A 57,671-nucleotide genomic window follows, 5' to 3' on the forward strand; every position below is an offset into this window, starting at 1 on the left:
CAAAGTCCATCGCGACCGTGGTCGTCGTCTTGTTCCCCGTATGCGTCAGATCGTCGATCCCCGCCGACGCCGACGTCATCACCGCCTCGGTCCGCAGCGGATTGATCTCCGAAACCGACCCCACGAAGGTCGTCTTACCCACGCCGAACCCACCCGCCACGACGATCTTCGCCGAGGTCGTCGCCGTGGCCGGCGCCGCGCCCTCCCGGGGGGAGGCGGGGGCACCCTGGGCCGGGTGGCCGAATCCGTCAGAGCTTCCGAAGTCCACTGAGCACCCTTTCCAGCAGCGTCACGTCCGGCTGACCGCCGGGCTCTCTGTCGTTGCCCGGCTGATGGATCGCCACGAGTCCGGCCTCGGCCAGGTCGGCCACCAGAATCCGGGCGACCCCCAGCGGGATGGCGACCAGCGCCGACACCTCAGCGACCGACTTCACCTCAAGGCACAGCTGGCAGATCCGCTGGTGCTCGGGCAGCAGCCCCTGGAGCTGCATCGGATCGGCGGTGGTCGAGACCAGCGCCTCGATCGCCAGCTGGTAACGCGGCTTCGTCCGGCCGCCGGTCATCGCGTACGGGCGGACCAGCGGCTGGTCGCCCTCGTCGTCATAGGACCCGTAGTTGTGCGAGGCACCGTACGAGCCCTGCGAGGGCGGCGGGGTGTTCATGGCTCCTCCGAGGTGGGACATGAGGTTCGACGAGGCGGACGGTGGTGCTCATGTGGGGGGAGGAACAGTTCAGTTGAGGAGGCTGCCCTGGAGCTCGGCGCGGAGATCGGGCGTCAGGACCGTACCGGCACGATCCACCAGCAACGCCATCTCATAACCCACCAGACCGATGTCGGCCTCCGGATGCGCCAACACCGCCAACGACGAACCATCCGAGATGGACATGATGAAAAGGAACCCCCGTTCCATCTCCACCACCGTCTGATTCACCGCACCACCCTCGAAGATCCGCGACGCACCAGCCGTCAACGACGTCAGCCCCGAAGCCACCGCCGCCAACTGATCCGCACGATCCCGCGGAAACCCCTCGGACAACGCCAGAAGAAGACCATCGGCGGACACCACCACCGTGTGCGACACCCCCGGGGTGTTCTCCACAAAACTGGTGATCAACCAGTTGAGGTTCTGCGCCGCCTGGCTCATCGGGCTCACACTAACGCTCCTACTGATAGGTGGGGCCGTTGCCCCGGTCTGTGTGGCCGGCCGAAGTGCCGGCCTGGCGCCCCTGCTGGATGCCACGTCGGAGGTTGGTCAACCGGCCGCGGACGTCGTCCGGACGCCGGGAGACCTGCGGCCCGGTCTGGGGGGCCTGCTGCTGTGGCTGTGCCGCCCCCGCGACCAGGTTCGCCCGCGGCACCCGCTTGGGCAGCCCGGACGTGGTGACGCCACCCGCGCTCGGCTGACGCAACTGCTCGGCCTGGCGCCAGCGTTCGTCGTTGGGCGAGGACCGCCAGGTCGCCGGTCCCGCGCCGGAGGCCGGCGTCTGGGCCGGCGGCGCGATCGGGCTGGCCGGGCCGTCCGGACGGGCGGGCGGCGGGGGCGCCGCGTGCGACTGCCGCGCGGGGGCGGCGGGGGGCTCGGGCGCGGCCGGACGCGGCTCGGGCGGGCGCGGGCTCGCGGGTCGCGGCGCCTGGTACTGCGGCTCCTGGTGCTGCGGCTGCGGCTCCGCCACGGGGGCAGGCGGCTGCGGCTGCGGCTCGGCCGGCGGCGGGTAGGCCCGGCGGGTGCCGAACCAGGTGGACTCCATCTCCTCGAAGATCGGGGTCCGTTCGTTGCCCCGCGGCGGCTCCTGCGCCGGCAGGGGCGCGGTCAGCTCGTCCTGCGAACGCTGCCAGGACGAGGCGCGGTCGCCGCTCGCGGGCGGCAGGCTGGGCCGTTCCTCGCGGGCGGGCAGCTGCTCGGGCGCGCGGTAGTCGCCGGTCTGGAACTCCCCGGTGGGGTACTCCGGCGGCTGCGGCGAGCGCCGCTGGTGGCCGCCGGAGCCGAACTCGGCGGTCGGCCGCTCCTCGCGCGCGGCGGGCTGGGCGGGACGGCCGGGCGGCAGGCCGAAGACGGAACCCTCGTCCGCGCCGGGGCGCTGACCGCCGTCGGGACGGGGCGCCTCGTCGCGGCGCGGTGCCTGGCCGAACTGCTCGTACGGCTCGTACGACTGGCGCTGCGGGGGCGGCGGGCGTTCGGCGTCGAACCGCTGCCGTTCGGTGTCCCGGTACTCGCCGGCGGGCGGGGCGTCGTGGCCGCGCGGCGCGTCGAACTCGTTGCCCACGGCCGGTATTCGCGCGGTGTCGTCGCCGCCCGTGGCCCAGCTGGGGCGGCCGGCGGCCGGCTGCTGCGGCGCGGGGGGCGGCGTCGGCGCGGCGGGGGGCGGCGGCTGCGGGCTCTCGGCGCGCTGCGGCTCGGGGTTCCGCTGTTCGGGGCGCTCGTCCTGCCCGAAGGGCGCGGTGCGGCCTCCGCCGGGGCCCTGGCGGCCGTCGGCGCCGGGGCGGGAGGGCAGGGCCGGGCGGTCGGAACGGCTCGGCAGCCCGGTCTCCCGCTGGGCGCCCTCGGGCTTGCCGAGCGAGGGGCGGCGCACCGGCGGGGTGTCCGGCTGCATCGTGGCCGAGGTGGTGCCGACGCCCGCGGCCCGCGCGGGGCCACCGGGCCGGGGCCTGCCGCCCTGGGCCACGTCGGCGGGGAGCATGACCAGCGCCGTGGTGCCGCCGGAGTCGGAGGGGCGCAGCTGGATGCGGATGCCGTGCCGCAGGGACAGCCGGCCGACCACGAACAGGCCCATCCGGCGGGAGACGGAGACGTCCACCGTGGGCGGGTTGGCCAGCCGGTCGTTGATCTCGGCGAGGTCCTCGGGCGAGAGCCCGATGCCGGTGTCGTGGATCTCGACCAGCACCCGCCCGTCGGGCAGGGCGTGGCCGGTGACCTTGACCTTGGTCTGCGGGGAGGAGAACGAGGTGGCGTTCTCCAGCAGCTCGGCGAGCAGGTGGACGAGGTCGTTGACGACCCGGCCGGCGACCTCGGTCTTGGGGACGGCGCTCAACTCGATGCGCTCGTACTGCTCCACCTCGGACGCGGCGGCGCGCAGCACGTCGACCAGCGGCACCGGTCGGGTCCAGCGGCGGCCCGGCTCCTCGCCGGCGAGGACCAGCAGGTTCTCGCCGTTGCGGCGCATGCGGGTCGCGAGGTGGTCGAGCTTGAAGAGCGAGGAGAGCTGGTCGGGGTCCGCCTCGCGGGACTCCAGCTCGGAGATCAGCGACAGCTGCCGCTGGATCAGGCCCTGGCTGCGGCGCGAGAGGTTGGTAAACATCGCGTTGACGTTGCCCCGCAGCAGCGCCTGCTCACCGGCGAGGCGGACCGCCTCCTGGTGCACGTCGTCGAACGCCTGGGCCACCCGGCCGATCTCGTCCCTGGTGTGGACGCCGACCGACTCCACCGAGGTGTCGACGTCGCCGGGCTCGGCCTCGGACATCTGCTTGACGACCTCGGGCAGCCGGGTGCGGGCCACCTCGGTCGCCGTGTCCTGGAGGCGGCGCAGCGAACGCACCATGGAGCGGGCCACGACGAACGCGCCGACCAGCGAGATACCGAGGACGAGGAGCACGATGGCGCCGTTGATCAGCGCGTCGCGCTGCGCCTCGTCGCGCAGCTCGCGAGCCTGCTCCTGCATCTCGGAGAGCAGGGTCAGCTCGATGTTGCCCATCGCTTCGATCTTGGTGCGGTCCTGGTCGTACCAGTTGCGGTACGTCCGCTCCTCGGTGCGGATGCCCTCCTCGGCGGAGAAGACCCGCTGGGCGAAGTCGTCGGCCGCGACGATGTTGGCGATGCCGCCCTCAAGGGGCGAGAGCAGGGTTCGCACCTGGTCGGAATCGCCATAGATCTGACCGAAGTTGTCGATCGCGACTTCTTCGCCGATCAGGTGGGTGCGGCCGTACCGCCAGTCGGACTCGGACAGCTCGGCCTGGCCGCCGGGCAGCTCCGCGCGGGCCAGACCGGCGGTGATCACCGCCCGCTGGATGGAGGCGTGCTCCTTCGCCGAGGAGAACGCGGCCAGCGCGCGGGTGCTGCGGATCATGTCGCCGTTGTTGGTGGCCTGCGCCATGTCCTGCGACAGGTTCAGCAGGGCCTCGATGACCTCGCTGTACTGGGTGATCGTCTGCGAGGCGTAACTGGGGTCGTTGTAGGCCCCGTTGCGCACCTGGCTCAGCTCGTTGAGCCGCCGGGCGATGTCGTGGATGGTGGCCTCGACGCCACGCATCGACTCGTCGTAGCTGTTGATGTCCAGGCGCGCGTCACTGAAGGCGTCGATCGCCTCGTCGGTGTGCTCCCTGGAGCTGATGACCTCGTCGCTGTTGGGGTTGTCACCGCTGACGATCGGGCCGGCCGAGCGGTCGCGCTCCTCCTGGAGCGCGGCGGCCAGCAGCGTCGCCTGCTGGGTGATGTCCGTCAGCAGCTGCATGTCCTCCAGCTGCTCGACGTTGTCCAGTGACTGCTCGATACGGAGCGCGCCCATCACCGTGGCCGCCGCCACGGGCAGCGCGATCAGGGAGACCAGACGGGTGCTGATGCGCCAGTTGCGCAGGGCGAGTCGCGAACCCGCGCTGATCGGGCGCCGGGGGGCGGCGCCGGAGGGCGCGTCCGCGCTCTCGGGGGTCGATCGCTTCCCGGAGGGCAGATCCTTGCCGTCTGCGGCCGGCCGCGCCGGCTCGGCACCGGGAGTAGGCGCGAGGGAAGAGCCGCGATCTGTCGCGTCGCCCTGCCCCGCGTCCCCCGCGGCACTGCCTTCCTTCTTGAAACGTCCCTGCACTAGCGTCGCAACCTCTGGACCAGGCGTCTCGCCGCGAGCGCGGCGGACGGTATCGAGCCCGGGGCAGTCGGAGCCCCGTGACGGTCGTTTGGGCAAACCGGGCGGATGGAAGTGGCTGGATCGGGCTGTCGAGTGACGCCGGTGTGCGCCCACACAACCCGCTGACCCGCGCGGTTCGACGAATTCCAGCACAGTGGCCGATCTCCAACAAGGGCCCGGGATACTCCTGTGACATCTATGACGCTGTGAAGGCGATCCATCACCTGGCGTGCACAGACTGCGGGAGGAACCGGACTTTCGACCACAGCATCATCATCGAATGCACACGCACCCCGGGAGTCGGCCGAACGCGAAGCCGCTTCGGTCCGAATTCCCGAACAGCGCGCCGATGACGGATGCCCTGGAATGCCCGCCTTTGCCCCGTGCCTCGTGAGGAAACTCACACCTCACGGGCGTCTATCACCCCACCTTCGCCGGGTAGCCGGCGCATAGCCTCGCTTTACAAAGCTTCCCGGACTGACAAGGCTGACACACCGTGAAGACCACACTGCTCACGCACTCCCTCGCCAATCCTCGGCGCACCACCCTGGCACACCTGAACGACACGAGCGCACTCGCCCCCGCGGAACTGGCGCCGGCCGGCGACCCCGCGGTGCCGGCCCCCACCGCCAACCCGCGTCGCACGGTGCTGGAGAAGGGCCAGGAGCCCTCGGCGGCCGGATCGTTCGCCCTGGTGGACTGAGTTCGACGGCTTGCCGGTTCCGGCAGCGGCGCGGTTTTCCGGACATCGCCCCGACGCGCACGAGAAACCCCCGCGCTCCCGCCGAGACAGGGAGCCGGGGGTTTCGCACGTGTGCGGGGGCTTCGGGCTCAGCCCTGCCAGCTGTGCGGGGCGCGGTAGGCGCTGGCCCGCTCCAACCGCCGCCAGCCGGCGGTCGACTGGCCGGGCGCCGCGGCCTCGGCCGGGACGCCGCCGCGGGCGGCGCGGGCCATCAGCAGCGCGGTGACGGCGGCCAGCTCCTCGTCGCTGGCCGCGCCCTTCTCCACCCGCACCAGTCGCGGGTCGGTGGACTGCACGTTCATCGGTGAATTCCTCACTCGGCCTGGTCGGGGCCGGGTCACTGCGGCGGGTTGCCGTGCTTGCGGGCGGGCAGGTCGGCGTGCTTGCTGCGCAGCATGGACAGCGCGTGGACAAGCACCGTGCGGGTCTCCGCCGGGTCGATCACATCCTCCACCAGACCGCGCTCCGCGGCATAGTAGGGGTGCATCAACTCGGCCTTGTACTCCTTGACCATCCGGTCGCGCATCGCGTCGGGGTCCTCGGCGGCGGCGATCTGACGGCGGAAGATGACGTTGGCCGCGCCCTCGGCACCCATCACGGCGATCTCGTTGCTCGGCCAGGCCAGGGTCAGGTCGGCGCCGATGGACTGGGAGTCCATCACGATGTACGCGCCGCCGTAGGCCTTCCGCAGCACCAGCGAGATCCGCGGGACGGTCGCGTTGCAGTAGGCGTAGAGCAGCTTGGCGCCGTGGCGGATGATCCCGCCATGCTCCTGGTCGACGCCGGGCAGGAAGCCGGGGACGTCGAGCAGGGTCAGGATCGGGATGTTGAACGCGTCGCACATCTGGACGAAGCGCGCCGCCTTCTCCGAGGCGTGGATGTCCAACACCCCGGCCAGCGACTGGGGTTGGTTGGCGACGATGCCGACGACCTGGCCGTCCATCCTGGCCAGCGCGCAGATGACGTTGGTCGCCCAGCGCTCGTGGACCTCCAGGACCTCGCCGTCGTCGACCAGCTCCTCGATGACCGCGCGCATGTCGTACGGGCGGTTGCCGTCCAGCGGCACCAGGTCGACCAGGGCGTCGCAACGGCGGTCGGCCGGGTCCTCGGTCGGGGCCGACGGCGGGTTCTCCCGGTTGTTCGCCGGGAGCAGCGAGAGGAGGTAGCGGACCTCCTCCAGGCAGGTCTCCTCGTCGTCGTAGGCGAAGTGCGCCACGCCCGAGGTGCCGGCGTGGACGTCGGCGCCGCCCAGGCCGTTCTGGGTGACCTCCTCGCCGGTGACCGCCTGCACGACGTCCGGCCCCGTGATGAACATCTGCGCGGTCTCGCGGACCATGAAGACGAAGTCGGTGAGCGCGGGCGAGTACGCGGCGCCGCCGGCGCAGGGGCCGAGCATGACGCTGATCTGCGGGATCACGCCGGAGGCGCGGGTGTTGCGCTGGAAGATCCCGCCGTAGCCGGCCAGCGCGGAGACGCCCTCCTGGATGCGGGCGCCCGCGCCGTCGTTGAGCGAGACCAGCGGGGCGCCGGCGGCCAGCGCCATGTCCATCAGCTTGTGGATCTTCGCGGCGTGGGCCTCGCCCAGCGCGCCGCCGAAGATGCGGAAGTCGTGGGCGTAGACGAAGACCGTGCGGCCGTGGACGGTGCCCCAGCCGGTGACGACGCCGTCGGTGTAGGGGCGCTTGTTCTCCAGACCGAAGCCGGTGGCGCGGTGCCGGCGGAGCGCTCCCACCTCGTGGAAGGAGTCCTCGTCCAGCAGCAGACCGATGCGCTCGCGGGCGGTGAGCTTGCCCTTGGCGTGCTGCGCCTCGGTGGCCTTCTCTGAGGGACCGGCGAGGGCCTCGGCGCGGATCGCCAGCAGCTCGGCCACCCGGCCCCGGGTGTCGGTGGCGGCTGGCGCCTCGGGGGCTGCGGTATCGGCGTGATCGGTCATGTATAGACCCTACGAAACCCCGCTCCCCGGGTCTCTCGTTGGATCCTCACAGTCTCCTCCGCCGATTCATGGTCGCGCTGCACAGAACCGGAGGGCTCTCGTCGGGTTGGTGCCCGGACCACACAGAAGGCCCCCGAGGGCGTTTGGAGGAATCTCACAGGCGCCCGGCGGGCGTCACCGGCGCTCCCCCACTCGCGCGCGCCGGCGCCCGCCCGCTCGGGCTCCGGCGTGCTCACCCCTCGGGGCGCAACCCGGCGCGCAGCAGCCCGTAGGTGTAGGCGTCGTCCAACGCCTGCCAGGAGGCGGCGATCACGTTGTCGGCGACCCCCACGGTAGACCACTCGGCCTGTCCGTCGCCGCTGGTGATCAGAACCCGGGTGGTGGACTGGGTGCCGGACCTGCCCTCCAGGATGCGGACCTTGTAGTCGATCAGCTGGATGCGCGCCAGCTGCGGGAAGGTGCCCTCCAACGCGGTGCGCAGCGCCTGGTCCAGCGCGTGGACCGGCCCGTTGCCCTCGCCGGTGGCCAGCTTGCGTTCGCCCTTGGCCCACAGGCGCACGGTGGCCTCGTTGACCGTGCCGCCTTCGGTCCTGTGGTCGGTGATGGTGCGCCAGGACTCCAGCTCGAAGAAGCGGTGCGAGGTGCCGGCGGCCTCGTCGCGCAGCAGCAGCTCGAACGAGGCGTCGGCCGCCTCGTAGGTGTAGCCGTGCCGTTCCCGTTCCTTGATCCTGGCCACCACGCGGCCGGCCAGCGCGCGGTCGCCCTCCAGGTCGAAGCCCAGCTCGCGGCCCTTCAGCTCGACGGAGGCGCGCCCCGCCATGTCGGAGACCAACATGCGCATGGAGTTACCGACGCGTTCCGGGTCGATGTGCTGGTACAGGTCGGGGTCGACCTTGATGGCCGAGGCGTGCAGGCCGCCCTTGTGCGCGAAGGCGGAAACCCCGACGTAGGGCTGGTGGGTGGCCGGGGGGAGGTTGACCACCTCGGCGATGGCGTGCGAGATCCGGGTCATCTCGGTGAGCGCGCCCGGGGGCAGCACCCTGCGGTCGTACTTCAGCTCCAGGGCGGCGACGACGGGGAAGAGGTTGGCGTTGCCGACCCGTTCGCCGTAGCCGTTGGCGGTGCCCTGCACATGGGTGGCCCCGGCGTCGACGGCGGCCAGGGTGTTGGCGACGGCGCAACCGCTGTCGTCCTGGGCGTGGATGCCGAGGCGCGCGCCGGTGGCGGAGCGCACGGCGCGCACGGTGGCGTCGACGCGCGCGGGGAGCGCGCCCCCGTTGGTGTCGCAGAGCACGACCACGTCGGCGCCGGCCTCGGCGGCGGCGCGGACGACGGCCAGGGCGTAGTCGGGGTTGTCGGCGTAGCCGTCGAAGAAGTGCTCGCAGTCCACGAAGACCCGGCGGCCGTGGGCGCGCAGGTGGCGCACGGTGTCGGCGACCATGGCCAGGTTCTCCTCCAGCGTGGTGCGCAGCGCGAGCTCCACGTGGCGGTCGTGGGACTTGGCGACCAGCGTCACGACGGGGGCGCCGGAGTCGAGCAACGCGGCGACCTGCGGGTCGTCGGCGGTGTCGACGCCGGCCCTGCGGGTCGCGCCGAAGGCGACGAGCCGGGCGTGGCGGAAGTCGATCTCCCGGGCGGCGCGCTGGAAGAACTCGGTGTCCTTCGGGTTGGCGCCCGGCCAGCCGCCCTCGATGAAGCCGACGCCGAAGTCGTCGAGGTGGCGGGCGATGGTCAGCTTGTCGGCGACGGTGAGGTGGATGCCCTCACGCTGGGCGCCGTCCCGCAGCGTGGTGTCAAACACGTGGAAGTCGTCGTTCGGGGTCTGGGGCGAAGCGGCATCCGTCGTCATGGGCTTGGGGCTCCTGTGGTCTGCGTGTTCGTGGGGCGGCGTGGTCGCCCTCGCCCGGCGCTCCCGCTCCGGCCTGGTGGGCCGGAAAACGAAAAGACCCCTCGCGGGTGCGAGAGGTCTGCGCGCGGGTCTGGGACAGAGTGTGTCCGCTGCCGCTTCCTGCGATGCGGTGCGGGGGTCACTGCCGACCGGCGCGCTGGTCACCAATAATGATGGCGAACGAGAGCACGCCCGCAGTCTGCCACGGGGGTCCTGGACGGCCCAGCCATGTCTCACCATCCGGACCCGGCGGCGGGCGTCGGGTCCGGACGGCGGAGGGCGCGGGGTCAGCGGATGTGGTGCATCCAGCCGTAGGGGTCGGGACGCTGGCCGGTCTGGATGCCGAGCAGCTCGGCGCGCAGGCGCTGGGTGATCGGTCCCGGCTGGCCGTCGCCGACGGTCCAGTCGCCCTCGGCCGAGCGGACCGAGCCGACGGGGGTGATCACGGCGGCGGTTCCGCAGGCGAAGACCTCGCTGAGGGTGCCGTCGGCGTTGCCCTGGCGCCAGTCGTCGGTGGAGATCTTGACCTCGCCCGTGGTGTGCCCGAGGTCGCTGGCGATCCGCAGCAGCGAGTCGCGGGTGATGCCGGGCAGCAGGGTGCCGGTGAGCTGCGGGGTGACGATCTCGGCGTCCGGGCCCTCGCCCCGGACGAAGTAGAGGTTCATCCCGCCCATCTCCTCGACCCAGCGGCGCTCCACGGCGTCCAGCCAGACGACCTGGTCGCAGCCGTTGCGGGTGGCCTCGGCCTGGGCGAGGAAGGCGCCGGCATAGTTGCCGCCGGTCTTGGCCTCGCCGGTGCCGCCGGGCGCGGCGCGGACGTAGTCCTTGGAGAGCCAGACGGAGACCGGCTTGATGCCGCGCGGGAAGTAGGCGCCGGCCGGGGAGGCGATGACCATGAACAGGTACTCGTTGGCCGGCCGGTTGATGCCGAGGCCGACCTCGGAGGCGATCATGAACGGGCGCAGGTAGAGCGACTGCTCGCCGCCGGACGGCACCCACGCCTGGTCCTGGCGGACCAGGACGTCGATGGCCTCGACGAACGTCTCCACCGGCAGCTCCGGCATCGCCAGCCGGCGCGCGGAACGCTGGAAGCGCTCCCCGTTGGCCTCGGGCCGGAAGACCGCGACCGAGCCGTCGGCCTGGCGGTATGCCTTCAGCCCCTCGAAGATCTCCTGGGAGTAGTGCAGCACCATGCTGGCCGGGTCCATGGACAGCGGCGCGTACGGCTGGAGCCGCGCGTCGTGCCAGCCCCGGCCCTCGGTCCAGCGGATGGTGACCATGTGGTCGGTGAAGTGCCGGCCGAAGCCGGGGTCGGCCAGCGCCGCCTCGCGCTCCGCGTCGGGGAGCGGCTGGGAGGAGGGCTTGAGGTCGAAGGGGAGGGAGGGCGTCGTCATGTGAGCGCGTTCCTTCACTGGGTGTCGAGGCGGACCGCGACCCGCGCCCGGGCGGCAGTAGCGGCGGTAGTAGGAAGTCCGAGCATCGGGACACAAGAGTGACATATCCGAGGCGGGGAGGGCACCGTCGGGAGGCGACGGGGCTCGCCGCGGGGCGTGCGCCCCGCGCCCTTCAGGGGGTGCGGTCCTGGGAGGTTCCCACGGGGGGATGACGCCCGGCGGCGGACGGGGGCCGGCCGCCGGGCGGGAGAGCGTCGACCGCCTCGGTGACGGCGACCGGGCGGGTCAGGCCGATACTCGGGCCGCCAGCGCGTCACCGATGGTCTCGGTGGTGCGCGGCGACTCCGCGTCGCGCTCGGCGAGGTCGGCCGTGACGGCGTCCTCGATCCGGGCGGCCTCGGTCTCGTGGCCGAGGTGACGCAGCAGCAGGGCGACGGACAGCACGGTGGCGGTCGGGTCGGCCTTGCCGGTGCCGGCGATGTCCGGGGCCGAGCCGTGGACCGGCTCGAACATGGAGGGGAAGGCGCCGCTGGGGTTGATGTTCCCCGAGGCGGCGAGGCCGATGCCGCCGGTGATGGCGGCGGCCAGGTCGGTGAGGATGTCACCGAAGAGGTTGTCGGTGACGATCACGTCGAACCGCTGCGGCTGGGTGACCAGGAAGATGGTGGCCGCGTCCACGTGCAGGTAGTCGACCTGGACGTCGGGGTACTCCTCGGCGACCCGGTCCACCGTCCGCTTCCAGAGGTGGCCCGCGTGGACCAGCACGTTGTTCTTGTGGACCAGGGTGAGCCGCCTGGCCGGGCGGGCGGCGGCGCGCGCGAAGCCGTCGCGCACGAGGCGCTCGACGCCGTAGGCGGTGTTGAGGCTGACCTCGGTGGCCACCTCGGCCGGCGTCCCGGTCCGCATCGAGCCGCCGTTGCCCACGTAGGGACCTTCGGTGCCCTCGCGGACGACCACGAAGTCGATCTCGGGGCGGCCCGCGAGCGGCGAGGGGGTGTTCGGGAAGAGGCGGCTGGGGCGCAGGTTGACGTAGTGGTCGAACGCGAAGCGCAGCTTCAGCAGCAGCCCGCGTTCCAGCACGCCCGAGGGCACGGTGGGGTCACCGATCGCGCCCAGCAGGATGGCGTCGTGGCTCCTGAGGCGGTCCAACTCCGCGTCGGGGAGGGTCTCCCCCGTCCGGTGCCAGCGGCTGGCCCCCAGGTCGTAGCTGGTGGTCTCCAGCTTCGCCTCGGCCGGGAGCGCCGCGCGAAGGACCTTCAGCCCCTCGGCGACCACCTCAGGGCCGATGCCGTCACCGGGAATCACCGCGAGATCGATACCGCTAGCCATGCCCGCACCCTAGAGCCGTCCCATCTTTCGAGGAGCCGGCGTCCACGATGCGGACGGAGGGGTCACTCCTCGACGGCGCCGCCGTTGTCCCTGCGGTCGAGCGCGGACTGGAGGGCGGTGGCCGCGTGCCGGCGGGCGGCGATCCGGGCCGCGCGGGCCTCGGCCCTGGCCCGGCCGCGCGCGGTAGGGCGGTCGACCGACGCGTCGTGGACGGGAAGTTGGGCGACGGCGGTGACGGCGGGGGCAGTGGCGACTGCGGTGGCGTCCATGGCGGTCAGCTCCAGAGGTGAGAGGGCCGCGTCCGGGGCGACGGTGCCCCGGCGAGGGAGGGTCCGCTGTGGGGTCTCGACAAAGTTCGCCGACCCCTCGGTGGGACCTCAACCAAAATAGCCCGGGCTCGCGACGCTGTCTGCCCAAATGCTTGACCGTCCTACTATCTGAGACGCGGACGGCCCCCCACCGTCGCCGACGGGTCCCGTGGGACCCGTGGGGCGGGTGGGGGGCCGAACCGGCCGCCGGGGCCGAGGGGTCACCCCATGTGCGGATACCGGTAGTCGGTGGGCGGGACCTGCGTTTCCTTGATCACCCGGGGGGAGACCCAGCGCAGCAGGTTGAACTTCGAGCCCGCCTTGTCGTTGGTGCCGGAGGCGCGTCCGCCGCCGAAGGGCTGCTGGCCGACGACGGAGCCGGTCGGCTTGTCGTTGAGGTAGAAGTTGCCGGCCGCGAAGCGCAGCCGCTCGCTGACCTCCGCCGCCACCACGCGGTCGCCGCCCAGGAAGGCGCCGGTCAGCGCGTAGTCGGCGACCGACTCCATCTGGTCGAGCATGGCGTCGAAGTCGTCGTCCTCGTAGACGTGGACGGCGATGATCGGCCCGAAGTACTCGGTGCGGAACACCTCGTCCTCCGGGTCCGAACAGGTCAGCACCGTCGGCCGGACGAAGTACCCCACGCTGTCGTCGTAGGTGCCGCCGGCGACGATCTCGCAGTTCGGGGCGGCCTTGGCCCGTTCGATGGCGTCACGGTTCTTGGCGAAGGCGCGCTCGTCGATCACGGCGGCCATGAAGTTCCCCAGGTCGGTGGGGTCCCCCATCGTCAGCCCCTCGACCTCCGCCCTCAGCTCCTCGCGCAGCCCGCCCTCCCAGAGCGAACGCGGGACATAGGCGCGCGAGGCGGCCGAGCACTTCTGGCCCTGGTACTCGAAGGCGCCGCGCACGATCGCCGTCCGCAACACCACCGGGTCCGCGGTCGGGTGGGCCACGATGAAGTCCTTGCCGCCGGTCTCCCCCACCACCCGCGGGTAGCTCCGGTAGCCGTCCAGGTGCTCGCCGACGCCGCGCCACAGCGCGCGGAAGGTCCCCGTGGAGCCCGTGAAGTGGATGCCGGCCAGCTCCGGGTGCGGCAGCGCCACCTCGGAGACGGCCAGGCCGTCGCCGGTGACCAGGTTGATCACCCCGTCGGGCAGCCCCGCCTCCTCCAGCAGGCGCATCAGCAGCACGGCGGAGTGGGTCTGGGTGGGCGACGGCTTCCACACCACCACGTTGCCCATCAGCGCGGGCGCGGTCGGCAGGTTGCCGGCGATCGCGGTGAAGTTGAACGGGGTGACCGCGTAGACGAAGCCCTCAAGCGGCCGGTGGTCCATCCGGTTCCAGACGCCCCTGGGCTGCACCGGCGGCTGCTCGGCCAGGAGCTCGCGGGCGAAGTGGACGTTGAACCGCCAGAAGTCGATCAGCTCGCAGGGCGCGTCGATCTCGGCCTGCTGCACCGTCTTGGACTGGCCCAGCATCGTGGAGGCGGCGATGGTCGCCCGCCACGGGCCCGAGAGCAGCTCGGCCGCGCGCAGGAAGATCGCGGCGCGGTCGTCGAAGGAGAGCGCGCGCCAGGCCGGCGCCGCCGCCAGCGCCGCGTCGATCGCGTCCCTGGCGTCCTGCTCGGTGGCGTTGCCGTAGGTGCCGAGCCGGGCGGCGTGGCGGTGCGGCTGCACCACGTCGCGACGCTCGCCGCCGCCCATCCGGCGCTGCCCGCCGATGGTCATGGGCAGGTCGACGGGGTTCTCGCTCAGCTCCTTCAGCTCGCGCTCCAGCCGGGCGCGCTCGGGCGAGCCGGGCGCGTAGCCCAGCACCGGCTCGTTGACCGGCGTGGGGACGTGGGTCACAGCGTCCATGGCCGTTTCTCTCCTTCGGGGTGCCGCGGTCGGTCGGGCTCGGGTGGGGTGGGCTCGGGGTGGTCGGTTCCCGGTGGTCGGTTCCCGGTGATCAGTTCCTGGTGGCCAGGGAACGGGCGAAGAAGGCCAGGTTGGCGGGGCGCTCGGCCAGCCGCCGCATGAAGTAGCCGTACCAGTCGCCGCCGTAGGGCACATAGACCCGCACCCGGTGGCCCTGCGCCGCCAGCCGGCGCTGCTCGGCGTCGCGGATGCCGTACAGCATCTGGAACTCGTAGGCGTCGAACGCCCGCCCGCCCCGCTTCGCCAACTCCTCGGCGACGGCGACCAGCCGCGGGTCGTGGGTGGCGACCATCGGATAGCCCTCGCCGGTCATCAGCAGCCGCAGGCAGCGGACATAGGCCAGATCGACCTCCACCTTCCGCTGGAAGGCGACCTCGGCGGGCTCCCGGTAGGCGCCCTTGACCAGCCGGACGCGGGCGCCGGTCGCCGCGAGCCGCCGGGCGTCGTCCTCGGTGCGGAAGAGATAGGACTGGAGCACCGCGCCCGTCTCCGGGTGCTCGGCGCGCAGCGCCTCGTGCACCGCCAGGGTGGAGTCCACGGTGGTGTGGTCCTCCATGTCCAGGGTGACCGCCGTGCCGGCGGCAGCCGCCGCCGCGACCACCCGGGCCACGTTGCGGTGGGCGATGTCGTGCCCGTCGGGCAGCGCCTGGCCGAAGGCCGAGAGCTTCACCGACAGCTCGGCCCGCTCCGCGACACCCGCGGCGGCGAGCTCGTCGACCAGCTCCAGATAGCCGTCGCGGTTGCGGATCGCCTGAAGCGGGTCGGTGACGGACTCGCCGAGGCGGTCGAGCGTGACGGTCAGCCCCTGGGAGAGCAGCGTCCGGCTCGCGTCCAGCGCGTCGGGCAGCTCCTCGCCGGCGACGAAACGGTCCACGACGGGGCGGGTCAGCGGCGTCGACGACACCAGCCGCCGCACGCGTTCACTGCCGGCGGCAGCCAGCAGCACGGGTCCCAGCACGGGCACCTCCCGAGGTCGGCCGAACGGATCGGCGATGCGGTACCAGCCGGTCAACGCCACCGTAGGACCGCGCGGGCCCGGCGCCTATCGACAGCTGTCGAGCGCCGGGTCGACGGGGTTCAGACATCTGTATGAGACTGCACGAGAATGGTGGCCAACCGGCGGCACCGGCGCGAGACGGGAGGTGACGAACGGGGGATGCGCACCGCTTACCAGCAGCTGATCGACGAGGTCTGCGCGTTGCTCGACGCCCCGGCGACGTTGGAGGGCAGGGACTTCCAACTGATCGCCTTCGGCGCCCACGACAGCGACGACGACCTGGCGCTCGACCCGGTCCGCACCCGTTCCATCCTGGGGCGCGGCTCGACCGCCGCCGTACGGGCGTGGTTCGAGGACTTCGGCATCACCACGGCGCACGCCCCCGTGCGTATCCCACCGGAGCCGTCCGCCGGCGTGCGCACCGGGCGGCTCTGCCTGCCCGTGCGCCACGGCGGCGTGGTGTACGGCTACATCTGGCTGCTCGACGACGGCGCGCTGCGGCTGGACGACCCGCGGCTGGACGAGGCGATGGCGATCGCCCGGCGCGCCGGCGCGCTGCTGGCCGAGGACGCCCGCGGCGGCGCGCGGATAGGGAACCTGCTGCACGCGCTGCTGACCGGCCACGCCGACGAGGGCCCGGCGCCCGCCGGGGAACTGGCCGACGCGCTCGGCCCGGCGGCCGACGGGCCGCTGGTGCTGCTCGCCGTCGCGCCCTGGGAGGCGCCGCACGAGCTGCCGGCGACGCCGCCCGGCGCGTTGGCGCTGACCACGCTGCCGGGGCAACGGGCGGGGACCGCCTGGGCGTTGGCCGCGCTGGTGCGACCGCCCGCGGCCAGGGCGCTCGCCCGCCGGCTGGGCGTGGGCGCCGGGCGCGGCCCGCACGGCGGGCTGAGCGCGGCGCGGCACGCGGTCGCGGAGCTGCCGGCGGCCTGGCCGGAGGCCCTGGGCGCGGCGCGCGCCGCCGGTGCCTCCGACCGCCTCGGGGCGCTCGCCGAGTGGGCCGAGATCGGCCCGTACCGGCTGCTGACCGCGCTGCCGCCCCGGCTGCCGCCCGACCCGGCGGTGCTGCCGTTGCTCCGGCCCGAGCACCGCGAACTGGCCCACACCGCCGAGACGTTCCTCGACCACGCGGGTCAGGCGACCCGCACGGCCGAGGCGCTGGGCATCCACCGCCAGACGCTCTACTACCGCGTCTCCCGCGTCGAACAGCTCACAGGACTCGACCTCGACGACGGCGAGGACCGGCTGCTGCTCCACCTCGCGCTGAAGACGGCCGGCTGGTGAGCGCCCTCGTCCGGCTGTGGTCCCGTGAGCTGCTGCCGATCGTCGACGCGCTGCACCTCGCCGACGGGCCCTCGTACGAGGCCGCGCTCGACCCGGGCGCGCCCGGCGGGCTGCGGCTCGGCCCCGCCTTCGACCTCGCCGGGTGGCTGGCCGCCGACTCCACGTCCGAGTGGCTGACGGCGATCGACCCGCACCACCCGCTGCGGCTGCCGGACGGCCGCGCGCTCCACGGCGGGGAGGGCGCCCACGGCTCGGAGGGCTTCGCCGCCTGCCTGGACGCCGCCGGGCGGCCGGAGTGGGTGCTCTACCTGGCGGAGAGCAACCCGTTCACCGAGATCACCTGCCGCGGCGGCCTCGCCACGTTCCGCTCCACCGCCGGCCACACGGTCACCCTCCCGGTCACCTCCCCCGCGGGCGACGGCGCGCGGCGCGAGCGCCCCTCCCGCGGCGCGGGGGCGACCACACCCCGGGGCCGCCCGGGCGCGTAGCCGCCCCCGCCGCGACGAGGGCCGCCCGGCCCGGTCCCCTCCCGCCCGTCAGGGGCTACGGTGCGGGGCATGACAGAGGAACCGGCACGGCCGCTGCTCTTTCTCGACGTCGACTTTACCGACCGCGGGTAGTGCCGCCCGTGATGTCCGTCTGGGCCCGTGACGAGGACGTCATGGGCTCGTTTACCGACCGGGACCGGGACGTCTGTCATGTTCCGGAGTCGGTACGGAGGACAAGTGGTACGGCACGTCGTGATCGGAGACCTGAGGGTCCAGCGGATCGAGCGGAAGGGCGGGCGGAGATCATGGACGATCGTCTGGTCCGAGGGCACGCTCCACACGGAGGCGGACCGGTTCCTGCGCGAGCATGAGGGCTCGGGTACGCAGAAGACCTACGCGTACTACCTGGTGGACCATCTGCGCTGGCTGGAGCGCGAGTGCCTGACCTTCGAAACGGTCCAACTGCGCGACCTGGAGCGTTATATGGGGATCGTCGGTGCCGAGGTCCGCATGCCTCTCGGGGAGCCGTGGCGGGTCGGCAAGCGCCCCTACAGCCGTTCTGCGCTGTCGACCGCGGCGGCCTGCCTGAAAGGCTTCTACCTGCACCAAGCCTCCCTCGGCATCAACGGCGAGCTCGGCAGGAAGCTCGATAGCTCCCGGCTGCCCTCACGGGTGGACCGCCGCCGCTCGTTCCTCGGTCACGCGAAGTCGCCATTGCCCACGAACCCGCTGGCGCCGAAGGGGCCGCACCGCCGGCACCCGAAGATGCTGCCCGACGGGGCGAGGGAGAGGCTGCTGGAGACGGTGAACACCGCCCGGGATCGGCTGGTCGTCGACTGGCTCGCCGACGGGGGCCTGAGGATCGGCGAACTGTGCGGGCTGCACCTGGTCGACCTGCACCTGCGGGGGAACGCGGCCTGCGGCGAGTGCCGCACCCCGCACCTGCACGTCTGCCACCGGCCCGGCAACCCGAACCAGGCCGAGGCCAAGACCAAGCACCCGTGGCAGGTCGAGCGCGGGATCGTGACCGGCGGACTGATCAAGCGAGTCAGCCCGGCGATGGTGCACTCCTACTTCGAGTACATGACGACCGAGTACCCGCGCGGCGCTTGGCACGGCATGCTCCTGGTCCAGCTGCACGGCGCCGATGCCGGCCAGCCGTGGGCCCCGGTCGGCGCCCGCCGGATGCTCGGACGGGCAGGGAAGCGCGCTGGTCTGGGGCTGGTGAAACCCCATGCCTTCCGGCACACCTTTACCTCGGCTGTTCTCGACGCTGCGGACGGCAACACCCTGATCGCCCGGGACGCGGGTGGCTGGGCCTCGGCCGCGATGGTCGACGAGGTCTACGGTCACGTCGACATCCACGATCCGGTCTTCGACGCCGCTCTACGCACAGTCTGGGGTGAGAACCGATGAAGCGCCGGGACGCCTTCCTGCTGCCCTTGCTGACCTCGCACCAGAACGACACGCGGATCGGCAGAGATCGTTTGGAGATCCTCACCGCGCTGATAAACGCGCCCTCCTTCGACCCTCTGTTCCGCGACGACATCATCCAAATCCCACAGGGACATCAGACCTATCGATGGTTCTGCCGGGTCGGTGGTTGCGAGCGCGCTACCGGCCTCGGCGACTTCTGCCACAGCCATCGAGAAGAGTGGCTCACCGTCGCGAAGCAAGGAGTCAGCCGGTCTGCTTTCCTCAGCACTGCTGAACCTTTGGGCCAGTCAACCGACCATTACGGCAATATGTCTTGCCTGATCTGTCCCGAGCGCCCCGCGCGACCAGGTGAGTATCGTCTCTGCGAATTGCACTTCGCGAAGTGGAGTCGGGCGCGAGCTAGAAAAGAAGCCGCACTCGACTTGGATGGGTGGGTAGCCGAACAAAACCCTTCTCCGGGGTTCGGGGCTTGCGCGGTGCTGGTCTGTCCTCTTTTGGCAGAGTCGCCGCTTGGACTATGTCGTCGGCACGGTAACGCCTACCGGAGGGCAGGTGCCCCCGGCGGCGCATTGATTTCGCAGGGATGGTGGCGTGACGACCAAGCAGCAGTCAGTTACACGGACCACAACCGGTTCCAGTCATGGTGTAATGCAGAGACCGCAGTCGCCCTGCCCGCTCAGTTGAACCTGCGTGGCCTGCGTCCGCTGGCGCAAAAGGAGATCCAGTGGGGGCTGTTCACTCACACCCAACGGTCGCGTCCAGCTCGTTGGGATGTCATCGCACTCCGCATGGTAGTGAATGCCTGTCGCGGAACAGATGCGACCTCGATCATCGATCTGGACGTTTCCTCTTTGAGTAAGACCGCCACAGGGATCACGAAAGAGATCCTTCACGAGTTGCGTCTGATCTATTTCACGCGCGAGGAAACCAAGGAGGCTGGATTCATCGAGACCAGACACTTCGGCATCACCCTCGATCAGCGACTCGGGCATATCAGCCTCACCGGGATCTCTCAACGATGGCTACGGGGAATCGCATGGGACTACTTTGCCGAGATCCTGAGTTCGCCCCGTTGTCCTAGCGCTCACAAACTCGACCAAATTCGCCGTGCGATGACTGAACTGAGCGCTTTCCTTGAAGCCGATGCCCCTGGCGGAGGCCACGACCCAGCAGTCTTGACGAAGGAGCACGCTGATCGCTTCGTCGCGGATCAGAGACATCGCGAGCGTCATGGGCTCCCCTCTCTGGCCATGGTCCGGTCCGATGGGAAGCCGAGCATCGTCACAACCGGCACGCGGTCGGTGGTCTTCAACCACACGCGTAAGATCCTCCGCAAGGCAATGGACGACGGTGCGACCAATGCTCTTGGCCTCGCGAGAGAGTTTGTCGTCGCGTTGCCGAACGCCGGCGCCACCGCCTACCCGAAGCGTCGGCGCCCCTTTGCTGACGAGGTGGCACGCGCACTGGCAGACGAGCGCAATCTCGCCGAGCTCACACGCGTCCACGATCCGGATGACGAGGGCGCTCGAGACATCTGGGAGATCGTCGTGGTCACCGGACGACGGTTGGGCGAGGTCATCGAGCTCCGCTGGAACTGCATCGGTCGGCTCAGCGGGCTCGCGATGCTCTGGCATGACCAAACCAAGGTAGGCAACTACGACGCGGCCATCCGCATCCCCGAGTCCCTCTACGACCTCATCGCCGACCGGCAGCGCAAAACGCTCAGCCGGTTCGCCGACGAACACGGCTACATCCCCACGGGCAAGGAACGCGACGGACTCGCGCTGTTCCCCACCAACTACCGCAGCACCGACGGAACGATCGCGCTGAGCAGACCGTGGTTCTACAGCCGTTTCCGTCCCTGGGTCGACGCTATGGACATCGGCCATTGCGTCCCCCACCAGGCTCGCCACACCCTGGCCACCAGCCTCCTGCGTCAAGGCGCCACCCTCACCCACATCCGCCGCTACCTCGGACACGTCTCGGACCGGATGGCCGAGCACTACGTCCACCTCTCCAACACCGATCTGGAGAACGTGCTCCAGCATGTCTGGGTCGCCGGCCCCGGCACGGCCTCTCCTGGGGAGCTCCTCGCAGGGGACTCAGCCAAGGCGCTCACGAAGGAGCAGGCCCTCGCTATCGCCGTCGACCTCGCCCGCCGCAGTACCCCGGCCGAGGGTGGTTTCTGCACCTTCCAGCCGGTCGTCGACGGCGGTGCCTGTCCCTGGAACCTCGACTGCCACAACTGCGATAAGTTCGTCCTCTCCGGCGCCGACCTTCTTTACTGGCGGCGCAAGCGGGAACAGTGGCGGCTGCTGGCCGAGGGCGCCCCCGACGACGCCACCGCCGACTACCTCCACCGTTACTTCGAGCCCACCGCCCGTGCCATCGACGGCCTGGAGAAAGCCCTGGCCGGCCTCGGCCTCCTTGATGACGCGCTCGCCCTGGACCTGCGCAAACCGCAGGACTACTTCCACCGGGTGTGGTCCACCGCCTTCCGCGCCGCCGATCTCGCCGACGCGGGCAGCAGGGAGCAGGACGAGTACAGCGATACGTGCACAACAGACGGCGACGATCTCAAACAGGACATCGCATGAAGACCGCCACCGTTCCAGAACCCCGCACGGCAGCTGCCCTGGCAGCCCGCCGTCGCAAGACCGAGACCGCCCTCCAGCGAGTCCACGAGGCCATCACCTGCCTCCGACGTGAGAAAGCCCAGATCAGCGTCGCCGCCGTCGCCCGCCGCGCAGACGTATCCCGCACCTTCCTCTACGACAACCCCGAGGCCAGGACGGCCATCGCCTCAGCCATGGCCGAGGCCGGCGAACGCCGGTCCCGGACCCTCGCCGAGCAGGACGACGAGCGTGAGGCGACCTGGCGCGAACGCGCACTCAACGCGGAGGACGCCCTCAAGGCCGCTCACGCCGAGATCCTCACCCAGCGGACCCGTATCGGTGAACTCCTCGGCGAAATGCGGGACTTGCAGGCAGAATGGACCGAAGAGGCTATCCAGCGGATCACCACCGAGAACACCACCCTCAAGCAGCGAGTCCGCCAGCTCACTGCCGACAACCGCACCCTCGACGAGCGGCTCAAGGCCGCCCGCTCCAACCTCCGCTTTCAAGACCGACGCCTCGCCGACCTGGAAGCCCGCGTCGCCGATCCCGGATCGGCAACATGATCCAGTCCCCGAAGCCAACGAAGGACTACGCGTTGAGTATGCAGTTCCCCGCCCCTGGGCGCGTCATCGACATCGAGGTACGGCTCAAGGCCCAGCGGGTCCTCAAGGCCATGTCCACCGATGCCCTCAGGGTGTGGGAGGAAGCCATGGAAGAGGTCAAGGAGGATGCGCTGGGCGAAGGCGTTGTGCTGTCCACCCAGGTATTCAAGGGGAAGTTTGATCCTGACGATGAAGTCTGGCTTGGTCCTAGGGAGTTGAACCTGGACAGGTACATGTGTGAAGAGGGCGTGGGCGTGCTGACGATGATCGAGTACGCCATCGCTGGCACCGTCACCCGGTGCGAAGTTACGACATGCCGTCAGTTCGGCGAGGTGGTCCACCGCATGGTGATCGGGGAAATCGTCGTGGGTGGCACGCCTACCAGCGCCACGCCTCCGGGGCTCCCCCGAGGGGCGGTCTGATCTCAGTTCTCCGATCCTGAGACCGAAACCGGAACACCTCACGGCCCGTCCACCGTCCCGGTGGGCGGGCCGTCCCATGGGGCCATCCGGACGAGCTGCAGAACCGGTGTCAATCCACCGTCACGGACATGTAGTCTATGAATCGTCGCAGTTCAGAGCGGTTTTACGAGCTTCTGCGGTCGGTAAAATCGACGGAACCCTGCTCCCCTACGCCTCCGCCACGCTGCCGACCACCGACGCCGAGTGGGACGCCTGGCAGCACCCTTCCAACCCGGCCCTGGCCACGGTCGATCCCGCCCACGGCCCGCGCCTGCTCGGCCTGGAGTGCGCCCTGATGTGGGCGACCGGCTGGATGGCGCACGCCAACGAGGTGATCGCCCCGTTGGTCGGCCTCCCCCGGCTCCCGGTCTGCGCGCTGCCGGACTCCCCGCTGGAGGAGACGCCCGGCGGGCCGCACTGGAAGACCGAGACCCTGGTCGCCACGGCGGCCGGCCGGCCGTTCGTCTGGGTCGACGACGAGATCGGCGCCTCGGACCGCGACTGGGTCGCCGCGCACCACGGAGGTCCGGCCCTGTTGCACCGCGTCGATCCCCTACGCGGCCTGGGTGAACGGGACTTCGCCGTCCTCACCGACTGGCTGCGCGGCCTCGGCACCGCCGGCTGACCGCGAGCGGACGGCCCACACCCCGGCCCGACATCGACCCGGCATCGACCCGGCATCGGCTCGACGAGGTCCCGCGCGAGCGGTTTACGCCCGCCCGTCGAGCGGCTATGTTCGGGCGAACGCAATGGGAGCGCTCCCACCCCACGCCAGTCGTCCCGAGAGGAACGATCCATGCGCACCCCAGAAGTGGCGCAGTCCCCCACAACCCCCACCCGCGGTCGACGCCGGAGGGCGCCGTTCGCGCTGGCCGCCCTGGCCGCCGTCAGTGGGTTGGTCGCCGGCCTCACGCTCGCCTCCGGCGCGCACGGCGCGACGGCCGCGGACCTGCCCGACGACACCGTTTTCCACAACTACCCGGCCAACGTGCACAGTTGGGTGGAGGAGAACCCCGACGACCCCAGGACCCCGCTGATCTCCGAGCGGATAGCCAGCCAGCCGCAGGCGGTGTGGTTCGCCAACTACGAGCCGGGGACCGTGACCGAGGAGGCGAGCGCGGTCACCTCGGCGGCCTCGGCCGCGGGCGAGGTGCCGGTGCTCGTCTCCTACATGATCCCCAACCGCGACTGCGGCGGCGCCTCCGCCGGTGGCGCGCCCGACTTCCCCGCCTATCTGGACTGGGCGGAGAACTTCGCCGCGGGGCTCGGCAGCGACCCGGTGCTGGTGATCCTGGAGCCCGACTCCCTGGCGTTGACCACCTGCCTCGACGACGGGGAGCGCGCCGAACGCTTCTCGTCGCTGGCCGGGGCGGCGGACCGCATCCACGCCGCCAACCCCCAGGCCAGGGTCTACTTCGACGCGGGCCACTCCAACTGGCACGACCCGGCGACCATCGCCGGGACGCTGCGCGAGGCCGGCATCCTGAACAGCGGCGACGGCATCTACAGCAACGTCTCCAACTACCGGGTGACCGGCGAGGAGAACGCGTTCGTCGAGGGCGTGCTCAACGAGTTGGGCGACCCCGAGCTGACCGCCGTCATCGACACCAGCCGCAACGGCAACGGTCCGGACGGCGAGGAGTGGTGCGACCCGCCCGGGCGGCTGGTCGGTGAGAACCCGACGGCGAACACCGGCAACGCGCGCGTCGACGCCTACCTGTGGGTCAAGCTCCCGGGCGAGCTGGACGGCTGCGCCGGCCCCGCGGGTTCGTTCTCCCCGGACATGGCCTACGAACTGGCCGGAGGCAACTGACCCCCGACCGATCGCACCTTCCCCACCGACCGGCGTCGCCCCTCCCCCGGGGCGGCGCCGGTCCCGTGTGCGTGCCGATCCGGGCGCTCACCGATCCCGTAGGGCTGGCGAATGATACGGAAACCGACAACTTCTGTCGCCTTGAGCTATTCGTCCTAGCGTGGAGCCAGGATGTGTCCACGGTTGGTCCGGGACGAGCACCGCGAGGAGGTCGGGACATGAAGGCCGTGCAGTACCGGGAGATCGGAGCCGCGCCCGAGGTGGTGACGCTGCCCGACCCGGAGCCGGGTCCCGGGCAGGTCCTGCTGCGGGTCGCGGCGGCCGGGGTCTGCCACTCGGACATCGCGCTGATGAGCTGGCCGGCGGAGAGCTTCCCCTACCCGCTGCCGCTGACGCTCGGCCACGAGGGCGCCGGGACCGTGGTGGCGCTCGGCGACGGCGTGCGCGGGATCGAGGAGGGCGACAGCGTCGCGGTCTACGGGCCGCAGGGCTGTGGCCGCTGCGCCAAGTGCGCGCGGGGCCGGGAGAACTACTGCCTGCGCGCCGCCGAACTGGGCATTTTCCCGCCGGGGTTGGGGGCGCCCGGCGCGATGGCGGAGTATCTGCTGGTGAACGACGCCAGGTTCCTCCAGCCGTTGCACGGTCTCGACCCGGTGACCACGGTGCCGCTGACGGACGCCGGGCTGACCCCGTACCACGCGATCCGCCGCGCGCTGCCGAAGCTGGTGCCCGGCAGCACCGCCGTGGTGATCGGCGCCGGCGGGCTCGGACACGTGGCGATCCAGCTGCTGCGGGCGCTGACCCCGGCGCGGGTGGTGGCGTTGGACGTCGCCGAGGAGAAGCTGGCGCTGGCCCGCGACGTCGGGGCACACGAGGTGGTGCTCTCCGACGAGCGGGCGGCCGAGCGGGTGCGGGAGCTGACCGGCGGGCTGGGCGCCGAGGGCGTCTTCGACTTCGTGGGCGCGGAGCCGACGACGGCCCTGGCCGGCTCGGTCGCCGCCGTGGAGGCGGATGTGGCGATCGTCGGCCTCGGCGGCGGCGCGGTGCCGGTGGGGATCAACACCACCGCGTTCGACGTGGCGGTCGCCGCGCCCTACTGGGGCAGCAGGAGCGAGCTGGCCGAGGTGCTGGAGCTGGCGCGGGCGGGCGCGGTCGAGGTCAGGGTGGAGACCTACTCCCTCGACGAGGCGCCGGTCGCCTACGAGCGGCTGCACGAGGGCAAGGTCAACGGCCGCGCGGTGATCCTCCCGAACGGGTAGGCGCGGGGGCCGTGGAACGGGTCCGCCGCCCGGCGCGGGTTGTGGTCCGTGCCGGGCGGCGGAGTGCGGGTGCGGGGTGGGCGCGCCGCGCGCCGTCAGTCGTTGAGGTCGACGCCCCGGGCGGAGGTGGCGCCGATCTCCTCGGCGACCTCGCTGAGCACGCCGGACGGGATGGTGCCGTCCACGGTGAGGACGATCAGCGCCTCACCGCCCTCCTCGGCGCGGGCGACCTGCATCCCCGCGATGTTGATCTCGGCCTCGCCCAGGATGCGGCCGAGGGCGCCGACGACGCCTGGCCGGTCGCCGTAGCGCAGGAACGCCATGTGGTCGGCGACCGCGAGGTCCACGGTGTGTTCGCCGATGCCGACGATCTTCTGCTGGTGCTTGGGGCCGGCCAGGGTGCCGGAGACCGAGATGACCTGGCCGTCGGTGAGGGTGCCGCGGACCGTGATCAGGTTCCGGTGGTCGGGCGACTCGGAGCTGGTGGTCAGCCGCACCTCGACACCGCGCTCCTGGGCGAAGAGCGGCGCGTTGACATAGGAGACCGTCTCGGCGACGACGTCCTCGAAGACGCCCTTGAGCGCGGAGAGTTCGAGCACCTTGACGTCGTGCTGGGTGATCTCGCCGCGCACCTCGACGTCGAGCCGCTGGGCGACCTCGCCGGCCAGCGCGGTGAAGATCCGGCCGAGGTTCTCGGCGAGCGGCAGCCCGGGGCGGACGTCCTCGGCGATCACGCCGCCCTGGACGTTGACCGCGTCGGGGACCAGCTCGCCGGCGAGCGCCAGGCGCACGGAGCGGGCGACGGAGACGCCGGCCTTCTCCTGCGCCTCGCCGGTCGAGGCGCCCAGGTGCGGGGTGCCCACGACCTGGTCGAACTCGAAGAGCGGCGAGTCGGTGCACGGCTCGGACGCGTAGACGTCGAGGCCGGCGCCGGCGACCCGGCCCTCCTTGAGGGCGCTGTGCAGCGCGGCCTCGTCGACGATGCCGCCCCTGGCCGCGTTGACGATGCGCACGGTGGGCTTGACCTTGTGCAGCGCCTCGTCGCCGATGAGCCCCAGGGTCTCCGGGGTCTTCGGCAGGTGGACGGTGATGAAGTCGGCGGTCTCCAGCAGCTCGTCCAGGGTGAGCAGCTTGACGCCCAGCTGGGCGGCGCGCGCGGCCTGCACATAGGGGTCGTAGGCGACGATCTTCATGCCGAAGGCCGCCATCCGCTGGGCCACCAGCAGCCCGATCCGGCCCAGCCCGACGACGCCGAGGGTCTTCTCGGACAGCTCGACGCCGGTGTACTTGCTGCGCTTCCACTCGCCGTTCTTCAACGCGGCGCTGGCCTGCGGGATGTTGCGCGCGGTGGCGATCAGCAGGCCGCAGGCGAGCTCGGCGGCGGTGATGATGTTGGAGGTCGGCGCGTTGACGACCATGACGCCGGCCTTGGTGGCGGCGGCGACGTCGACGTTGTCCAGCCCCACACCGGCGCGGGCGACGACCCGCAGCCGTCCGGCGGCGGCGATGGCCTCGGCGTCGACCTTGGTGGCGCTGCGGATCAGGATGGCGTCCACCTCGGCGATGGCGCCCAGCAGTTCGGCGCGGTTGGCGCCGTCGCAGTGCCGGATCTCGAAGTCCGGTCCCAAGGCGTCAACCGTGGCGGGGGAAAGCTCTTCGGCGATGAGTACGACGGGCTTGCTCACTGGGTCTCACTGGTCCTTTGCGGAAGGCCGCGTCCCGACGGCCGTCGACGGGGTGGAGGAGAGGTGGGGCGGGCAGCCGCGTGGAGACGCACGACGCTGTGAGCCTGTGACGCGCTTGTGTCTGGCAGTGTATCGGCGCCGTGTGGGCCCGGCGGTCGCCCGCCGGACCCACCGCTCGGACGAGCGAACTCCCGTGGCCCTCACGGAGATCCGCCCGTCGGTCAGGCTTCCTCGTCCACCCAGCTCATGAGCTTGCGCAGCTCGCGGCCCGTGGTCTCCAGCAGGTGGTCGCCGTCGGACTTCTTGTACTCGTTGTAGCGCGGCAGGCCGGCGCTGTACTCGGCCATCCAGTTCCTGGCGAAGCTGCCGTCCTGGATCTCGCCGAGGATGCGCTTCATCTCGGCCTTGGTGTCGGCGTTGATCAGGCGCGGCCCCGAGACGTAGTCGCCCCACTCGGCGGTCTCGGAGATGGACCAGCGCATCTTCTCCAGGCCGCCCTCGTACATGAGGTCCACGATCAGCTTCAGCTCGTGGAGGCACTCGAAGTAGGCGATCTCCGGCTGGTAGCCGGCCTCCACCAGGGTCTCGAAGCCGGCCTTGACCAGCGCCGAGGTGCCGCCGCAGAGCACGGCCTGCTCGCCGAAGAGGTCGGTCTCGGTCTCCTCGGTGAAGGTCGTCTTGATCACGCCGGCGCGGGTGCCGCCGATCGCCTTGGCGTAGGAGAGGGCCAGCGCGAACGCGTTCCCCGAGGCGTCCTGCTCGACCGCCGCGATACAGGGCACGCCGCGCCCCTCCTCGTACTGGCGGCGCACCAGGTGGCCCGGGCCCTTGGGGGCGACCATGCAGACGTCGACGCCGGCGGCGGGCTTGATGAACTCGAACCTGATGTTGAAGCCGTGGCCGAAGAAGAGCGCGTCGCCCTCCTTCAGGTGCTCGCGCACGGACTCCTCGTAGACCTTGGCCTGGATGGGGTCGGGAACGAGGACCATCACCACGTCCGCCTCCGCCGCGGCCTCGGCCGGGGTGACGACGCGCAGGCCCTGCTCCTCCGCCTTGGCGCGGGACTTGGAGCCCTCGTGCAGGCCGACCCGGACGTCGACGCCCGAGTCGCGCAGGGACAGCGCGTGGGCGTGGCCCTGGCTGCCGTAACCGAGGACCGCGACCTTGCGGCCCTGGATGATGGACAGGTCGGCGTCGTCGTCGTAGAACAGCTCGGCCACTTCGGTTTTCTCCTTGTTTTCGCCGGTGGTCCCACCGTGAGGGGACCACCGTATGACATCGGCCGCCGCCGGCCGGGCGTGGCCGGAGGGGGCGCGTGGGCGTGACGAGGGGCGCGCGCCAGGGTCAGGCGGAGCGCTCCAGGGCGCGCAGCGACCGGTCGGTGATGGACCGGGAACCGCGTCCGATGGCGATGGCTCCGGACTGCACCAGTTCCTTGATGCCGAACGGCTCCAACATGCGCAGCATCGCCTCCAGCTTGTCGCTGCTGCCAGTGGCCTCGATGGTGACGGCCTCCGGCGCCACGTCCACGGTCTTGGCGCGGAAGAGGCGGACGATCTCCACGATCTGGCTCCTGGTCTCGTTGTCGGCCCTGACCTTCACCAGCACCAGCTCGCGGGCGACGGCGGCGGTCGGGTCGAGCTCGACGATCTTCAGGACGTTGACCAGCTTGTTGAGCTGCTTGGTCACCTGCTCCAGCGGCAGGTCCTCGACGCTGACCACGATCGTGATCCGGGACACCTCGGGGTGTTCGGTGGTCCCGACGGCGAGGGAGTCGATGTTGAAGTTCCGGCGGGAGAAGAGGGCGGTGATCCGGGAGAGGACACCGGGCTTGTTCTCCACCAGAACGGAGAGGGTGTGCTTGGACATGGCGGTTCTACCTCGTGGTGGCGGGTCGGCTGCGGGCACGCGCGGCGGTCAGTCGGTGGCGTCGCCGAAGTCGGGGCGCACGCCGCGGGCCGCCATCACCTCGTCGTTGGAGGTGCCGGCGGCCACCATCGGCCAGACCATGGCGTCCTCGTGGACGATGAAGTCCACGACCACGGGGCGGTCGTTGATCGCGTTGGCCTTCTCCAGGACGGCGTCCAGCTGGTCGGGGCTCTCGCAGCGCAGGCCGACGCAGCCCATGGCCTCGGAGAGCTTCACGAAGTCGGGGACGCGGGTGCCCTTGTTGGTGGCGGTGCCGGTGCCGGCGGCGGAGCCGCTGTAGGCGCCGGTGGTGCCGTCGTCGCGCAGCACGGTGTTGGAGTAGCGCTGGTTGTAGAAGAGGGTCTGCCACTGGCGGACCATGCCCAGGGCGCCGTTGTTGATGATGGCGACCTTGACGGGGATGCCGTTGAGCGCGGCGGTGACCAGTTCCTGGTTGGTCATCTGGAAGCAGCCGTCGCCGTCGATCGCCCAGACCGGGGCGTCGGGGCGGCCGGCCTTGGCGCCGAGCGCGGCGGGGACGGCGTAGCCCATGGTGCCGAGGCCGCCGGAGTTGAGCCAGGTGCCGGGGGTCTCGAAGCGGAGGTAGTGCGCGGCCCACATCTGGTGCTGACCGACGCCCGCGGTGAAGATCGTGCCCTCGGGGGCGAGTTGGCCGATGCGCTCGATGACCTGCTGCGGCGAGAGGCTGCCGTCCTCGGGCAGGTCGTAGCCCAGCGGGTAGGTCTCGCGCCAGCTCTCCAGCTGGCGCCACCAGCCGGCGTAACGCTCCCTGCCGCGCGGGCCGTTCGCGTCCTCGGCCTCGTCGGCCTCGACGGCGCCCAGCAGGTCGGTCATGACCTCCTTGACGTCGCCGACGATCGGGACGTCGGCCAGGCGGTTCTTGCCGATCTCGGCGGGGTCGATGTCGGCGTGCACGATCTTGGCGTGCGGGGCGAACGAGTCGATCCGGCCGGTGACGCGGTCGTCGAAGCGGGCGCCGAGGGCGACGATCAGGTCGGCCTTCTGGAGCGCGGTGACGGAGGCGACCGAGCCGTGCATCCCGGGCATCCCCAGGTGCTGGGGGTGGCTGTCGGGGAAGGCACCCAACGCCATCAGCGTCGTGGTGACGGGCACGCCGGTGCGCTCGGCGAGGGCCAGCAGCTCGGCGGCGGCCCCCGCCTTGATGACGCCGCCGCCGACGTAGAACACCGGGCGCCTGGACTCGGCGATCAGCCGGGCCGCCTCCCGGATCTGCTTGGCGTGCGGGCGGCTCACGGGGCGGTAGCCGGGCAGCTCGGCGGTGGGCGGCCAGCTGAACGTGGTCTGCTTCTGGAGCGCGTCCTTGGCGATGTCGACCAGCACGGGTCCCGGGCGGCCGGTGGAGGCGATGTGGAACGCCTCCGCGATGGTGCGCGGGATCTCGGCCGGGTCGGTGACCAGGAAGTTGTGCTTGGTGACCGGCAGGGTGATGCCGCAGATGTCGGCTTCCTGGAAGGCGTCGGTGCCGATGGTGGACGAGGAGACCTGGCCGGTGATGGCGACCAGCGGGACCGAGTCCATGTGGGCGTCGGCGATGGGGGTCACCAGGTTGGTGGCGCCGGGGCCCGAGGTGGCCATGCACACGCCCACCCTGCCGGTGGCCTGGGCGTAGCCGGTGGCGGCGTGCCCGGCGCCCTGCTCGTGGCGGACCAGGATGTGGCGCACCGTCGTGGAGTCCATCAGCGGGTCGTAGGCGGGGAGGATCGAGCCGCCGGGGATGCCGAACACCGTGTCGGCGCCCACCGCTTCGAGGGAGCGGATGAGCGACTGGGCGCCCGTGACCTGCGCGACGGTGGACGTGGGCTGGGGTGCTCCGTTGCGGGGAGCCCGTGGTTGCGGCTTGGGTGCCCCGGTGGCCTGCTCGGTCATCACGATCTCTTCTCGGGGGGATGTGGGTGCCGGCGCCGCGGGGAGCGCGGGCGGTCGGCTTGAAGGGAGCTGGGGAGTGCTTCGGCTGGCGGTGCGGCTGGCGGCGGCGCGGACGTTCATGGTCTCGGATGACGTCGGTGCAACAAAAAACCCCCCGTGCCGTCAGGCATACGAGGGGAAGCGCGTCGCTGGGAGCCGCAGGGGTGCCTGGGGGTCAGCCGACGCGCCACGAAAGTACGAGAATTCCGGTGTGCATGGCACAGACATTGCTCCCCTCCGCCATCGCCTGTCAAGCGCGCGGGACAGAAGTCTCACTATGTGAGCGAGGGGGCTGAACGGCGCCCGCGGGCGGCAGCGCGGCGGCCGGCGCGCCGGGTCCCGCGGCGCTCGCGGCGCCGGCCGGCGCGACGGCCCCGGCCTGGCCGGGGGGCCCGGCGGGGCTCGGCGCGCCCGCCTGGCCGGCGGTGCGTCCCCGGGGGATGGCGGGCGTGAGGGCGCCCGTCGGGTGGGCGGGCAGCGGCAGCCGGCCGCGCTCCAGCAGGCGGTGCAGGGCGACGGCGTCCAGCGGCGCGCTGAACGCCAGGCCCTGGGCGCGGCGGCAGCCGAGGGCGCGGAGCGCCGCCGCCTGCTCGGGGCGGTCGACGCCGTCGGCGAGGGAGTCGATGCCCAGGTCGTCGGCGATCCGCAGCAGACCGGCGACGATCTTGCCGAGGACCGGGGACTCCACCACTCCCGCGACGAGCGCCCCGTCCAGCCTGACCAGGTCGACGGGGAGCCGGTGCAGGGCGGTGGTGGCGGTGCCGGGGCCGCCGAAGCCGCCGAGCGCGACGCCGACGCCGAAGCGGCTGAGGTCGGTCAGCCGGCGGCGCAACTCGTCGGAGGCGAGCACGGGATCGGCCTCGGACAGCTCGATCAGCAGGGCGGTCGGCGGGAGTTGGTGCTCGGCGAGCCTGGCCTGGAGCGAGCCGACGGCCAGTGCGCGGTCGGTCAGCCGGGCGCTGGGGACGCGCAGCGTGACGGGGACCGTGTGGCCGGCCTCGTGGCGGCGGGCGGCGGCCACGACGGTCTGCTCGACCAGCCAGCCGGTCAGGTCGGCGGCGGCGCCGGGGGCCTCGGCCTCGCCGGGCGGGACGAAGTCCCAGCGCCCGCCGCGCAGGCACTCCAGGGGGGTGGTCAGCGGGCCGTGTGAGGAACGCCAGCGGGCCTGGGCGTGCAGAGCGGCGAGCCGTCCGTCGCCGAGGTGGACGACGGGCTGGTGGAGAAGGGTGAACTCGCCGGCGTGCAGTGCCCTGCGGAGCCGGTCGGCCAGCTCGGTGCGGCGAAGGACCTCGGTCTGGAGCTGGGGCGCGTACAGCTCGACCCTGGCCTTGCCGGCCTGCTTGGCGCGGTACATCGCGAGGTCCGCGTTGCGCATCAGGCCGGCGGGGGTGCAGCCGGGCTCGGCGAAGGCGACGCCGATGCTGGCGGCGACCCGCAGCTCCCGCCCGTCGACCGTGTAGGGGCGGGAGAGCGCGGCGCGCACGCGCTCGGCGATCTCCAGGATGCGGTACTCGCGCGGCTGCGGCTCCCCGCCGCCGTCGCCGGTGATCAGGGCGGCGAACTCGTCGCCGCCGAGCCTGGCCGTGGTGTCGTCCGAGCGGACGGCCTCGCGCAGCCGGCGCGCGGCCCGCACCAGCAGCTCGTCGCCCGCCTGGTGGCCGGCCGAGTCGTTGACCGCCTTGAAGCCGTCGAGGTCGATGAAGAGGACGGCAGCGTCCGGGTCGGCGCCCCGCCCCGCGCCCAGGGCCTGCCGGACGCGCTCGGTGAACAGCGCGCGGTTCGGCAGGTCCGTGAGGGCGTCGTGGGAGGCGCTGTGCTGCAACTGGGCCTGGAGGCGGACGCGTTCGGTGACGTCGCGGGTGTTGAAGATCAGACCGCCCTCGTGGCGGTTGACGCTGGACTCGACGTTGAGCCAGTGTCCCGCGCCGTGCCGGACCCGGCACTCGACGCGGGTGGCGGGCTCGCGGCTGGGGGGCACGGCGAGGAAGCGGCGCAGCTCGTGCAGGACCCGCCCCAGGTCCTCGGGGTGGATCAGCGTGGACAGCTCGCTGCCGGTCAGCCGGTCCGGCTCCTGCCCGTAGACGCCGACGGCCGCGGGGCTGACGTAGCGCAACTTGCCGTCGGGGGCGGCGATCATGATCACGTCGCTGGAGCCCTGGACGAGCGAACGGAAGTAGTTCTCCTTCTGGAACAGCTCGCGGGTGAGCGAGATGTTCTCCATCAGGGTGATGCCCTGGCGCACCAGCAGTGCCAACACCACGGCGCAGGCCATGTAGACCACGGCGGCGTCGACACGGCGGCCGAAGATTATGGTCACCAGGATGCTCAACACACAGACGGCCGCCGCCAGATAGGGCGCCAGCGTGGAGACCGAGCCGCCGAGCGGGCGGCAGGCCGGCGGGCGCGGCTCGCGGAGCCCGGGCACCTCGGGCGCCGGGGAGGAACGGCCAGCCGTCCAGGGCGCGGCGGCCAGCAGCAGCGAGCCGGCGAACCAGCCCGCGTCCAGCAACTGGCCCGAACTGTACTGCTCGCGCAGCGGCGGGCTGGTGAAGAGCGCGTCGCAGAAGACGGTCAACGCCAGGGCGCCGATCGCCGAGTTGATCGCGGGACGGTGTCGGGCGCTGCGCCGGAAGTGCAGCACGACGACCATGCTGATGAGCACGATGTCCAGCAGCGGGTAGGCCAGCGCCAGCGCGACCCGCCCCACCGAGCCGGTGCGCACCGCCGTGTGCGCCAGGGCGACGCTCCAGGAGAGCGTCATCAGGGAGCCGCCGATCAGCCAGACGTCCAGCCCGAGTCTGGCCCAACCGGCCTTGTTCATCGGGCGTTTGGCGAGCAGCAGCAGGCCGACGATGGCCAGCGGGGCGAAGAGCAGAAACGCGATGTCGGCCAGCGAGATGTCCGGAACCTGACGTCCGAGCACCACCTCGTACCAGCCCCAGATGGCGTTCCCCAGGCCGATCATGATCGAGGAGACGCCGAACATCGTCCACGCGGCGCGGAACTCCTCGGCCTGCCGTCTGGCGTACCAGAGACAGGAGATCGCCGCGGCGAACGCCGCCGCCGCGAGGCCGAAGTCCCCCATGACCCTGGCGAGTCGGGGCGAACCCCAGCCCGCCAGGGCCCCCGCGGCGTAGCAGGCGCAGACCGCCGCGAGCGCGAGCTGCGGGAGCGGGCCGCCCAACGGCGGACCCGCCGGGACATCACGCGGTCCTCGCCGCGTCCATGGGTGGTGCATCGCCATCGCCCCCCTTCGTTCCGGGCTCACCCCGAAGCGGACGATACACCAGTATGGTCACTCAGCGATATAGAGACATCACCCATAGTGATGGTTTGGGGCGAGGCTAACGCTCTGAACCGCTGGTCGCCACCCTGTGGCGGAGTTCCTCACCGAGAGCGAACCGCGTCAACTGCGCGCGCAGCAGCGCCTTCGCGCGCGGCTCGAAGGCCGTGGAGGGGCCGCCCACATGTGGCGTGATCAGCACCCCGGGGGCCCGCCACAGCGGGTGATCGGCGGGAAGCGGCTCCGGGTCGGTGACGTCGAGGGCCGCCCGCAGCCGGCCGCCGGAGACCTCCGCCAGCAGCGCGTCCGCGTCGACCACCGGGCCGCGCGCGACGTTCACCACCAGCGCGCCGTCCGGCAGCAGCGCCAACTCCCGCGCGCCCAGCAGCCCGCGGGTCCGCTCGGTCAACGGGGTGGCGACCATCACCACCTCGGCGCGCGGCAGCAGTTCGGGCAGCTCGGACGAGGCGTGCACGGGGCCGCGCGGCGCGTTCCTGGCGTGGCCGGCCACCCGGATCACCTCGGCCACCTCGAACGGCAGCAGGCGCTCCTCGATCGCTGCGCCGATGCCGCCGTAGCCGAGGATCAGCACCCGCCGGTCGGCCAGCGAGGTGTGTATGGCCGGCGCCCACCGCCCCTGAAGCTGGTCGCGGGCCGCCTGGTCGACGCCGCGCAGCGCGGAGAGGGCCAGGGCCAGCGCGAGTTCGGCGGTGCTCGTGTTGTGCAGGTCCCCGGCGTTGCACAGCACGGCGCCCTCGGGAAGCCGCGGCACCTCGGGAAGCATGTGCTCCACCCCCGCGGTCAGCGTCTGGACGACCCGCACCGAGGTCATCTCGGCCAGCGGCCGAACGGCGACTTTCGGCCCTTTCAGATACGGCACCGTGTAGAACGCGCAGTCCGCCGGGTCGCCCGGGTAGGTGTCCTCGCCGCGCCAGAGCAGGCAGCGCAGGGAGTCGGGCAGGGGGGCGAGCTCGTCGGCGGAGTAGGGCAACCAGACTTCCTGAGTACTCATGGCGCCAGGCTAGCCGCGCGGCCACCGGCGGCCCGGGGTCCGTGGGTGGCTGTCGGTGGCAGGGGATACGTTGGGGGCGATCACGGGGACGACGGGGACGGCCGGCGAGGGACCGGGGGAGATCCGGGGCGGGTTCGGCGCGGGGAAGGGCGAGGACAGGCCAGGTGCGGTATCGGACGCTGGGCGCCGGGGCGCTGGCGGTGGGCGCCGTGGGTCTCGGGTGTATGCCGATGAGCTGGGGCTACGCGGCGTCCCAGCGCGACGGGGAGGCCTCGCTGCGGGCGTTGCACGCGGCGCTCGACGAGGGCTGCACGCTGCTGGACACGGCGGACATGTACGGCCCGTTCACCAACGAACGGCTGCTGGCGCGGGTGCTGCGCGAGCGGCGCGACGAGGCGACCGTCGCCACCAAGTGCGGGCTGCTGGTGGGCGAGCAGCATCTGGTGGCCAACGGCAGCCCCGCGTATGTGCGGCGGGCCTGCGACGCCTCGCTGCGGCGGCTGGGCACGGACGTGATCGACCTCTACCAGCTGCACCGACCCGACCCCGAGGTGCCGGTCGAGGAGACCTGGGGCGCCATGGGCGAGTTGGTGCGCGCGGGCAAGGTGCGCGCGCTGGGGTGGTGCGCCCTGGAGCCGCCCGATCCCCGGCGCGCGCGGGGCGGGGCCGCGGCGCATCGAAGGACCCTGGAGCTGCTGGGCAGGGTGCAGCAGGTCTTCCCGGTGTCGGCGGTGCAGACCGAGTTCTCGGTCTGGTCGCCGGGCGCCGCCGCCGAGTTGCTGCCGTGGTGCGAGGCCAGGGGCGTGGGGCTGCTCGCCGCGATGCCGCTGGGCAGCGGCTATCTGACGGGCACGCTGGTGCCGGGCGGCGGCTTCGAGCCGGACGACCCGCGCGCCCGGCATCCCCGCTTCACGGCGGAGATGATGGCCGCCAACCAGCCGCTGGTGGTGGGGCTGCGCCGGGTGGCCGCCCGGCACCCGGGCGCGACGCCCGCGCAGGTCGCCCTCGCGTGGCTGCTGGCCCGGAGCCCCCGGGTGGTGCCGCTGCCCGGCACCAAGCGGGAGCGCTGGGTGCGGGAGAACGCGGCGGCGGCCGAGCTGGACCTGACGCCGGCGGACCTGGCCGAGCTGGCGGAGCTGCCGGCGGCGCTGGACTCCTGGGGGTGAGGGGCCCCGCCGGTGAGGGGCCGGACGGTCGACATCGCGCCGGCGCGCGGCGCGATGTGGTGTGCTGGGTGGTGCCGCAGTCCGCGTCACCACGGAGGTCCCGATGAGCGCACGACCGGTCGCGGGTTCGTTGCTCGCCCTGGCCCTGGCCGTTCCCCTACTGGCCGGCTGCTCGTCCGAGGACGACGCCGCCTCCGAGTCGGGCGACGAGGCGTCGACCGCCCCGACCGGGGACGCCGGCGAGGAGCCGGAGGAGGACGCGGGCGAGGCGTCGGACGAGGCGGAGCGCACGCCGGAGGCCGCGCCCGCGGAGGGCGACGCGGAGGTGACCGCGACTCTGGCTGAGAATCTGCGTTCCCCCTGGGGGCTGGCCGCACTGCCGGACGGCACGGTGCTGGTGGCCTCCCGCGACGACGGCACGCTGTCCCTCGTCGACACCTCGGACGGCGAGCCCGGCACTGTCAGCGAGGTCGGCTCGGTGCCCGGCGTGCGCGCCAACGGGGAGGGCGGCCTGCTGGGGCTGGCGCTCGACCCGGAGTTCGAGAGCAACAACCGGCTCTACGCCTACGCCACCACGGCCTCCGACAACCGGATCATCCCCCTGGAGCTGCGTCTGGACGCCCCCGAGGGGGAGCGTCTCGACGCCGGGGAACCACTGCTCGACGGCATCCCCAGGGGCGAGGTGATCCACAACGGCGGCGGGCTCGCCTTCGGCCCCGACGGGATGCTCTACGCCACCACCGGCGACGCGGCCGACGCCCCACTGGCCCAGGACCCGGACTCGTTGGCCGGGAAGATCCTGCGGATCGACCCGGCGACCGGCGGGCCGCCCGAGGACAACCCGGCCCCGGACTCGCTGGTCTGGTCGCTGGGCCACCGCAACGTGCAGGGGCTCGCGTGGGACGCGGAGGACCGGCTGTGGGCGGCCGAGTTCGGCAACGACACCTGGGACGAGCTGAACCTGATCGAGCCCGGCGGCAACTACGGCTGGCCCGAGCACGAGGGCGACGGCGGCGCGGACGACGGCTTCGTCGATCCGGTGGAGGTCTGGCCGCCGTCCGAGGCGTCGCCGAGCGGGCTGGCCTACAGCGGCGGCGCGCTGTGGCTGGCGACGCTGCGCGGGGAGCGGCTGTGGCGGGTGCCGCTGGACGGCGCGGAGCCGGTGGCCGAGCCCGAGGCGTTCCTGGAGGGCGAGTACGGTCGGCTGCGCGGCGTCCTCGCCGTCGGCGGGGACGAGTTGCTGCTCCTCACCAACGAGACCGACGGGCGGGGCTCCCCCGACGCCGACGACGACCTGCTGCTGCGGCTGCGCGTCCGCTGAACCGGGGCGCGCGCGACGGGCGTTCACTCCCCGCCGCCATCCGGTGCGCGCCTCGTGCGCGCCGGGCGCCGCCCCGGGTGGCAAAGGGCTTGCGGCCCCCGCGCGCCCGAAAGAGGGTGTGGGAAGCGGCACAGCGGACCCCCGGGCGACACCCGGGCGGGCGCGCCGCGACAAGCCGGGGAGCGTGCGATGTCGGGCGTGGTCGTGGTGGGCGCGGGAATCGTCGGCGCCTCGGTCGCCTACCATCTGGCGCGCCGAAGCGTCCCCGTCACCCTGCTCGACCGGGAGCCCACGCCGGCCACGGGGGTGACGGACGGTTCGTTCGCCTGGGTCGGCGGCTGCGGGAACGGCGGCTCACCGGGGGCGACGGACCTGCGCGGATCGGTGCTGGAGGACCATCGACGCCTTGAGGCAGAGCTGCCGGGGCACCGCGTCCGCTGGGTGGGCTCGCTCTCCTGGTCCGATGCCGCGCCCTCGGGCGGGGAACGGCTGTGGCCCGGGCAGTTCCGCGTCGGCCGGGAGGAGATCGCGGCGCTGGAGCCGGCCCTGATCGACCCTCCGGAGACGGCCGTCCACACCCCGAGCGACGGCGGTGTCGACCCGGTGGCGATGACCCGCGCGCTGGTCGACGCGGCCCGCGCGCACGGGGCGGCACACGTCCCGAACGCGACCGTCTCCGCCCTGCGCGTCGCGGGGGAACGCGTCGAGGGGGTCTGGTCCTCGGCCGGCTACCACGCGGCGGAGGCCGTGGTGTTGGCGGCCGGCACCGAGGTACCCCGACTCTGCGCGCCGCTCGTGCCCGAGCTGCCGGTGACCGTCTCCCCCGCCCAACTCGTGCGGCTCTCCGCGCCTCCCGGGCTGGTCAGAACCATCCTGGACAGCCCAGGCCTTGAGGTCAGGGAGGTGCGGGAGGGCGAACTCCTGCTCCCCCTCGCGGTGCCCCCGGGCGCCTTCTCCCCCTCGTCGGCGCGGCGTGCGGCAGACGAGGCGCTGGCACGGGTGCGGGCGCTCCTCCGCGGCGGGGCGGAGTGCCGGCTGCTCGACCAGCGGGTCAGCGGGCGCCCGATGCCCGCCGACGGCCCGCTCGTCGGGCCGGTGACCCGCGACCGCTCCCTCTGGGTGACGGTCACCCACGCGGCGATCACCCTGGCGCCCACCGTCGGCCGGCTCGTCGCCGACGCACTCGTCACCGGCGCGCTCGCGCCGGAGCTAAGCCGGTGTCAGCCGCGCCGGTAGCGCGGCCTGCCGGGTGCCGCCGTCGTAGGCGTCGTAGGCGCAGCTTCGTCTCCCTGACGCCCACGAGGCTCTCGGCGAGCGTCGGGCGATCGCCTGCCGGCGGAGGCTTGGAGCCGGCTCCTGGACCACGGCCTCGCACGCGGCGTACGGCCCGTACCGGTCGGGGGGATCGACGACTGTGGTGGCCCCGCCGGTGCAGGAGTCGTTGGACGCGCAGGTCTCCCGGGGCGGTGACGCGTCGAAGTCCCCGCCGCGATCCACGTACGTGGCCCGGTGCTCGGCGGGCCACGTGCCCGTCGCGGGCTCGTCCCCGCTCCTCGATCGACACCGGCTCGGCGTCGCAGCGTAGGACGGTGCGCGCCTGACCACCCGCGCAACGCGAGATGCCACGCGGCCGGGATCGTGACGCCGCCCGCGAGCCCGCGGGCGCGGCGGTCACGGCCGGGCGGCCACCAGGCGGAACCGGTGCGCGACGGCCGCCGCCTCGCCCCTGCTGGTCACCTCCAACTTGGCCAGGATGCGGGAGACATGGACGCTCACCGTCTTCGGTGAGATGAACAGCTGCTCGGCGATCTGCCGGTTGCTCCGACCCGCCGCCACCAGCTCCAGCACCGCGCGCTCCCTCGGCGTGAGTCCGAATGGCTCCTCCGGCGCCGGCTCGGGCGCCGGCCCCGCCGGAGAGGCGAGGTCGAGCCCGGCGCGCTGCGCCAGCCGCGCCACCCGCTCGCCCAGCGGCCCGGCGCCCAGCCGCGTGACCAACTCACAGGCGGCGCGCAGCTGCTCGCCCGCCGCCTCGCGGCCGTCCGGCCGCCCTTCGGCCAGCAGCGCCTCGGCCCAGCCATACCGCGCCTCCGCCACGTGGTGCGGAAGCGGCAGGGGGGTGAGCTGGGCGACGGCCTCCGCCCAGTGCCGTGGCGTGTCCCGCCCCCGGGCACGGGCCAGCTGCGCGTCCACGAGCACGCCCATCGCCTCGCGTATCGGGACGTTGCGCGGGAGGCGTCGGGTCAGTGACCTGATCTCCTCGACCGCCGCCTCCCGCCCCTCCTCCGCGCCCGGCAGCCCGCGGCTCTCCGCCTCGGCCGTGGCGGCGGCGAAGGCCAGCATCCAGGCCAGCAGCGAGGCGCCGAACAGCTCCCCTGCGGCCATCCCGCGCACGACCTCCCGCGCGTGCGGCGGGCGCCCGCGCGCCACCGCCAGGTCGATCCGCAGCCTGGCCAGCTCCCAGTGGAACTGGGTGCCGCCCCTCACCCCCTCGATCTCCGCCAGTACCGCCTCCGACTCCGCCTCGGCCCGCGCCAGGTCCCCGCGCAGCACCGCGAGCTGGCCGGTGAGCACGCGGCTGATCTGGCGACTCTGCGAGTGGCTCGCCCGCCGGGTCGCCTCGTCGAGCGCGGTCTCGGCCTCCGGCCAGCGGCCCATCGCGGTGCAGGCGAAGGCGCGGTTGCCCCACAGCCAGCTGTGGCCCTCGACCAGCCCGTAGCGCTCGGCCAGCTCGACGCTCTCGTCCAGATGCTCCAGGGCCTGCGCGAACTCGCCCGCGTCGATCAGCACGGCGCTCAGGTTGTTCAGGCAGCGCCCCAGCAGTGCGACGTCGCCCCCGCGGAGCACCGTCGCCAGCACGGCCCGCATCTCGGTGACCGCCCCCTGGCCGTCGCCCGCGTCTGCCTGAAGGGTGGCCAGGGTGTAGCGGGCGTAGAGCTCCGTGCGGTGCGCCCCGACGAGACGGGCCAGGGAGACGGCGCGCTCGGCCCGCTCGATCACGTCCGGGTCCGGGCCGCGCTTGGCGAGCAGGGCCGCCTCCAGCGCCAGCACCCGGGCGTGCACCTCGGAGGGCGGCAGCCCACGCAGCAGCTCCTGGGCGCGGGCCAGCTCCGCCGAGCCGTCGCCGCGCATCAGCCGCTCCGCCATGCCGACCCGTTGGGTCCAGAACCAGGCGGCGTGCAGCGGCTGTCGGACCTCGTCCAGCTCGCGCAGCGCCCGCCGGCAGAGCGCCAGGGCGCGTTCGCCGCGACCGGCGAGCTGCGCGGCTATCACCGCCTCGGCCATCAGGTCGACCCAGCCCACCGGCTCCTCCGGCTCCGGCGCCGGATAGCTCCAGACGCGCTGCGCCGGACGCAGCCCGACGCGCGCCTCCGGCTCCACCGCGTCCCACAGCTCCAGCGCCCGCTCCAGCAGCCGCAGCTGCTCCGCGTTGGCGAACCTGCGGCCCGCCACGACGGCCGCCGCCAGCACGGCGGGCAGCGCCCGGGGACGGTCGCCCGCGTGGTACCAGTGGCTCGCCAGCCGGGTGGGCAGCTCCTCGGCGGCCACCAGCGTCGGGTCGTCGGCGAGGGCCTCCGCGTAGCGGCGGTTGAGCCGGGCGCGCTCGCCCGGCAGCAGGTCGTCGGCGAGGGCTTCCCTGGTCAGGGCGTGTCGGAAGCGGTAGCCGTCGCCTTCGTCCGTGGCGACCAGCAGCCGAGCGCCGACGGCCGCCCGCAGCGTGGCCAGCAGCTCGGGCTCGGGCAGCGCGGCGACCCGGGCGAGCAGCCCGTGCTCCACGGAGGCTCCGCCCTCGGCGACGACCCGCAGCACGTCCTGCGTCCGCTCGTCCATCTCCTCGACGCGCACCAGCAGCAGGTCGCGCAGCGTCTCCGGCAGCGCCCCGCGCGGCCGGCCGCCGACCGTCAGCTCCTCGACGAAGAACGGGTTCCCCTCCGTGCGCGCGAAGACGGAGAGCGCCAGCGCCGCCTCCGGCGGGGCGCCCAGGATGCCGGCCATCTGGGCGGCGACCTCGTCGCCGCTCAGCCGGCGCAGCGCGATCCGGTGCACCGTGCGCAGCCGGTCCAGCTGGGCGAGGAACGGGCGCAGCGGATGGCGCCGGTGCAGGTCGTCGGTGCGGTAACTCCCCACCACCAGCAGCCGGGCGGATCGCACCGAGCGGATGTAGTAGGCCAGCAGCTCCCTGGTGGAGCGGTCCGCCCAGTGCAGGTCCTCGAAGACCAGCACCAGGGTGCGGTCCCGCGCCAGCCGCTCCAGCAGCCGGGTCAGCAGCTCGAAGAGGCGCGCGCGGTCCCACGCGTCCCCCTCGACGACCGGCACGGCCGCGCCGGACTCCTCCCACTCGGGCAGCAGCCGCGCCAGCTCTCCGCGCCGCTCCCCCGCCGCCTCGAACAGCTCGTCGCCCAACTGCCGGTGCAGCGCGCGCAGCAGCCCGGCCACCGGCGCGAACGGCAGCCCGTCGGCGCCCAGCTCCACGCCGGCCCCCACCGCCGTCGTCGCGCCGGCCGCGCGGGCGGAGGCGAGGAACTCCTCCAGCAGCCGCGTCTTGCCCACCCCGGCCTCGCCGCCGACGACCACCCCCTGCGGAATCCCCTCGTCGGCGCCGCGCAACAGACCCGCCAGGAGGGCCGACTCGTCCTGTCGCCCCACGAAGACGGGGCTCACGCTCTGTGTCTCCACAGGGTCGAGGATGCCACGAAACACTGACAGAGCGTTACCATTTTTGCCGGTGATCTCTCGGTCCGCGGGGAGCGGAGGCGCGCTCATGCCGCCGTGGCCCAGACGGCGGAGGTCGCACCGCGCGGCGGACGTCTCTCGCGGCGGACGCGACGCAGCCGCGCGCCCGCGCGGTACGCACGCGCCGCCCTCTCCAGCTCGGCGGCACGGTAGCGGTGCAGTTCGTACTCCAGCACGAGGACTCCTCGGATCGGCGGTGGCGGCCCCCGGCGATTCGCCGCCGGGCGCCCCTTCCACCGCCCACCTTCCGGGCCTTACCCGCACCGCCACATCGGACGAATGCCCAGGTCTCCCCACCCGTTCGCCTCAGCCGCACCTCAGTCACGCCGAGGCCCCCGGCGCCTGACGCTGCCGGGGGCCTCAGTCCGGGCCTCAGAGGCCTTAGAGACCTGGAGACCTTAGGGACCTGGGGACCTTAGGGACCTGAGGAGCTGAGGAACTAGCCCTCGACGCCGAGTCGTTCCAGGATCAGCTCCTTGGCCCTGGCCGCGTCGGCCTGTCCCCTGGTCGCCTTCATCACGGCGCCCACCAGGGCACCGGCCGCGGCCACCTTGCCGGACCTGACCTTGTCGGCCACGGCCGCGTTGGCCTCGATGGCCTCGTCCACGGCCTTGCCCAGCGCGCCCTCGTCGGAGACGATCCGCAGCCCGCGCTTCTCCACCACGGCGTCCGGGTCGCCCTCTCCGGCGAGCACGCCCTCGATGGCCTGGCGCGCCAGCTTGTCGTTGAGCGCCCCCTCGGCGACCAGCGCGGTGACCCGCGCCACCTGCTCCGGGGTGATGGGCAACGCGGCCAGCTCCACGCCCTGTTCGTTGGCGCGCCTGGCCAGCTCGCCCATCCACCACTTGCGGGCGGCGGCCGGCTCGGCCCCCGCCGTGACGGTGGCGACGATCAGCTCGACGGCGCCCGCGTTCAGCGCCGACTGCATCTCGTGGGCGCTGATGCCCCACTCCTCGCGCAGGCGGTTGCGCCGGGTCAGCGGCAGCTCCGGCAGGCCGGCGCGCAGCTCCTCGACCCACTCCCTGGACGGGGCGACGGGCACCAGGTCGGGCTCGGGGAAGTAGCGGTAGTCCTCCGCCTCCTCCTTGACCCGGCCGGAGGTGGTGGTGCCGTTCTCCTCGTGGAAGTGGCGCGTCTCCTGCACGATGGTGCCGCCCTCGTCGAGGACGGCGGCGTGCCGCTGCACCTCGAAGCGGACCGCGCGCTCCACGCTGCGCAGCGAGTTGACGTTCTTCGTCTCGCTGCGGGTGCCGAACTTCTCCCGCCCGTGCGGCCGGAGCGAGAGGTTGACGTCGCAGCGCATCTGGCCCATCTCCATGCGGGCCTCGGAGACGCCGAGCGACCTGATCAGCTCGCGCAGCTCGGCGACGTAGGCGCGCGCCACCTCGGGGGCGCGCTCGCCGGCGCCCTCGATCGGCCTGGTGACGATCTCGATCAGCGGGATGCCGGCGCGGTTGTAGTCGAGCAGCGAGTGCGAGGCGCCGTGGATGCGCCCGGTCGCGCCGCCGACATGGGTGGACTTGCCGGTGTCCTCCTCCATGTGGGCGCGCTCGATGCCCACACGGAAGACCTCTCCGTCGGAGAGCTGAACGTCCAGATAGCCGTCGAACGCGATGGGCTCGTCGTACTGCGAGGTCTGGAAGTTCTTCGGCATGTCCGGATAGAAGTAGTTCTTCCGGGCGAAGCGGCACCACTCGGCGATCTCGCAGTGGAGAGCGAGTCCGATCCGCACGGCCGACTCCACGCCCACCGCGTTGACGACGGGCAGCGCGCCCGGCAGGCCGAGGCAGGTGGGGCAGGTCTGCGCGTTGGGGTCGGCGCCGAGGGTGGTGGCGCAGCCGCAGAACATCTTGGTCTTGGTGCCCAGCTCGACATGGACCTCCAGGCCCATGACGGGGTCGTAGGACGCCAACGCGTCCTCGTACGACACCAGTTCGGTGACGGTCACGGGGTGTACCTCTCGGATGGTCGAAAGCGCTCAGTCACTGAGGATGCCGCCGCCGTCCTCGTTCATGCGGCGCAGCTCGCGGGCGAGCAGGGCGATCCCGGTGGCGAGGGCGGCGGCGGAGACGACGGCGTCCACCAGCCGCAGGTTGTCCCGCTCCTCGCGCGCCTCGCGCAGCTGCTTGGCCACGCTGACCGCCCCGAAGAGCGAGCCGCCAATGGAGATGTAGGTGCCCACCTTGGACTTCGGCTTCTTGCTCACAGCGCCGGTACCTCCTCGATAATCGGGTGCCCCCAGCGTGCCTGGAACGCGGCCTCGACGGCCGAACCGACGCGGTAGAGACGGTCGTCGGCCATCGCGGGGGCGATGATCTGGAGGCCGACCGGGAGGCCGTCCTCGTCGGCCAGGCCGCAGGGCAGCGACATGGCGGCGTTCCCCGCCAGGTTGACGGGGATGGTGCACAGGTCAGCGCGGTACATCGCCATCGGGTCGTCCGCGCGCTCGCCGATGGGGAACGCGGTGGTCGGCGTCGTCGGCGAGACCAGGACGTCCACGTCGGCGAAGGCCCGCTCGAAGTCCCGGCTGACCAGGGTCCGCACCTTCTGGGCGCTGCCGTAGTAGGCGTCGTAGTAACCGGAGGAGAGCGCGTAGGTGCCGAGCATCACGCGCCGCTTGACCTCGGGGCCGAAGCCGGCCTCGCGGGTCAGCGAGGTGACCTCCTCGGCGGAACGGGTGCCGTCGTCGCCGATCCGCAGCCCGTAGCGCATGGCGTCGAACCTGGCCAGGTTCGACGAGCACTCGGAGGGGGCGATCAGGTAGTAGGCGGCCAGCGCCAGGTCGAACGAGGGACAGGAGACCTCGACGACCTCGGCCCCCAGCTCGCGCAGCAGCTCCACGGACTCGTCGAACCGCCGGACCACGCCCGGCTGGTACCCCTCGCCGCGGAACTCCCTGACCACGCCGATCCTCATCCCCTCGACGGAGCCGTTCCGCGCGGCGGCGACCACGTCGGGCACGGGGGCGTCGATGGAGGTGGAGTCCAGCGGGTCGTGGCCGGCGATCACCTCGTGGAGCAGGGCCGCGTCCAGCACGGTGCGCGCGCAGGGGCCGCCCTGGTCCAGGGAGGAGGAGAACGCCACCATGCCGTAGCGGGAGACCCCGCCGTAGGTGGGCTTGACGCCGACGGTGCCGGTGACGGCGGCCGGCTGGCGGATCGAGCCGCCGGTGTCGGTGCCGATCGCCAGCGGCGCCTGGAAGGAGGCCAGCGAGGCGGAGGAACCGCCGCCGGAACCGCCGGGGATGCGGGTCAGGTCCCAGGGGTTGCCCGTCGGGCCGTAGGCGCTGTTCTCCGTGGAGGAGCCCATGGCGAACTCGTCCATGTTGGTCTTGCCGAGGATCACCACGCCCGCCTCCTTGAGGCGGCGGGTGACGGTCGCGTCGTAGGGCGGGATCCATCCTTCGAGGATCTTGGAGCCGACGGTGGTGGGCACGCCCTCGGTGGTGAAGATGTCCTTCAGCGCCAGCGGGACGCCGGCCAGCGGGCCGAGCCGCTCGCCGGCGGCGCGGCGCTGGTCGACGGCCTTGGCCTGGGCCAACGCGCCCTCGCGGTCGACGTGGAGGAAGGCGTGGACCTTCTCGTCGACCTCTTCGACGCGGGCCAGGTGGGCCTCGGTGACCTCGACGGAGCTGGCGGTGCCGTCGGCGACGGCGGCGGCCAGCTCGGCCGCGGTGAGCCGGGTCAGATCTGCCATCTCGCTCACTCCTCCCCCAGGATCTGGGGCACCTTGAACCGCTGCTGCTCCTGCGCCGGGGCGCCGGCGAGCGCCTGGGCCGGGGTGAGGCCCTGGCGGACCTCGTCGGGACGCATCACGTTGGTGAGCGGCAGCGGGTGGGAGGTCGGCGGTACGTCCTGGGCGGCGACGTCGGAGACGCGGGCGACCGCGCCGATGATGTCGTCGAGCTGTCCGGCGAAGTGGTCTAGCTCCTCGGCCGAAAGCTCCAGACGCGCCAGCCGGGCGAGGTGGGCGACCTCCTCGCGCGTGATGCCGGGCATGTGGCGATCCTCTTGCTCGTCGCGGGCTGGTTCGGTGGCGACGGGTCCGGCCGGTCCGGCGCCTCGGCGCGGGCGCCGGGGCGGGGCCCGTCGCGCGGTGGACCGCCGGTCCCGTGTGCGCCCAATCCTAGGACGCGGCGCCGACTGCCCGCGCACCGCTTTCCCCGGGGGCCCGTCGGCGCCCGGGGAGGCCGTCGGTCAGCGGACGGAGGCGCGGCGGACCGGCAGGGTCCTGGCGGCGGGGCCGGGCGGGGCGCCGGCGGCGGGCGGGCGGCCCTCGACCGCGCGGGCCTCGGGGGAGCTGCTCCTGCGGGCGCGGAGCCAGGCGGTGGTCTCGGGGGCCGGCATCGCGGCGGAGACCAGCCAGCCCTGGACGGCGTCGCAGCCCAGGTCGCGCAGCCGTTCCCAGGTCTCGTCGTCCTCCACCCCCTCGGCGACGACCATCAGCTTCAGCGAGTGCGCGAGGTCGATGGTGCAGCGGACGATCTCCGCGTCCTCGGCGTCGGCCACCAGCCGGGCCACGAACGAACGGTCGATCTTCAACTCGCTGACCGGCAGCCGCCGCAGGTGGACCAGGGAGGAGTAGCCGGTGCCGAAGTCGTCCAGCGACATCCGCACGCCGTGGCCGGCGAGGGCGGCGAGGGTGTCGGCGGCGTGGTGCGGGTCCTCCAGCATGACGTGCTCGGTGATCTCCAGCTGGAGCGCGTCCGGCGGGACGCGGTGGCGGGACAACCGGGCGGCGACGTCGCCGGCGAAGCCGGGCGAGAGGACGTCACGGGGCGAGACGTTGACGGCGACGGGGACGGTGAGCCCGGCGGCGCGCCAGGCGGCGACCTGGTGGAGCGCGGTCTCCAACACGTACTCGGTCAGGCGGGGCATCAGCCCCGAGGCCTCGGCGATGGCGATGAACTCGTCGGGCGCGACCCTGCCGCGTTCGGGGTGGTGCCAGCGGACCAGCGCCTCAAGGCCGGCGACGGCGCCGTCGAAGCCGACCTTGGGCTGGTAGTGCAGCTCCACCTCGCCGTCGTCCAACGCCTGGCGCAGGTCGCCCAGGAGGGCGAGCCGGTCGGGGGTGTTGCCGTCGCGGCTGGCCTCGTAGACCTCGACGCCGGTGCGGTCGCGCTTGGCCAGGTACATGGCGACGTCGGCGCGGCGCAGCAGGCCCTCGGCCTCGGGGGCGTGCTCGGGGTAGACGGCGACGCCGGCGCTGGCTTCGACCAGCAGGCTGAGGCCGTCCAGCTCCAACGGGGCGTCCAGGGCGCCGATCAGCTCGCGCGCGGTGCGCTGCGCCGCGGTGGCGGAGCCGGTGTGCGGCAGCAGCACGGCGAACTCGTCGCCGCCGAGCCGGGTGAGCTGCGCGCCGGCGGGCAGCCGCGCCCGCACCCGTTCGGCGATCAGCAACAGCAGCCGGTCGCCCGTGAGATGGCCGAGGGTGTCATTGACCGATCGGAAGCTGTCGAGGTCGATCAGTATCAGCGCGACCCTGCGCTGCTCGTGGGCCGCCTCGTCCAGCGCCTCGGTGGTGCGGGAGAGGAGCCAGCCGCGGTTGGGCAGCCCGGTGAGCGGGTCGAGCAGCTGGTCCTCGGCGCGCGCCATGGCCATCCGAAAGGTGGAGTCGACGGCTATCAGCGGGACGGCGAAGAGCGGCAGCAGCCCGGGGGCCGCCTCGGCCACCACCGCGGTCAGCGGCGCGGTGCCGAGCAGGGCGAGCGCCACGGTCAGCTGACGCGACCAGGCGAGACGGGTCAGCGCGCGGCCGGCGCCGCCTCTGCCCTCCTCGGCGAGGGAGGGCAGGGCGCGGCTGACGGCGATGTAGGCGCAGCCGGCGAGGAAGAGCTGGGGCAGCGCGCCGAGCCCCCAGTCGGTGGGCTGCCAGGGGTGCTCGACGCTGGGCGTGGTGCCGAAGAGGGCGAGCAGCAGGGCCGCGGCGCCCACCCCGTGGACGCCCACGGCACCGTGCCACAGCGCGTCGCGGCGGTATCTCGGGCGGACGGCGGCGACCAGACCGGCGATGACCAGGACGACGACGACGGCGGGCAGCCAGCCGTGCACCAGCAGCACGGAGAGCGCCAGCGCCGAGCCGGCGCTGCTGCCGCCGGCGCGCGAACGCCCGTCGCCGAGCGCCATCTCGGCGGCGACCAGCAGGGTCAGGACGGCGAAGCCCCAGCCGACGCGGTCGTCGGGGAAGAGCTGTCGCCCGGCGCCCAGCGCCCAGGCGATTCCGCTGGTGGTGAGCAGTGCGGCCGTGGAGACGACGGCCGCGCGGCCCCAGCGGCGCGGCCTGGGAAGGCCACACCGCGAGGGCGTTCTCCCTCTCGGGGTGGTCTGCATGGCGGGAACCTCTCACGGCGATCCGGCCCCGGTCGGACGGGCGGCTGGGGCCCTGTCCACCCTAGGCGGCCAACCGCCGTCGGTGGCGGCGAACTTGGCGGGTTGCCGAAAGCGACCCGGCGCGAACTAGTCCCCTGGTATATGCCGCGCGCGGGGGCGGTAAATGCTTGCTCCCCTCGATCCACGACGCGCTCCGGCGCGCTCCCCCCGCCCCCCGACCCCGGTCTCGCGGGAGAAGCCGCTGGTCACGAGAGAGGCGCGCGGCGCGCTACGACGCGCCCTCATCGCTCTCACTCGTCTCCTCCTCGGCCGGCTCCGGCGGTCGGACGGCCACGGCGCGCGCCGCGTCCGCCCCCTCGGCGAGCAACACCTCGAATCCGGCCTCGTCGAGAACGGGCACCTTCAGCTGCATCGCCTTGTCAAACTTCGATCCCGGACTCTCACCGACGACCAGAAAGTCCGTCTTCTTCGAGACAGAACCGGTCACCTTCGCGCCCAGACCGCGCAACGCGTCCTGGGCACCGTCCCGCGTGTGGCGCTCCAGCGTGCCGGTGACGACCGTCGTGATCCCGGCCAACGGGCGGGGCGCCTCCTCCCGTTCGCCCGACTCGGCCAGCCGTACCCCGGCGGCACGCCAGCGCTCGACGATCTCCCGGTGCCAGTCGACGGCGAACCAGTCCTTCAACGAGGCGGCGATCGTCGGCCCCACGCCCTCCGTGCCGGCCAGCTCCTCCTCCGTCGCCTCCGCGATGCGGTCCAGCGAACGGAACTCCCGCGCCAGCGCCTCCGCCGCCACCGGCCCCACGTGCCGGATGGAGAGCCCGGCGATGATGCGCGCCAGCGGGCGCTCCTTGGCCGCCTGGATGGACTCCAGCATGGCCAGCGCGTTCTTCTTCGGCTCGCCCTGCTGGTTGGCGAAGAAGGTGACCACCTTCGGCTCGCCGGTCTCCGGGTCGGTCTTGGGCAGGCCCGTGTCCTGGTCCAGCACGTGCGACCGGATCGGCAGCAGCTCCTCGACCGTCAGCTCGAAGAGCCGCGCCTCGTCCCTCAGCGGGGGCTCGGCCGGCTCCAGCGGCTGGGTCAGCGCCGTCGCCGCGACATAGCCGAAGTGGTCGATGTCCAGGCAGCGGCGGCCCGCCAGGTAGAAGATCCGCTCCCGCAACTGCGCGGGGCAGGAACGGGCGTTGGGGCATCGCAGGTCGATGTCCCCCTCCTTCATGGGCATCAGGCCCGTGCCGCACTCGGGGCAGTCGCTCGGCATCACGAACTCCCGCTCGCTGCCGTCCCGCAGGTCGGCGACCGGACCCAGGATCTCCGGGATCACGTCGCCCGCCTTGCGCAGCGCCACCGTGTCCCCGATCAGCACGCCCTTCGCCTTGACCACCTGCTGGTTGTGCAGGGTCGCGAACTCCACCTCGGAGCCGGCGACCGTGACCGGCTCGACCACCGCGTACGGCGTGACCCGGCCGGTGCGGCCGACGCCGACGCGGATGTCGACCAGCCGGGTGTTGACCTCCTCCGGCGGATACTTCCAGGCGATCGCCCAGCGCGGGGCGCGCGAGGTGTGGCCCAGCCGCCCCTGGAGCGGGATCTCGTCGAGCTTGACCACGACGCCGTCGATCTCGTGCTCCACCGCGTGCCGGTGCTCGCCGTAGTACGCGATGAACTCCCGCACCCCGTCCAGCGAGGTGACCACCTTGCTGGCGCGCGCCGTCGGCAGGCCCCACTCGGCCAGCAGCTCGTACGCCTCCGACAGCCGCGCGATGTCGAAGCCCTGTCGGGCGCCGATGCCGTGGACCACCATCTGGAGCGGGCGGCCCGCCGTGACCTTCGGGTCCTTCTGGCGGAGCGAGCCCGCCGCCGCGTTGCGCGGGTTGGCGAAGGGCTTCTCGCCCGCCGCGACCAGCCGCTCGTTCAGCTCCTCGAAGCGCTCCATCGGGAAGAAGACCTCCCCCCTGATCTCCACCAGCTCGGGGACGCGGTCCCCCAGCAGGCGGTTGGGCACCTCGCGGATCGTGCGGACGTTGGGCGTGATGTCCTCACCCGTGCGCCCGTCGCCCCGGGTGGCGGCCCGGGTCAACCTGCCCTGCTCGTACGTCAGGTTGACCGCGAGGCCGTCGACCTTCAGCTCGCACAGGAAACGGTGCGGGATGCCCGTCAGCTCGTCCGCGACCCGCTGCTCCCAGGCGGCCAGCTCCTCGTCGTCGAAGGCGTTGTCCAGCGAGAGCATCCGCTCCCGGTGCTCGACCGAGGTGAACTCCGTCTCGTAGCTCCCGGCGACCTGCTGCGTCGGCGAGTCCGGGGTGCGCAGCGCCGGGTGCTCCTCCTCAAGGCCCTGGAGCTCGCGCAGCAGCGCGTCGAACGCGGCGTCGCTGACCACCGGCGTCTTCACGTAGTACCGGAAGCGGTGCTCCTCGACCTGCTCGGCGAGCAGCTTGTGGCGCTCGCGCGCCTCGGGCGGCACGGACGACTCGTCTTCCAGGGGGCGTTCGCCAGCCACTGTCCTTCTCTCCCGTCACTCAGGGTTGTCCGCGAGGGATCTCGCCGCCCGGACGCAGTGGGCCAACGCGGCCCGCGCGTACGCCGGAGACGCACCCGCGAGCCCGCAGGACGGGGTGACCACCACGGACTCCGCGAGAAGTCCCGGTGACAGCCCCAGCCTGCGCCAAAGCGACCTGACGGGAGTGACAGTACCGGCCGGGTCTGACAATCCCGCCGGATCGGCGCCCGCCCCCGGCACCACCCCGGCGAAGAGGGCGACTCCGCCCTCCACGGCCTCGCCGACCGCCTCGTCATCACGCTCGGTGAGTAGCCCCAGATCGCAGGAGACCGCCCGGAACCCGGCCCGGCGCAGCAGCGCGAACGGCACACCGGGGGCGCAACAGTGCGCCACCGCCGGCGCCCCTCCCGCGCCCGCGACCGCGACCAGTTCCCGCAGCGTCTCCTCCACCACCGCGCGGTCCACGGCCCCGTGCGTGCGGTAGCCGCTGGCGGTGCGCACCCGGCCCGCCAGGACGGCCGGCAGCGAGGGCTCGTCGAACTGCGCGACCACCGTCGCCCCCGGCACCCGCCGCCGCACCTCGGCCAGATGCCCGCGCAGCCCCTCGGCGAGCGACTGCGCCAGGTCGCGGCAGGCGCCCGGGTCGCCGAGCATCGCCTCGCCGTTGCGCCGTTCCAACGCCGCCGCCAACGACCAGGGGCCCACCACGGCGACCTTCAGCACGCCCTCGTACCCCTGCGTGAACTCCTCGACCGCGTCCAGGTCCTCGCGCAGCCAGGCCCGCGCGCGCCGGGTGTCGCGGCCGGGGCGGTCCCCGATCCGCCAACCGCTCGGCTCCAGCCGTGCGTACAACTCGGCCAGCAGACCGGTGGAACGCCCCACCATGTCGGCGCCGGGGCCGCGCGCGGGCAACTCGGGCAGGAACAGCGGGGACTCCAGCTCACCGGCGACCGTCCTGGCCGCCTCCCTGGCGTCCTCGCCCGGCATCGAACCGACCCCGGTGGCCGCCGCCGGGCCCCAGGGGAACGCGCGCGTCTTCTCAGTCACTTCCGTCTCTCACATCATTCACGTCACTCACATCGCTCACATCGGTGGGTTTTCGGGGGTCGGGCCGCCGGCCCGTGGGAAGCGACCCAGGCCATCTCGTTTGGATCTTCGCGGGGGCGCGACGCCAGCTACAGCGCCTCGCTGCGTTACCGAATCGCGCGAATACGATCAAGTATGAGCTGCGATCCGGCGCCTTGCGATGCACCGCATCTGACGCCGCGCCCTGATCCACGAAGATCCAAACGAGACGACCTAGCCGACCGGCCGGACCTGGAGATCGGTGATCTCGGCGTCGCGCGGCAGGTCGAGGGCGAGCAGCACCGTGCGGGCCACCGACTCCGGGGTCATCCAACGCTCCGGGTCGTACTCGCGTCCCTCCTGCTGGTGCACCTTGCGCTGCATCGGGGTGGCCGTGCGCCCCGGGTAGACCGTGGTGACGCCCACGCCGTGCGGGCGCTCCTCGGCGCGCAGCGCGTCGGCGAGGGCGCGCAGGCCGTGCTTGCTGGCGGCGTAGACGCCCCAACGCGGGTTGGCGTTGAGCCCGGCACCCGAGTTGACGAACACCACCCGGCCCTTCGCCGCCCGCAGCTGCGGCAGCAGCAGCCGGGTCAGCTCGGCGGGCGCCACCAGGTTGGCGGCGAGCACCGACTGCCACACCCTGGGCGTCAGTTCGCCGATCTCGGCCAGCTCGACGACGCCGGCGCAGTGCACCAGCCCGTCGATCCGGTCGGGCGGCGACTGGTGGCCCAGCGCCCAGGAGAGGCGCTCGGGCTCCGCGAGGTCGCCCACCAGCGTGCGCGCGCCCCCGAAACGCTCCCGCAGCTCCTTCGCGCGCCCCGCGTCGCGCGCCCAGAGCCACAGCTCGTCGCCGCGCGCCAACAGCTCTTCCGTCAGAACCGCGCCGATGCCCGAGCCGGCCCCTGTGATCACGTGTGTCGCCATAGCACCATGGTCCCCCAGGGCCGTCGAGGGAAGGACCCAACCCCATGCGCATCGCGCTCAGTCAGCTGGCCGCCACCGTCTCACCCGAGGAGAACCTGCGCGCGGTCGTCGACCAGACGGAACGCGCCGCCGGGCAGGGCGCCGAGCTGGTGGTCTTCCCCGAGGCGGCGATGGCCAGGTTCGGGGTGCCGCTCGGCCCGCTGGCCGAGCCGGTGGACGGCCCCTGGGCGAACGGCGTCCGCGCGGTGGCGGAACGGACCGGGACGCTGGTGGTGGCCGGGATGTTCACCCCCGACGAGGACGGCAGGGTGCGCAACACGCTGCTGGTCACGGGGCGCGGCGTGGCGACCCACTACGACAAGCTGCATCTCTTCGACGCGTTCGACTTCGCCGAGTCGGCCACCGTGGCGCCCGGGGACCGGGTGGTCACCGCCGACCTCGACGGGCTGACGCTGGGCTTCGCGACCTGCTACGACGTGCGGTTCCCCGCGCTGTTCGGGGCGTTGGCCGAACGCGGGGCCAGGGTCGTGGTGCTGCCGGCCTCCTGGGGCGCGGGGCCGGGGAAGGTGGAGCAGTGGGAGGTGCTGGTGCGGGCCAGGGCGTTGGACAGCACGTGCTGGGTGCTGGCCGCGGGGCAGGCCGACCCGGCCACGGTCGGCGCCCCGCCGGCGACGGGGGCGCCCACGGGGGTCGGCCACAGCATGGTGGTCTCCCCGCTGGGCGAGGTGATCGCCCGGCTCGACGGGGCGCCAGGGCTGCTGCTGGCCGACCTCGACCTGGCGGCGGTCGACGCGGCCAGGCGCACCGTCCCGGTCCTCGCCAACGCGAGGCGCCTGGCCGGCGGGGGCGGGAACGGGGGCGACCACGGTGACGACGTGGTGCGGTGAGCCGTCGCCCTCGGCCCGGCGGACGGTTGCCCGCGCAGTCCCCCGCGCCCCTTCGACGCCGGGGGCGGGAACGGGGGTGCGGGGAACTGCATCCGTGGCGGGGGCTGGTCGACTACGGAGCCTCGTGGCCAGGTGAGTTGTCGTCCTCACCCCGGCGCGGAGTTGCTCGCGCGGTTCCCCGCGCCCCCAAGCCGCCCACCGGCGTGAAGGGGCGCGGGGAACTGCGCGCATGCTGAGTGGCGGGCCGCACACGACCATCACACCGGCGGCACCGCGGCGGGCTGTCGCCCCCGGCCCCCGGCGGAGCGGTCAGCGAGCCGCCGTCGTGTGCGCGATGGTGCCGGAGCCGACGACGCGGGTGCCGTCGTAGAGGACAACCGCCTGGCCGGGGGCGACGCCGCGCACCGGGGCGTCGAAGGCGACGCGCAGCTCGCCGTCCACCACCTCCGTCGTCACCGGTGTCTCCGCGCCGTGCGCGCGCAGCTGGGCCGTGTAACGGCCGCTGCCCTCGGGGGCGGTGCCGCCGCACCAGCGGGGGCGGATCGCGGTGAGCGCGGCGATGTCCAGTGCCTCGGCGGGGCCGACGGTGACCGTGTTCTCCACCGGGGAGATGTCCAGCACGTACCGGGGCTTGCCGTCGGCCGTCGGGTGGCCGATGCGCAGCCCGCGCCGCTGCCCGACGGTGAAGCCGTGGGCGCCCTGGTGGGTGCCGAGCTTGGTGCCGTCCTGGTCGAGGATGTCGCCCTCAGCCGAGCCGAGGTGGCGCGCGAGGAAGCCCTGGGTGTCGCCGTCGGCGATGAAGCAGATGTCGTGGCTGTCGGGCTTGCGCGCGACGGCGAGGCCCCGGCGCTCGGCCTCCGCCCTGATCTCGTCCTTGGTGGCGCCGGTGTCGCCCAACGGGAAGAGCGCGTGCGCCAGTTGACGGTCGTCGAGGACGCCGAGCACATAGCTCTGGTCCTTGGCCTGGTCGTGGGAGCGGTGCAGCTCGCGCCGCCCGTCGTCGGTCAGCCGGACGGTGGCGTAGTGGCCGGTGCAGACGGCGTCGAAGCCGAGGGCCAGCGCGCGGTCCAGCAGCGCGGCGAACTTGATCTTCTCGTTGCAGCGCAGGCACGGGTTGGGGGTGCGGCCGGCCCGGTACTCGTCGATGAAGTCGTCGACCACCTCGGCGCGGAAGCGCTCCGCCAGGTCCCACACGTAGAACGGGATGCCGATCACGTCGGCGGCGCGGCGCGCGTCGCGGGAGTCCTCGACGGTGCAGCAGCCGCGCGCTCCGGTGCGGAAGGACTGGGGGTTGGCGGAGAGCGCGAGGTGGACGCCGGTCACCTCGTGTCCGGCCTCGACCGCCCTGGCCGCGGCGACCGCCGAGTCGACGCCGCCTGACATGGCGGCGAGCACGCGCAGTCGGGGCCCCGTGCGGGGGCCGGTGGGGGCACCGGGGAAGGCGTCGGGGGCAGCACCGGGAGTCTCAGTCATAGCCCGTCCAGGGTACGACCCCCCACTGACAGCACGCCCCCGCCGGTGGGTCAGCGGAGGGCCGGTGCGGCACGCGGCCCGGGCGGGGGCCGTCAGCTCAGGCCGGCGGCCCTGGCCCTGGCGACGGCCGGGCCGATGGCCTCGGCGACGGCCGTGACGTCGGCCGCCGTGGAGGTGTGGCCGAGGCTGAACCGCAGGGTGCCCCTGGCCAGCTCGGGGTCGGCGCCGGCGGCCAGCAGCACATGGCTGGGCTGGGCCACTCCCGCCGTGCAGGCGGAGCCGGTGGAGCACTCGATGCCCTGGGCGTCGAGCAGCAGCAGCAACGCGTCGCCCTCGCAGCCGGGGAAGGCGAAGTGCGCGTTGGCGGGGAGCCGCCCGTCCGGGTCGGGGTCGCCGTTGAGCACCGCGTCGGGCACGGCCTCCCGCACCCGGGCCACCAGCTCGTCGCGGAGCGCGCCGACGCGGCGGGCGAACGCGGACCTTCGCTCCACGGTGAGCCGGGCAGCGGTGGCGAAAGCGGCGACGGCCGGCACGTCCAGGGTGCCGGAGCGCACCTCGCGCTCCTGGCCGCCGCCGTGCAGCACGGGGACGGGGGTGGCTTCCCTGGTGAGCAGCAGCGCGCCCACGCCGAGCGGGCCGCCGATCTTGTGGCCGGAGACGGTGAGGGCGGTGAGCCCGGAAGCGGCGAAGTCGACGGGCAGCTGACCGACGGCCTGTACCGCGTCGGCGTGCAGCGGGACGTCGAACTCGGCGGCGACCGCGCTCAGTTCGGCGACCCGCTGGACGGTGCCGATCTCGTTGTTGGCCCACATCACGGTGGCCAGGGCCACCTCGTCGGGGGCCCGCTCGATGGCGCTCCTCAGGTCCTCGGGGCGCACCCGGCCGAGCGCGTCGACGGGCAGCCACTCGACGACCGCGCCCTGGTGGTCGGCGAGCCAGTGGACCACGTCGAGCACCGCGTGGTGCTCGACCGGGCTGGCCAGCAGCCGGCGGCGCCGGGGGTCGGCGGCGGTGCGGGACCAGTAGAGCCCCTTGACGGCGAGGTTGTCCGCCTCGGTGCCGCCGGAGGTCAGGACCACCTCGCTGGGGCGGGCGCCGAGCGCGGCGGCCAGCTCCTCCCGGCCCTCCTCCACCGCGCGCCTGGCCCGGCGGCCGGCGGCGTGGAGCGCGGAGGCGTTGCCCGTCAGTCCGAGATGGGCGGTCATCACCTCCTGCGCTTCGGGGAGCATCGGGGTGGTGGCGGCGTGGTCGAGGTAGGGCATGGTGGGGCCAATTCTATGAGCCGTTCTCCGAGCCGGCCGGGGGCGCCTTCCATGAGCCGGCGCACAGCCGGCCCGCGGGCGGAACCCCGGCGGACCATCGGCCGTTCTTCGGGACGGAGGCGCGCATGGGTGAGGACACGGGGGACCGGCAGAGCACGGAGCGTCGCTCCGACCTGCCGCGCAGGGCGCTGCTGGTCGGCGGGACGGCGGGGGTGGTCGGGCTCGGCTTCGCCAACCGGGACCGGCTCAACGCCTGGTGGTGGCGGTACTCGGGCACCCGGGTGCACCGCGAGGAGGGTGAGGTGGATCACCCGGGCGCGGAGTGGGTGCCGGCGCACAGCGCCAACTACCGGACGGCCAACCGACCCAGGGACTTCACGGTGGACCGGGTGGTGATCCACATGCCGGAGGCGGACTACGACGTGACGCTGCGGGTCTTCCAGGACCCCTCGCACGGCGCGGCCACCCACTACGTGGTCCGCTCCTCGGACGGCCATGTCGCGCAGCTGGCCAGGGAGTTGGACGTGGCCTACCACGCCGGCCACCGGGCGTTCAACGAGCGCAGCGTCGGCATCGAGCACGAGGGGTGGGCGGACCGGCCCGAGTATCTGACGGACGAGATGTACGCCTCCTCGGCGCGGCTGGTCGCGGGGATCTGCGCGCGGCACGACATCCCGGTCGACCGCGAGCACATCGTCGGCCACAACGAGGTGCCCGAGGTGGTGCGTGTCTGCCCCGGGCCGCACTGGGACTGGGACCGCTATCTGGCGATGGTCGCCGAGGCCGCGGCCGAGGGGCCCGACGAGGCACCCGACGGCGCGTAGCCCCGGCCGCGGGTCAGCTGAGGGTGCCAAGGCGGGTCAACTCCTGGGCACAGCG

The 57,671-nt window shown here is 72.9% G+C and carries 46 protein-coding genes (1 of these 46 running past the window's edge); 15 read left to right on the top strand and 31 right to left on the bottom strand.

All coding sequences use genetic code 11. The features are described from left to right. From FH715_RS29215 to FH715_RS26270, 4 genes are all read right to left on the bottom strand, one after another. The coding region (locus FH715_RS29215; RefSeq protein ID WP_246108993.1) for an ATP/GTP-binding protein at nt 1-268 on the bottom strand (268 nt) is incomplete at its 3' end. Beyond that, nucleotides 249-662, bottom strand: coding sequence for a DUF742 domain-containing protein (locus FH715_RS26260; RefSeq protein WP_139649681.1), 414 nt, complete (start codon nt 660-662; stop codon nt 249-251). The genes FH715_RS26260 and FH715_RS29215, both read right to left, overlap by 20 nt. A gap of 69 nt (nt 663-731) precedes the next feature. Beyond that, nucleotides 732-1,145 (bottom strand): roadblock/LC7 domain-containing protein, encoded by a 414-nt coding sequence (locus FH715_RS26265; RefSeq protein WP_062206445.1) that lies wholly within the window; start codon nt 1,143-1,145, stop codon nt 732-734. Between the two features lie 19 nt (nt 1,146-1,164). Further along, nucleotides 1,165-4,794 (bottom strand): sensor histidine kinase, encoded by a 3,630-nt coding sequence (locus FH715_RS26270; RefSeq protein ID WP_139649683.1) that lies wholly within the window; start codon nt 4,792-4,794, stop codon nt 1,165-1,167. Between the two features lie 535 nt (nt 4,795-5,329). Between FH715_RS26270 and FH715_RS26275 the strand changes: the two genes are divergently transcribed. Then, the gene (locus tag FH715_RS26275; RefSeq protein ID WP_139649685.1) at nt 5,330-5,536 is read left to right on the top strand and encodes a hypothetical protein; all 207 of its coding nucleotides are present in this window, start codon (nt 5,330-5,332) and stop codon (nt 5,534-5,536) included. 128 nt (nt 5,537-5,664) lie between these two features. Here the strand turns inward: FH715_RS26275 and FH715_RS26280 are convergent, their stop codons facing one another. From FH715_RS26280 to FH715_RS26315, 8 genes are all read right to left on the bottom strand, one after another. Further along, nucleotides 5,665-5,877 carry an acyl-CoA carboxylase subunit epsilon gene (locus FH715_RS26280; protein ID WP_139649687.1) on the bottom strand — a complete coding sequence of 71 codons (213 nt, stop codon included), beginning with the start codon at nt 5,875-5,877 and terminating at the stop codon, nt 5,665-5,667. A 35-nt stretch (nt 5,878-5,912) separates the two neighbouring features. Then, nucleotides 5,913-7,508, bottom strand: a complete 1,596-nt coding sequence (locus FH715_RS26285) for an acyl-CoA carboxylase subunit beta (protein WP_139649689.1) — start codon at nt 7,506-7,508, stop codon at nt 5,913-5,915. Nucleotides 7,509-7,740: 232 nt separating this feature from the next. Continuing rightward, nucleotides 7,741-9,357: a citramalate synthase gene (gene cimA, locus FH715_RS26290; RefSeq protein WP_139649691.1), complete on the bottom strand. Its 1,617-nt coding sequence runs from the start codon at nt 9,355-9,357 to the stop codon at nt 7,741-7,743. Nucleotides 9,358-9,683: 326 nt separating this feature from the next. Then, entirely contained in the window at nt 9,684-10,790 is a 1,107-nt protein-coding gene (locus FH715_RS26295) for a branched-chain amino acid aminotransferase (protein ID WP_139649693.1), read from the bottom strand. Between the two features lie 285 nt (nt 10,791-11,075). Then, nucleotides 11,076-12,119 (bottom strand): 3-isopropylmalate dehydrogenase, encoded by a 1,044-nt coding sequence (locus FH715_RS26300; protein WP_139649695.1) that lies wholly within the window; start codon nt 12,117-12,119, stop codon nt 11,076-11,078. 62 nt (nt 12,120-12,181) lie between these two features. Then, nucleotides 12,182-12,388 (bottom strand): hypothetical protein, encoded by a 207-nt coding sequence (locus tag FH715_RS26305; RefSeq protein ID WP_139649697.1) that lies wholly within the window; start codon nt 12,386-12,388, stop codon nt 12,182-12,184. 260 nt (nt 12,389-12,648) lie between these two features. Continuing rightward, entirely contained in the window at nt 12,649-14,280 is a 1,632-nt protein-coding gene (gene pruA, locus FH715_RS26310) for an L-glutamate gamma-semialdehyde dehydrogenase (RefSeq protein ID WP_139649700.1), read from the bottom strand. A gap of 91 nt (nt 14,281-14,371) precedes the next feature. Then, a complete protein-coding gene (locus FH715_RS26315; RefSeq protein ID WP_139649766.1) occupies nt 14,372-15,298 on the bottom strand; it encodes a proline dehydrogenase family protein in 927 nt (308 codons plus the stop codon). Between the two features lie 198 nt (nt 15,299-15,496). Between FH715_RS26315 and FH715_RS26320 the strand changes: the two genes are divergently transcribed. From FH715_RS26320 to FH715_RS26360, 9 genes are all read left to right on the top strand, one after another. Next, entirely contained in the window at nt 15,497-16,621 is a 1,125-nt protein-coding gene (locus FH715_RS26320; protein WP_139649702.1) for a PucR family transcriptional regulator, read from the top strand. Next, nucleotides 16,618-17,109, top strand: coding sequence for a hypothetical protein (locus FH715_RS26325; RefSeq protein ID WP_139649704.1), 492 nt, complete (start codon nt 16,618-16,620; stop codon nt 17,107-17,109). Before FH715_RS26320 ends, FH715_RS26325 begins: the two co-directional genes overlap by 4 nt. A gap of 252 nt (nt 17,110-17,361) precedes the next feature. Next, on the top strand, nt 17,362-18,525 hold the full coding sequence (locus FH715_RS26330) for a tyrosine-type recombinase/integrase (RefSeq protein WP_211367779.1): 1,164 nt from the start codon (nt 17,362-17,364) through the stop codon (nt 18,523-18,525). Next, nucleotides 18,522-21,143 carry a tyrosine-type recombinase/integrase gene (locus tag FH715_RS26335; RefSeq protein WP_139649708.1) on the top strand — a complete coding sequence of 874 codons (2,622 nt, stop codon included), beginning with the start codon at nt 18,522-18,524 and terminating at the stop codon, nt 21,141-21,143. The genes FH715_RS26330 and FH715_RS26335 overlap by 4 nt, the downstream gene beginning before the upstream one ends. Then, entirely contained in the window at nt 21,140-21,727 is a 588-nt protein-coding gene (locus tag FH715_RS26340) for a DUF6262 family protein (protein WP_139649710.1), read from the top strand. The genes FH715_RS26335 and FH715_RS26340 overlap by 4 nt, the downstream gene beginning before the upstream one ends. Next, on the top strand, nt 21,724-22,188 hold the full coding sequence (locus FH715_RS26345; RefSeq protein ID WP_139649712.1) for a hypothetical protein: 465 nt from the start codon (nt 21,724-21,726) through the stop codon (nt 22,186-22,188). Before FH715_RS26340 ends, FH715_RS26345 begins: the two co-directional genes overlap by 4 nt. Nucleotides 22,189-22,375: 187 nt before the next feature. After that, nucleotides 22,376-22,852, top strand: coding sequence for a hypothetical protein (locus tag FH715_RS26350; protein WP_139649767.1), 477 nt, complete (start codon nt 22,376-22,378; stop codon nt 22,850-22,852). Between the two features lie 171 nt (nt 22,853-23,023). Next, nucleotides 23,024-24,040 (top strand): glycoside hydrolase family 6 protein, encoded by a 1,017-nt coding sequence (locus FH715_RS26355; RefSeq protein WP_139649714.1) that lies wholly within the window; start codon nt 23,024-23,026, stop codon nt 24,038-24,040. A 218-nt stretch (nt 24,041-24,258) separates the two neighbouring features. Further along, nucleotides 24,259-25,299: an NAD(P)-dependent alcohol dehydrogenase gene (locus tag FH715_RS26360; protein ID WP_139649716.1), complete on the top strand. Its 1,041-nt coding sequence runs from the start codon at nt 24,259-24,261 to the stop codon at nt 25,297-25,299. A 95-nt stretch (nt 25,300-25,394) separates the two neighbouring features. On the opposite strand, the gene serA is transcribed toward FH715_RS26360, so the two are convergent. From serA to FH715_RS26395, 6 genes are all read right to left on the bottom strand, one after another. After that, nucleotides 25,395-26,984 carry a phosphoglycerate dehydrogenase gene (gene serA, locus FH715_RS26365; RefSeq protein ID WP_139649718.1) on the bottom strand — a complete coding sequence of 530 codons (1,590 nt, stop codon included), beginning with the start codon at nt 26,982-26,984 and terminating at the stop codon, nt 25,395-25,397. A gap of 221 nt (nt 26,985-27,205) precedes the next feature. Beyond that, nucleotides 27,206-28,204, bottom strand: a complete 999-nt coding sequence (ilvC, locus tag FH715_RS26370; RefSeq protein ID WP_139649720.1) for a ketol-acid reductoisomerase — start codon at nt 28,202-28,204, stop codon at nt 27,206-27,208. 124 nt (nt 28,205-28,328) lie between these two features. Next, a complete protein-coding gene (gene ilvN / locus FH715_RS26375; RefSeq protein WP_139649722.1) occupies nt 28,329-28,853 on the bottom strand; it encodes an acetolactate synthase small subunit in 525 nt (174 codons plus the stop codon). Nucleotides 28,854-28,901: 48 nt separating this feature from the next. Beyond that, nucleotides 28,902-30,800 carry an acetolactate synthase large subunit gene (locus tag FH715_RS26380; RefSeq protein ID WP_170184840.1) on the bottom strand — a complete coding sequence of 633 codons (1,899 nt, stop codon included), beginning with the start codon at nt 30,798-30,800 and terminating at the stop codon, nt 28,902-28,904. Between the two features lie 289 nt (nt 30,801-31,089). Further along, on the bottom strand, nt 31,090-34,077 hold the full coding sequence (locus FH715_RS26390) for a putative bifunctional diguanylate cyclase/phosphodiesterase (RefSeq protein WP_139649726.1): 2,988 nt from the start codon (nt 34,075-34,077) through the stop codon (nt 31,090-31,092). Between the two features lie 106 nt (nt 34,078-34,183). Continuing rightward, on the bottom strand, nt 34,184-35,134 hold the full coding sequence (locus tag FH715_RS26395; protein WP_139649728.1) for a 2-hydroxyacid dehydrogenase: 951 nt from the start codon (nt 35,132-35,134) through the stop codon (nt 34,184-34,186). Nucleotides 35,135-35,298: 164 nt separating this feature from the next. Between FH715_RS26395 and FH715_RS26400 the strand changes: the two genes are divergently transcribed. The 3 genes from FH715_RS26400 to FH715_RS26410 all read left to right on the top strand — a co-directional run bounded on the left by FH715_RS26400 (nt 35,299) and on the right by FH715_RS26410 (nt 38,857). Next, the gene (locus FH715_RS26400) at nt 35,299-36,300 is read left to right on the top strand and encodes an aldo/keto reductase (protein WP_139649730.1); all 1,002 of its coding nucleotides are present in this window, start codon (nt 35,299-35,301) and stop codon (nt 36,298-36,300) included. 103 nt (nt 36,301-36,403) lie between these two features. Continuing rightward, a complete protein-coding gene (locus FH715_RS26405) occupies nt 36,404-37,621 on the top strand; it encodes a PQQ-dependent sugar dehydrogenase (RefSeq protein ID WP_139649732.1) in 1,218 nt (405 codons plus the stop codon). 189 nt (nt 37,622-37,810) lie between these two features. Then, nucleotides 37,811-38,857 carry an NAD(P)/FAD-dependent oxidoreductase gene (locus FH715_RS26410; protein ID WP_139649733.1) on the top strand — a complete coding sequence of 349 codons (1,047 nt, stop codon included), beginning with the start codon at nt 37,811-37,813 and terminating at the stop codon, nt 38,855-38,857. A 435-nt stretch (nt 38,858-39,292) separates the two neighbouring features. Here the strand turns inward: FH715_RS26410 and FH715_RS26415 are convergent, their stop codons facing one another. The 10 genes from FH715_RS26415 to FH715_RS26455 form a co-directional block, all read right to left on the bottom strand. After that, nucleotides 39,293-42,295, bottom strand: a complete 3,003-nt coding sequence (locus tag FH715_RS26415; RefSeq protein ID WP_246108995.1) for a helix-turn-helix transcriptional regulator — start codon at nt 42,293-42,295, stop codon at nt 39,293-39,295. 83 nt (nt 42,296-42,378) lie between these two features. After that, a complete protein-coding gene (locus FH715_RS28420) occupies nt 42,379-42,528 on the bottom strand; it encodes a hypothetical protein (protein WP_170184841.1) in 150 nt (49 codons plus the stop codon). Nucleotides 42,529-42,791: 263 nt separating this feature from the next. Further along, nucleotides 42,792-44,300, bottom strand: coding sequence for an Asp-tRNA(Asn)/Glu-tRNA(Gln) amidotransferase subunit GatB (gatB, locus tag FH715_RS26420; RefSeq protein ID WP_139649735.1), 1,509 nt, complete (start codon nt 44,298-44,300; stop codon nt 42,792-42,794). Nucleotides 44,301-44,330: 30 nt separating this feature from the next. Beyond that, nucleotides 44,331-44,558 (bottom strand): hypothetical protein, encoded by a 228-nt coding sequence (locus tag FH715_RS26425; RefSeq protein ID WP_139649737.1) that lies wholly within the window; start codon nt 44,556-44,558, stop codon nt 44,331-44,333. Beyond that, nucleotides 44,555-46,048 carry an Asp-tRNA(Asn)/Glu-tRNA(Gln) amidotransferase subunit GatA gene (gatA, locus tag FH715_RS26430; protein ID WP_139649739.1) on the bottom strand — a complete coding sequence of 498 codons (1,494 nt, stop codon included), beginning with the start codon at nt 46,046-46,048 and terminating at the stop codon, nt 44,555-44,557. The genes FH715_RS26425 and gatA overlap by 4 nt, the downstream gene beginning before the upstream one ends. A gap of 5 nt (nt 46,049-46,053) precedes the next feature. After that, nucleotides 46,054-46,350 (bottom strand): Asp-tRNA(Asn)/Glu-tRNA(Gln) amidotransferase subunit GatC, encoded by a 297-nt coding sequence (gatC, locus tag FH715_RS26435; RefSeq protein ID WP_139649741.1) that lies wholly within the window; start codon nt 46,348-46,350, stop codon nt 46,054-46,056. A 198-nt stretch (nt 46,351-46,548) separates the two neighbouring features. Next, nucleotides 46,549-48,681 carry a putative bifunctional diguanylate cyclase/phosphodiesterase gene (locus FH715_RS26440; RefSeq protein ID WP_139649742.1) on the bottom strand — a complete coding sequence of 711 codons (2,133 nt, stop codon included), beginning with the start codon at nt 48,679-48,681 and terminating at the stop codon, nt 46,549-46,551. A gap of 268 nt (nt 48,682-48,949) precedes the next feature. Then, entirely contained in the window at nt 48,950-51,181 is a 2,232-nt protein-coding gene (ligA, locus tag FH715_RS26445; protein WP_139649744.1) for an NAD-dependent DNA ligase LigA, read from the bottom strand. Between the two features lie 15 nt (nt 51,182-51,196). Next, nucleotides 51,197-52,228, bottom strand: a complete 1,032-nt coding sequence (locus tag FH715_RS26450; RefSeq protein ID WP_139649746.1) for a methionine synthase — start codon at nt 52,226-52,228, stop codon at nt 51,197-51,199. 252 nt (nt 52,229-52,480) lie between these two features. Then, nucleotides 52,481-53,170 (bottom strand): SDR family oxidoreductase, encoded by a 690-nt coding sequence (locus FH715_RS26455; protein WP_139649748.1) that lies wholly within the window; start codon nt 53,168-53,170, stop codon nt 52,481-52,483. 44 nt (nt 53,171-53,214) lie between these two features. Here FH715_RS26455 and FH715_RS26460 point away from each other — a divergent pair, with 44 nt between their 5' ends. Beyond that, the gene (locus tag FH715_RS26460; protein ID WP_139649750.1) at nt 53,215-54,057 is read left to right on the top strand and encodes a carbon-nitrogen hydrolase family protein; all 843 of its coding nucleotides are present in this window, start codon (nt 53,215-53,217) and stop codon (nt 54,055-54,057) included. 309 nt (nt 54,058-54,366) lie between these two features. On the opposite strand, the gene mnmA is transcribed toward FH715_RS26460, so the two are convergent. Together mnmA and FH715_RS26470 are read right to left on the bottom strand one after the other, a co-directional pair. Further along, nucleotides 54,367-55,530 (bottom strand): tRNA 2-thiouridine(34) synthase MnmA, encoded by a 1,164-nt coding sequence (gene mnmA, locus FH715_RS26465; protein WP_139649753.1) that lies wholly within the window; start codon nt 55,528-55,530, stop codon nt 54,367-54,369. A 92-nt stretch (nt 55,531-55,622) separates the two neighbouring features. Further along, nucleotides 55,623-56,792: a cysteine desulfurase family protein gene (locus tag FH715_RS26470; RefSeq protein ID WP_139649755.1), complete on the bottom strand. Its 1,170-nt coding sequence runs from the start codon at nt 56,790-56,792 to the stop codon at nt 55,623-55,625. Between the two features lie 125 nt (nt 56,793-56,917). Here FH715_RS26470 and FH715_RS26475 point away from each other — a divergent pair, with 125 nt between their 5' ends. Further along, on the top strand, nt 56,918-57,616 hold the full coding sequence (locus FH715_RS26475; RefSeq protein ID WP_139649757.1) for an N-acetylmuramoyl-L-alanine amidase: 699 nt from the start codon (nt 56,918-56,920) through the stop codon (nt 57,614-57,616). Nucleotides 57,617-57,629: 13 nt separating this feature from the next. Here the strand turns inward: FH715_RS26475 and FH715_RS28425 are convergent, their stop codons facing one another. Beyond that, nucleotides 57,630-57,671, bottom strand: partial view of a hypothetical protein gene (locus tag FH715_RS28425; protein ID WP_170184842.1) — the 3' portion only. 135 nt of this gene lie beyond the right edge of the window; only the last 42 of its 177 coding nucleotides appear in the window; its start codon lies off the right edge, out of view; it ends in the stop codon at nt 57,630-57,632.

It is taken from the genome of Streptomyces sedi, from assembly GCF_006335015.1.
GTDB lineage: Bacteria > Actinomycetota > Actinomycetes > Streptomycetales > Streptomycetaceae > Streptomyces > Streptomyces sedi.

What these genes read in the sequence shown, in the direction of transcription:
- FH715_RS26260 (WP_139649681.1), bottom strand. Translation starts at nt 662, where the DNA reads ATGAACACCCCGCCGCCCTCGCAGGGCTCGTACGGTGCCTCGCACAAC.
- FH715_RS26265 (WP_062206445.1), bottom strand. Translation starts at nt 1,145, where the DNA reads ATGAGCCAGGCGGCGCAGAACCTCAACTGGTTGATCACCAGTTTTGTG.
- FH715_RS26280 (WP_139649687.1), bottom strand. Translation starts at nt 5,877, where the DNA reads ATGAACGTGCAGTCCACCGACCCGCGACTGGTGCGGGTGGAGAAGGGC.
- FH715_RS26285 (WP_139649689.1), bottom strand. Translation starts at nt 7,508, where the DNA reads ATGACCGATCACGCCGATACCGCAGCCCCCGAGGCGCCAGCCGCCACC.
- cimA (WP_139649691.1), bottom strand. Translation starts at nt 9,357, where the DNA reads ATGACGACGGATGCCGCTTCGCCCCAGACCCCGAACGACGACTTCCAC.
- FH715_RS26295 (WP_139649693.1), bottom strand. Translation starts at nt 10,790, where the DNA reads ATGACGACGCCCTCCCTCCCCTTCGACCTCAAGCCCTCCTCCCAGCCG.
- FH715_RS26300 (WP_139649695.1), bottom strand. Translation starts at nt 12,119, where the DNA reads ATGGCTAGCGGTATCGATCTCGCGGTGATTCCCGGTGACGGCATCGGC.
- FH715_RS26305 (WP_139649697.1), bottom strand. Translation starts at nt 12,388, where the DNA reads ATGGACGCCACCGCAGTCGCCACTGCCCCCGCCGTCACCGCCGTCGCC.
- pruA (WP_139649700.1), bottom strand. Translation starts at nt 14,280, where the DNA reads ATGGACGCTGTGACCCACGTCCCCACGCCGGTCAACGAGCCGGTGCTG.
- FH715_RS26320 (WP_139649702.1), top strand. Translation starts at nt 15,497, where the DNA reads ATGCGCACCGCTTACCAGCAGCTGATCGACGAGGTCTGCGCGTTGCTC.
- FH715_RS26335 (WP_139649708.1), top strand. Translation starts at nt 18,522, where the DNA reads ATGAAGCGCCGGGACGCCTTCCTGCTGCCCTTGCTGACCTCGCACCAG.
- FH715_RS26340 (WP_139649710.1), top strand. Translation starts at nt 21,140, where the DNA reads ATGAAGACCGCCACCGTTCCAGAACCCCGCACGGCAGCTGCCCTGGCA.
- FH715_RS26345 (WP_139649712.1), top strand. Translation starts at nt 21,724, where the DNA reads ATGATCCAGTCCCCGAAGCCAACGAAGGACTACGCGTTGAGTATGCAG.
- FH715_RS26355 (WP_139649714.1), top strand. Translation starts at nt 23,024, where the DNA reads ATGCGCACCCCAGAAGTGGCGCAGTCCCCCACAACCCCCACCCGCGGT.
- FH715_RS26360 (WP_139649716.1), top strand. Translation starts at nt 24,259, where the DNA reads ATGAAGGCCGTGCAGTACCGGGAGATCGGAGCCGCGCCCGAGGTGGTG.
- ilvN (WP_139649722.1), bottom strand. Translation starts at nt 28,853, where the DNA reads ATGTCCAAGCACACCCTCTCCGTTCTGGTGGAGAACAAGCCCGGTGTC.
- FH715_RS26380 (WP_170184840.1), bottom strand. Translation starts at nt 30,800, where the DNA reads ATGACCGAGCAGGCCACCGGGGCACCCAAGCCGCAACCACGGGCTCCC.
- FH715_RS26390 (WP_139649726.1), bottom strand. Translation starts at nt 34,077, where the DNA reads ATGCACCACCCATGGACGCGGCGAGGACCGCGTGATGTCCCGGCGGGT.
- FH715_RS26395 (WP_139649728.1), bottom strand. Translation starts at nt 35,134, where the DNA reads ATGAGTACTCAGGAAGTCTGGTTGCCCTACTCCGCCGACGAGCTCGCC.
- FH715_RS26405 (WP_139649732.1), top strand. Translation starts at nt 36,404, where the DNA reads ATGAGCGCACGACCGGTCGCGGGTTCGTTGCTCGCCCTGGCCCTGGCC.
- FH715_RS26410 (WP_139649733.1), top strand. Translation starts at nt 37,811, where the DNA reads ATGTCGGGCGTGGTCGTGGTGGGCGCGGGAATCGTCGGCGCCTCGGTC.
- gatA (WP_139649739.1), bottom strand. Translation starts at nt 46,048, where the DNA reads ATGGCAGATCTGACCCGGCTCACCGCGGCCGAGCTGGCCGCCGCCGTC.
- gatC (WP_139649741.1), bottom strand. Translation starts at nt 46,350, where the DNA reads ATGCCCGGCATCACGCGCGAGGAGGTCGCCCACCTCGCCCGGCTGGCG.
- FH715_RS26440 (WP_139649742.1), bottom strand. Translation starts at nt 48,681, where the DNA reads ATGCAGACCACCCCGAGAGGGAGAACGCCCTCGCGGTGTGGCCTTCCC.
- FH715_RS26455 (WP_139649748.1), bottom strand. Translation starts at nt 53,170, where the DNA reads ATGGCGACACACGTGATCACAGGGGCCGGCTCGGGCATCGGCGCGGTT.
- FH715_RS26460 (WP_139649750.1), top strand. Translation starts at nt 53,215, where the DNA reads ATGCGCATCGCGCTCAGTCAGCTGGCCGCCACCGTCTCACCCGAGGAG.
- mnmA (WP_139649753.1), bottom strand. Translation starts at nt 55,530, where the DNA reads ATGACTGAGACTCCCGGTGCTGCCCCCGACGCCTTCCCCGGTGCCCCC.
- FH715_RS26470 (WP_139649755.1), bottom strand. Translation starts at nt 56,792, where the DNA reads ATGCCCTACCTCGACCACGCCGCCACCACCCCGATGCTCCCCGAAGCG.
- FH715_RS26475 (WP_139649757.1), top strand. Translation starts at nt 56,918, where the DNA reads ATGGGTGAGGACACGGGGGACCGGCAGAGCACGGAGCGTCGCTCCGAC.